This is a genomic window from Burkholderia sp. BCC0044 (assembly GCF_902832955.1).
Taxonomy (GTDB): Bacteria; Pseudomonadota; Gammaproteobacteria; order Burkholderiales; family Burkholderiaceae; genus Burkholderia.
In genome coordinates, this window is sequence record NZ_CADFDO010000010.1 from 115,181 (window position 1) to 158,564 (window position 43,384).

Consider the following 43,384-nt stretch of genomic DNA (forward strand, 5'->3'; position numbering starts at 1 on the left):
AGGCGCTGACGCGGCAGACCGAACGGCTGCAGGCGATCGCCGACGGCGCATGGCGCGGGCCGTCCGGCTGCGGGCTGCGCAACGACCTGTTCCTCGGCTTCATTCGGCAGACGCCCGAGTATCGCCAGGCGCGCGACACGGGGCTCACCGACGGGGTCGCGCTGAAGCAGCTCGGCGCGAACCGCGAATTCATGCGCGCGCTGTGCGAGCGCAAGACGCAGGTGCAGGCCGGCTTCGTCGCGATCGATCCGCGCAACGGCGCGATTCGCGCGTGGGTCGGCAGCCCCGATTTCGGCAGCGAGCCGTTCGATCACGTGGTACAGGCGCGCCGCCAGCCGGGTTCGACGTTCAAGCCGTTCGTCTATGGCGCCGCGTTCGCGGACGGCATGCGGCCGGGCGATACGTTCGTCGACCGTCCGGTCGCGATCCCGATCGACGGCCGCGCCGTATGGCATCCGACCGATGCGGAGCCGCCGACCGGCGAGCCGATGACGCTACGCGACGCGCTCGCGCTGTCGCGCAACCGCATCACCGCGCAGGTGATGCAGCGCGAAGGCGCCGCGAAGGTCGCGCAGCTTGCCCGCGCGATGGGCGTGCGCGACAGCCCGCTCGATGCGGTGCCGTCGCTCGCGCTCGGCACGAGCCCCGTCACGCTGAAGGAAATGGTGTCCGCGTACGGGACGATCGCGAACCGCGGCGTGTACGTCGCGCCGCAGATGATCACACGCATCGAGGATCGCGACGGCAAGGTGCTTGCCGCGTTCGGCAGCGCGCCGCCCGAGCGCGCATTGCCGGTGGCGGCCGCGCAGACGCTCGTCGACGCGATGCGCGGCGTCGTCGATTACGGGACCGGCGCGGACATCCGCTCGCACTACGGGATTCGGATCGACGTCGCGGGCAAGACCGGCACGACGCAGGACAACACGGACGGCTGGTTCATCCTGATGCATCCGCAACTGGTGGCCGGCGCATGGGTCGGCTTCGACGACGGCAGCGTGACGCTGCGCAGCGACTACTGGGGCGCGGGCGCGCACAGCGCGCTGCCGATCGTCGGGTCGTTCTACGATGCGGCGCTGCGCGCGCAGGCGATCGATCCGCACGTGCAGTTCTCGCCCGACTTCCGGCCGCGCAGCGCGCCGGCGCCGAGGCGGCGCGCACCGCATTCAGGCCTGTTCGACTGGTTGAGGTTCTTTCGTTGAGCATGATGCGGGCGGGCTTGGTCAGGAAACGCGCTCAGCCCGCCGCGAGCGTCGCAGCCAGCGCGTCGTATTCAGGCGCCCACGCCGCACGCCACGCCGCCTTCGTCGCGTCATCGACCCACGCACCGTCGATTCCGTTCAGCATGAACTGCTTCAGGTCAGCGACCGTGAAGCCGAAATGGCTGAACATCAACTCCCACGCTTCCGAAGGGTTCACCTTATGCAGCGTCGGATCGTCGGTGTTCGGATGGATCTTCAACCCGAGCCCCGGCATCTTGCGCATCGGATGCAGCTCGGCCCATTGCTCCGGCGGCAGCGTGCGCAGGTAATACGAATTCGTCGGCACGACGGTAAACACGATGCCGCGCTCCGCGTAGCGCGCGCACAGCTCGGGGTTGTCGACGATCGTATAGCCGTGATCGATACGATCGACCTGCAGCAGATCGACGGCCGTCTCGACGTTGCGCCACGGCATCCCGAACTCGCCCGCATGCGCGGTCGTGCGAAAGCCGGCCGCGCGCGCGTTGCGGTATGCCTTCCAGAACAGTTCGGGCGGCCGGTCGTTCTCGCGATAGTCGATGCCGAGCCCCGCGACTTCGTCCGCGCGATTGGCCGTCATCCACTCGACGATCGCGACCGCTTCGTCGGGGTCCTGTTCTCGGTCGATGCTCGGAATCAGGCGCGCGCCGATGCCGAAATCGCGTGCGGCGTCGCGAATCCCGGTCACGATCGCGGCCTGCGCATCCGCATATGGAATGCCCGACACACGCACCGTTCCGGTCGGATTCCAGAAGAATTCCGCATGTCGCACGTTGTGCGCGGCCGCGTCTTCCAAGTACTCGTAGGTAATACGCCGCAGGTCGTCGGGTTGCGTCAGCAGGTATTTGTCGAGCGCGCGCAGCACGTGCAGCACGCCGACCGGCTTTTCGCCGCGCGCATAGAACGCGTCGATCTCCGCGCGCTCGATCGGCGCGCCGCTGCGTTCGGCCAGCGCGACGAACGTGTCGTGCCGCACCGCGCCGAGCAGGTGGCAATGCAGCTCGAGCTTCGGCAGCGCATGGAAGAAGGCCCGATGGGCGGGCGTGATCTCGATGCCCGTGCGCGCGGCCGGGACGTTGCCTGGTGTTCCGTTCATTTCAGTCTCTTTTACGGTGATGCCGATGCGTCGCGAAAGCCGTCTCTCAGTGCGGCTTCACGACGGTCCAGAAGTAATAGCCGAGCGGCAGCGCGAGCACGACGAGCCCCCACGACACGTCGCGCCAGCGGCCGGCCAGCAGCTTGACGAGCACGTAGCACAGCAGCCCGCCCGCGATGCCGGTGCCGAAGCTGTTCGACATCAGCGTGAGCAGCACCATCGACATCACGGGCAACGCATCGGTGAAGTCGTCGAAATGCGTATGACGGATCGTCGCGAACATCGACAGTCCGATCAGGATCAGCGCCGGCGCCGTGGCCTCCTTCGGGATCGCGAGCGCGACCGGCACGAACAGCAGCATCGCGGCGAACAGCACGGCCGCGGCCAGCGACGACAGCCCGCTGCGGCCGCCGGCCTCGACGCCCGCCGCCGATTCGATCAGCGCGGTCAGCGCGGGAATGCCGAACACGGGGCCGAGCGTCGCGGCGAGCGAATCGACGAGGAATGGCCGGTTGATGTTCGGCAGGTTGCCGTGCTCGTCGAGCAGGTTCGCCTTCGCGCCGACCGCGAGCGCGGTGCCGAGCGTCGAGAAGAATTCCGCCGCGAAGAACGCGAACAGGTACGGTGCGGCAGCCAGGCTCAACGCGCTGCCGATATCGAGCTTGAACGCGATCGGCGCGATGCTGTGCGGCAACGACATGAACGACGCGGGCAGGTGCGTGACGCCGAGCGGCACGCCGGCCGCGGCCGCGACGAGGATCGCGATCATGATCGCGCCGGGCACCTTGCGCGCCTGCAGCACGATCGCGACCGCGAGGCCGATCAGCGCGACCAACGCGCCCGGCCGCGAGAAGTCGCCGAGCGCGAACGCGTTGGTCTTCGCGTTCGCGACGACCATCCCCGCATTGCGCAGCCCGAGCATCGTGACGAACAGCCCGATCGATGCGCCGAGCCCGAGCTTGATCTGCACCGGAATCAGCCGCACCACGACGCCGCGCGCGCCGAGTATCGTCAGCAGGAAGAACAGCACGCCCGACACGCACGCGATGCCGAGGCCCGTCTGCCAGCCGACGTGCTCGGTCGTCGCGAGCGTCACGCCGATGATCACCGAGCCACCGATACCGGGGCCGACGAGGAACGGCAGGTTCGCGTAAAGCCCCATCAGCGTGGTGAACAGCACGAACACGACGATCGTCGCGGTCGTCGCCGCGCCGCGGTCCATGCCGCCCGTCGCGAGCAGCGACGGGATCACGACGAGCAGGTATGCGGCCGCGAGGAACGACGTGACGCCCGCGATCGTCTCGGTGCGCACGCTCGTGCCGCGCGCGGCGAGCGCGAAGCGTCGTTCGAGCCAGTTGGCCGGCGTACGCGCCGGCATCGTGTCAGTCGCTGACATGGTGGTTCTCCCGTGATTCCGAATATTGTCCTGTGTCGGTTCGCGCAGCGCGGTCTTATACTGCCGCGTACCGCATCCCGACCGTCATTGCCCGATGTCCGACCGCTCGTCGCTGCTCCCCGCGCTCACGCTGCGACAGGTGCAGCACTTCGTCGTCCTTGCGCATGCGCGCAGCTTCACGCAGGCCGCGCAGGCGCTGTCGCTGACGCAGCCCGCGCTCACCGCGTCGATCCGCCAGATCGAGTTCCTGCTCGGCGGCCGCCTGTTCGCACGCAGCGCGCACCGGCTCACGCTGACCACCGCGGGCGAAGCCGTGCTGCCGCTCGCCGAACGCCTGCTCAACCAGGCGCGCGGCACCTTCGACGACATGACACGACTCATCGGCGAACGCATCCAGACCGTGCGCATCGCGTTCATCCCGTCGGTCGCGGGCCGCCTGCTGCCCGCGCTCAATGCACTGCGCGGCACGCACCCGACGCTGCGCTTCACGCTCACCGATTTGCCGAACAGCGCGCTCGTCGAAGCGGTGCGCGACGGCGTCGCGGATCTCGGCATCGGCGTACGCGAACCCGACGGCGACGACGGCACGCTGCGCTACCGGCAGCTGTTCGAGGACGAGATCGTGATCGTCGTGCGGCACGACGATCCGCTCGCCCGCGCGAAAAGCGTCACGTGGGCGAAGCTCGTCGATCGCGAACTCGCGGTGTTCGTGCGCGGCAGCGTCAGCGAATCGCTGCATCGCACCGGCGGCGCCGAGAAGCTGCGCCTGAACGTCACGTACCGGATGGAATACACCGAGCCGCTCTACGCGCTCGCGCGCAACGGCCTCGCGACCGCCGTGCTGCCGAGCCTCTACACGATGCATCTGCACGATCCCGAACTCGTCGCGCTGCGCGTCGACAAACCGCGCGTCACGCGCGCGATCTCGCTGATCTCGCTCGCCGCCGACGATCGCGGCCCGCACGTGCGCACCTGCCGGCAATGGATCGAGAAGCACATCTGAGCCGGTTCGCCGCGCAGTGCATCGCGACGTTCAGGGCAGCTTCGCGATGCGCTCGACGAGCGTCGCGTAGAAGCGATCCGCATCGACCTCGTTGATCCACGTCGCATTCGCGGCACGGCCGCTGCGCCCGTTCCAGTCGACGATCGTCTCGCCGAGCGTCCACTGCCCGGTCGTCTCGACCACCACGTTCACCTTGCGGCCGCCGAACAGCGTCGGGTCGACGAGATAGCCGACGGCCGTCGGGTCGTACATCGGCGCGTCTTCAACACCGCGCCGCTTCTTGTTGTACGCGAGCTCGGCCGCCATGATGTCCGCGACGATCGCGCCGCAGCGGTTGCCGAGCGCACGGAACGGCGCGACGCGCGCCGGCGTGATCGGCGCCTTCACCGCGACGTCGCGCGGCAGCACGACGATCGGCACGCCGCTGCCGAACACCACGTCGGCCGCGTGCGGATCGACGTAGATGTTGAACTCGGCGGCCGGCGTGATGTTGCCGCGCTCGAAGAACGCGCCGCCCATCAGCACGATCTCGCGCAGCGCGCCGCGAATCTGCGGCGCCTCGACCAGCGCGGTGGCGAGGTTCGTCAGGGGCCCCAGCGCGCACAGCGTCACGCTGTTCGGCGCCGCGCGGCTCAGCGTATCGACGAGGTACGACACCGCGTGACCGGCGGCGAGCGGTGCGCGCGGCTCATGCAGTTCGACGCCTTCGAGCCCCGTCTTGCCGTGCACGTTCGCGGCCGTCACGAGCTCGCGCACGAGCGGGCGCGGGCAGCCCGCATACACCGGCAGCGCGTTCGTGCGGCCGGCCCAGTCGCGGATGATGCGCGCATTGCGCTCGGTCAGCTCGAGCGGCACGTTGCCGGCCACGGCCGTCAGCGCGCGCACGTCGAGCCGGTCCTGCGCGCCGAGCGCGAACAGGATCGCGATGGCGTCGTCCTGCCCCGGGTCGGTATCGATGATCACGGTGCGGCGCGCGGCGTCGCCGCCGGCCGCGAATGCGCCGGTTTCGGGCAGCAGCGCGGTGCCGGCCAGCGCGGCGGACAGTTTCAGGAAGGTACGGCGGGAGGCGATCGGATGGGTCATGGTCGGGCGCTCAGAACACGTGCCGGACGCCGAGCGTCGCCATCATCTGGCGCGTGCCGGTCGAGCGCGCATACGCGAAGATCTGCGCATGATCGGCATCGCCGGCCGCCTGCTGCGCGATCACCGTCAGCGCGACGTCGGTGCGTTTGGACAGGAAGTAATCGGCCTGCAGGTTCACCTGGTGCCATTTCGGACGCTTGTCGATCACGTCGTACTTGCCGTTCGTGAACGCATACGCGGCGCCGAGAAAGAGCTGCGGCGTCATCGTGTAGACGACGTTCACGCCCAGGTTCTGCAGATGCAGGTGCGAATTGTCGAGGTAATCGTAGCGCACGTCGGTGAACATCGCCGCGAACTGCGCGCGGCCGATCGTGTAGAAGCCGCCGGTGCCCGCGATCCGCTGCCGGCTCGCGTACGCCGCAGGAGACATCGCGCTCTTGCTGAAGATCAGCAGCGGCGACGCATAGTCGTTCGCGATCGCGCCGTCCTGGTTCGTCGCGCTATACGGATGGTTGTACTGCGCATAGACCACGCTCCAGCGCAGCGGGCCGCGCTCATAGCCGAGCCCGAAGCTGTACGCGCTGTTGTTCGCGAAACCGGTCGCATTGCTGAAGCCGTACAGCGCGGTGAACTTCAGCCCGTAGTAGACGGGGCTCACGTACTTCACCGAGTTCTGCACGCGAATGTCGTTGTAGCCGTTGTCGTTGTCGCCGATGTTCACGCCGTTGCTCGCGATGATCACCGGCCCGATGTAGTCGTGGATCGCGTCGTACTGGCGGCCGAACGTCAGCGCGCCGTAGGTGCGGTCGGCCAGGCCGACGTACGCCATGCGCCCGAACTCGCGGCCGTTCTGCGCGGCCGTGCCCGTCATCACGTTGAAGCCGTTCTCGAGCTGGAAGACCGCGGACAGCCCCTGCCCGAGATCCTCCTTGCCCTTCAGCCCCCAGCGCGGGTTCTGGTTGGTGCCGGACAGCGCCTGCCATGCGTTCTTGCCGCCCTGGTTCGTCGCAAACCCGACACCGGCCGAGATGAGACCGTACAGCGTGATGCTGCTTTGCGCACCGGCATGGGTCGCGAAGGCGCCGAGCATCGCGAGCGGGGCGAGCTTGTAGAGAGTTTTCATGCGAGTCGTGTGGTCGGTGGTGGTCCAGGCGCGGCAGGGTTCCGCGAAACTGGACTCGACTATACGAACCCGGATCGGATAATAAAAGTTTGCTTTCCTTATATCGCAATAAAACGGATTTATTCTCATTTATCCGCACGCCGCACGCCGCACGCCGCACGCCGCACGCCGCACGCCGCACGCCGCACGCCGCACGCCGCGCGCGGCGAACGGCGCTCAGTCCGCGGTGTCGCCGCCCTTCGGCAGCTTCGACCACGCACCGCGCCCCGGCATCGGCGACCAGGCCGGGCGGCTCTTGCGGGCGCTGTCGATCACGACCAGGTAGCGGCCGGCGATCGGCGTGACGTCGCGATCGCGACGCAGCACCCACAGCGACTTGCCGGCTTCCACGCGGGCCTGGTAGTCGTCGTCGAGCAGGCCGTGCTGGTCGAGGAACGTGTTCAGCGACGCGGGAATCCGCACGCAGCCCTTCGAGTGCCGGATGCCGAGCAGCGCTTCGAGCCGGTCGGGATCGGTCGCATGCATCTGGAAGCGCATCGGCGACACGCCGCCCTTGCCCCAGCCGCGCTCGCCATCCACCCAGCCGAAATCGTAGATGCGCATGTCGCGGCGGCCGTAGCCGCGAATGCCGTTCTCGTTCGTCGTGCCTTCCGCGCGGAAATCCATCGTGTCGGGCGAGTGATGGAACACGCCGAGCGGCGTCAGGAAATGGTCGTACTGGCCCGGCAGCCCGGTGCCGACCGGCGACGCGCCGATCATCAGCCACGCATTGGCCGGCGTCGCGCGGAAGTAGATGAACAGCGCCTGCACGTTCGGCGCGCGGTCGACCAGCGCGACGTATTCGCCGGCGAGATCGCCGAGATCCGCATCGGCGAGCGCTTTCTGAAGGCGGTCGCCGTACGCGCGCTGCTCGCTCGCCGGCACGTTCAGGCGCCGCGTGACTTCCTGCGTGAAGCGCTTGCGCATGTCGAGCGCGCGCGCCGTCGCGTTTTGCGCTTCCTCGGCCGATAGCGGCGGATGCCGGCGCGGCGGCGTGGGCGGAGGCGGCTCGGCCTCGCTCGCGGGCGTGCCGGATGCGGCCGATGCAGGCGCGGCCGCCGATGCTGCGGATGCCGCGGAAGCGGCCGATGCGCCCGATGCCGCGCTCGCGGGTTCCGTGTGATTCACGTGTGACGCGGCGGAGGTCGGCGCTGCGGCCGATGCGCCCGGCACCGCATGCGCAGACGAAGCCGGCGGCGTGCGAGAGGCCGCTGAAGCAGGCGATGCATCGGACGAGGCTGACGCAGCAGACGGCGCAGCGTCGGACGCGGCAAAGGCGGGCTGCTCGGCGAGAACGGAAATCGACATCGCGGCAGCGAGCCACACGCAGGCGGCGACTGCACGGTTCAGGCAACGCGGCTTCGCAAAACGCCGCGCCAGGTGGGCAAGAGTCATACGTTCGAAGCCATCGGGCGATCCGGCCGCCGCATGCTGCTGGTGCGAACGGCGCATCTTCCGCGCAAGCCATCGACACGTCCGGCGCATCGCGTGCGCCCGGCGCCGACGCCTCTTCGCGGTGGAGCCGTTCGCTGTTGCAACGCGGGCGCTCCGATGGCGGCTAATGAGTCGTCAGGCCCTTCATTCTACTCGTCGATGCGCGAATCGGCAGCGGCCGGAAGCGCGCTTTTACGTGGTATTGCGCTTCGTCACGCTTTGTTTCAACTCGTTTCCGCTGGCGTTTTCGTGGCATGGCACGCTCGCGGGTTGAATGTTTTCGGCAGGCGTCCGAAGCCTGGGTCGCTTCATTCATTTCGATCGCGCTTCCCGGTTGATTCGCAGCCCAAATCATTGGGACGATGCCGCACACCGGAACGCAACCGCATCGCACGCATGCCGCACGAATCGCGCGACACGCGTGCGCCCCTGCCGGCTACTTCGAGATGGTTTCGAGCGCGATACCCTTCGTGCGCGGCCCCATCCCCCCGATCGCGGCCATCACGACCACCATCGCGCCCGCGATGAACGCGAACACGCCGAACGTGCCGAAGCCGCGCAGCACGGCCGCGATCACGAACGACGAGAAGATCGCCGAGAAGCGGCTCCACGAATAGACGAAGCCGACGGCCCGTGCGCGAATCGACGTCGGGAACAGCTCGGCCTGGTACGCGTGGAAGCTGTACGACATGATGTTGCTCGCGAGCGTGAGGCCGATGCCGAGCACGATCAGGAACGCGCCCACCGTCGTCTGGCTGAACAGCAGCCCGCACACGACGATCGCCGCCGCCATCGCGACGATCACCGACTTGCGCTCGAAGCGGTCGGCGATCACGAGGCCGATCAGCGGGCCGATCGGCGCGGCGAGCGCGATCACGCTCGAATACATCAGGCTGGACGTGATCGTGATGCCCTGCTTGATCAGCAGCGTCGGCACCCAGTTCGCGAAGCCGTAGAAGCCGACCGTCTGGAACACGTTGAAGATCGTCATCATGATCGTGCGGCTGCGATACGGCGGCACCCACATGTCGCGGAAGCTGCCGCGCGGCGGCACGGGTTCGGCCGGCGCGGGCGGCGGCAGCGGCCGTCCGTATTCGGCTTCGACCTTCGCCTCGAGCGCGCGCATGATGCGGTCGGCTTCGTCGACCCGGCCCTGCTGCGCAAGCCAGCGCGGGCTTTCCGGCAACTCGCGGCGAATCCACCACACGAACAGCGCGCCATGCGCGCCGATCAGCACGACCCAGCGCCAGCCGTCGAGGCCGAACGGCGCGTGCGGCACGAGCAGGTAGGCGAGGAACGCGACCACCGGCACCGCGACGAACCCCACCGCCTGCTCGCACGCGAACGCGCGGCCGCGGATCTGCTTCGGCACGAGTTCGGAGATGTACGTGCCGATCGTCACCATCTCGACGCCGAGGCCCAGACCGACGACGAAGCGCCAGAAGTTCAGCCCGGCCGCGGTGTCCTGGAACGCCATCACGACGTTCGCGGCCGTGTACCACAGCAGCGACCACGTGAAGATCGCGCGGCGGCCGAAGCGGTCGGCGAGGAAGCCGCACGCGATCGTGCCGATGAAGAGGCCGGAGAACAGCGCGGCGATGAAGCTCGCGACGCCCGTCGTGCCGAACAGGCCATGTGTCGTCGCGGACAGGATGCCGCTTTTCACGAGGCCCGGCGCGATGTAGCCGCTATAGAGCAGGTCGTAGAGCTCGAAGAAGAAGCCGAGGCTCAGCAGCACGACGAGCTTCCAGACGCTGCGCGTCGGCGGCAGGCGGTCGAGGCGGGCCGAGATGGAGCCGGGGTCGATGGAAGGGGATTGGGCAGGTGCCTGGGAAAGGCTGTCCGTTGAGGCCATCTTGGGCGCGTCTCCTGATCGTGTCGTGTTGTGCGTCGTTCTCCGGCGGCTCGTCGAACCGCCGCCGGGCGAATCGCTGCATTGTACCGGCACGCCCGTTCGGCGCATGCGCAAGCCGGCGGGACGGCCGCGCCGGGCGCCGACGCCGTCCGACGCCCCGTTTTCCGCCGGACATTGTGTAAATTGCGTAACCGTATGTCGAATACGGGAAGCGCGTCGGCGCGGCGTTCCCGGGCCGCTGGCCCCGCTCGGGCCCGCGCAGACCGGCAAGAACAGGCGTGCCGCACTGTTTCGCGCAGGCGCGCGCCGCCCGAATCGCCGCGAACGAGGGCGCGCAATCGGGACAACCACGCGTTCCGCGCCCCGGTAACATGCTAGCGGGCCAACTACCGGCTTCCGGCTGCCTTTCGGCGACCGGCATTGTCGGCAAATCGTAAGCATTCCATGTCCATACAACGACTATCCACGTATGCCCGCCGGATCGCGCTGATCGCGCTGCTGCAGTTCGCGGCGATCGCGACCGCGTCGGCGTTTCCGGCGGCCGCTTCCGCGCCCGTCGCGAGCGGCGTCGGCGCGACCGCGCCGGCCATCTCGCTGCCCGACGCCGTCGCGCAGCTCAAGCAGATGCAGGCCGAGCTGGACCGCATCAAGCAGCAGACCTCGACCACGTCCAACAGCAAGGAGCTGGACGCGCTCGACGATTCGGCGCAGGAACTGAGCACCGATGTCGCGAAACTGCAGAGCGATCTCACGCCGCAACGCGCGCAGGTTCAGGCGCAACTCGACGTGCTCGGGCCGCCGCCGGCCGAGGGCGCCGCGCCGGAAACGCCCGCCGTCGCGAAGCAGCGGGCCGGGCTGGACGCACGCAAGACGCAGATCGACGCCGCGCTCAAGCAGGCCGCCGACCAGAAGGCGAGCCTCGCGAACCTGACCGAGCAGTTCGCGAAGCTGCACCGCAGCCTGCTGAAGAACCAGCTCGCGTTCCGTTCGGGCAGCATCTTCAGCGCGCAGTTCTGGCTGCCGCTGTTCCACCTGTCGCCGGACGACCGCCAGCGGCTCGACGATTTCAACGGCGAGCTGTTCGACATGCTGCATTCGTCGTGGGTGCCCGGGCAACGGGCGATCACCGCGCTGCTGCTGCTCGCCGCGTTCGCCGCATGGCTCGGCGGCCGCCGAGCCATCGAGCGCGGGCTCGCGTGGATCGCGCTGAACCGCCTGCCGCCCACCCGCTTGCGCCGCAGCGCGCTGGCGCTGACGACCGCGCTGTCGACCTTCCTGGCGACGGCCATCGCGATCCAGATCCTCTACCTCGCCGTCGCGCGCCACTACGAGCTCACGCCGTCGCTGACCGATCTGTGGGACCAGTTCGCGAAGCTCGCGGCAACCTGCGCGTTGATCGCGGGGCTCGGCCGCGCGCTGCTCTGCACGAAGCATCCGTCGTGGCGCCTGCCCGCGCTCGCCGATCCCGTCGCGCTCGCGATGAAGCCGTTCCCCGCCATCCTGGCCGGGCTGCTGCTGGTGTCGGGCACGCTCGAATCGATCAACCGGATCGTCGACACCAGCCTGTCGGTCACGCTGTTCGGGCGCGGCATCGTATCGCTCGTCGTCGCGCTGACAGTCGGCGCATCGCTGCTGCGCGCGAACCGCGCGCGCAGCGCCCTCGCGGCGGCAGGCGAGGCGCCCGAGCAGCGCTCGACGCTCGCCGGGCTGATCCACGCCGGCGTCACGCTCGCGATCGTCGCGTCGTTGATCGCACTCCTGGTCGGCTACATCACGGTCGCGCGCTTCATCACGTACGAGCTCGTGTGGTTCGAGATCGTGCTGTGCGCGACCTACATCCTGATCCAGCTGACGCGCGACGCGAGCGAAAGCCTGTTCTCGTCGAGCCTGTCGACGGGCCAGCAGATCAAGCACCTGTTCGCGCTCGAAGATCGCCACCTCGACCAGGCGCGCACGGTCCTGTCCGGCTTCGGCACGAGCCTGCTGATGCTGATCGCGGCGATCGCGCTGCTGACGGGCGGCTTCGGCACGACGCCGGGCGACCTGCTCGACAGCGCGGTCGCGATGATCGGCAGCCAGCGGCTGCAGAGCCTGAACATCATGCCCGACCGGATCTTCAACGCCGTGATCGGCTTCGCGATCGGCTTCTACCTGCTGCGCTCGCTGCGCCGCTGGCTCGACGCCGAGTTCATGCCCGCGCTCGGCATGGACACGGGCATGCGCGTGTCGCTGATCACGCTGTTCACCAACGTCGGCTACGTGCTGCTCGTGCTGATGACGCTCGGGCTGCTCGGCGTCCGGTGGAACAACCTCGCGTGGATCGTCAGCGCGTTGTCGGTCGGTATCGGCTTCGGCCTGCAGGAAATCGTGAAGAACTTCGTGTCGGGGCTGATCCTGCTGACCGAGCGCCCGGTGAAGGTGGGCGACATGGTCAGCATCGCGGGCGTCGAAGGCGACATCCGCCGCATCAACGTGCGCGCGACCGAGATCCAGCTGAGCGATCGCTCGACCGTGATCGTGCCGAATTCGCAACTGATCTCGCAGAACGTGCGCAACGTGACGATGGGCAACAGCACGCAGGGCGTCGCGACGCTGGTGCTGACGTTCCCGCTGAACACCGATCCCGAGCAGGTGCGCGACCTGCTGCTCGATGCGTATCGCGAACACCAGGCGATTCTCGACAAACCGGCGCCGTCGGTGACGTTCAGCCAGCTCGCGCCGGACGGGATCACGCTGAGCGTGACCGGCTACGTGTCGAGCCCGCGGATCGCGAGTTCGACGAAGAGCGATCTGCTGTTCGAGATCCTCAAGCAGTTGCGCGCGGCGGGGATCACGCTGTCGAGCCCGCAGATGCTGGTCGTGCAGAACATGCCGGCGAACGATGGTCCTACGCCGCACGAATCGTAGGCGAGCCATCGAGCGGGTACGCTCGCGATCGCGCGCCTCGCAGTAAACGACAAGGGCCGGTTACCGCTTCAGCGGCAACCGGCCCTTGTCATTCGACCGTCGAAGCGCCCTGGCCGGGCGCCCGCCCTTACACGTCGAACTTCACCCCCTGCGCCAACGGCAACTGCCGGCTGTAGTTGATCGTATTCGTCGCACGGCGCATATACGCCTTCCACGCGTCCGAACCCGATTCACGCCCGCCGCCCGTTTCCTTCTCGCCGCCGAACGCGCCGCCGATTTCCGCGCCGCTCGTGCCGATGTTCACGTTGACGATCCCGCAGTCGCTGCCGGCCGCCGACATGAACTGCTCGGCCTCGCGCATGTCGTTCGTGAAGATCGCCGACGACAGCCCTTGCGGCACCGCGTTGTGCACGTCGATCGCGTCTTCGAAGTTGTCGTAGACCATCACGTACAGGATCGGCGCGAACGTCTCGCGCTCGACCACCGCCGATTGCTTCGGCATCCGCACGATGGCCGGACGCACGTAGTACGCATCCGCGTGACCGATGTCGATGCGCTCGCCGCCCTTCACTTCGCCGCCCTGCTCGCGTGCATCGGCCAGCGCCTTCTGCATCGCGTCGAACGACGCACGATCGACCAGCGGGCCAACCAGCGTACCGTCCTCGAGCGGGTTACCGACCTTCACCGACGCATAGGCCTTCTCGATGCGCGGCAGCAGTTGCTCGACGAGGCTGCGATGCACGATCAGGCGGCGCAGCGTCGTGCAACGCTGGCCGGCCGTGCCGACCGCCGCGAACGTGACCGCGCGCACGACGAGATCGAGATCCGCGCTCGGCGCGACGATCATCCCGTTGTTGCCGCCGAGTTCGAGGATGCCGCGTGCCAGACGCTGGCTCAGCACCTTCGCGACTTCCTGGCCCATCCGCACGCTGCCCGTCGCGCTGACGACCGGCACCTTCTTCGACGCCGTCAGCACCTCGCCGACATCGCGCATGCCGAGCACCAGCTGGCTCAACTCCGCGGGCGCGACGCCCGGATGCGTCTTGTCGAACTCACGGAGCGCCTTCTGGAGCAGCACGTGGCACGCGATCGCGGTGAGCGGCGTCTTCTCGGACGGCTTCCACACGACCGAATCGCCGCACACGAACGCGAGCGCCGCATTCCACGCCCACACCGCGACCGGGAAGTTGAACGCCGAAATCACGCCGCACACGCCGATCGGGTGCCACGTTTCCATCATCCGGTGGCCCGGGCGCTCGGATGCGATCGTCAGGCCGTAAAGCTGGCGCGACAGACCGACCGCGAAATCGCAGATGTCGATCATTTCCTGCACTTCGCCGAGCCCTTCGGACGTGATCTTGCCGGCTTCGAGCGTGACGAGGCGGCCGAGCTCGGCCTTGTGCTCGCGCAGCACGTTGCCGAACACGCGCACGAGCTCGCCGCGCACCGGCGCCGGCACCGTGCGCCACTTGAGGAACGCGTCGTGCGCGGCGTCGATCTTGCGCTCGGCGTCGGCGGGCGTGTCGACGGCCAGCGTCGCGAGCGTCGCGCCGTCGAGCGGCGAACGCGCGGTCAGCGCATTGCCTTTCCACTGGGCGAGATCGATGTCGAGCGCGGCAAGAATGTCGTTGAATTGCATCACTTCCTCTTCAGGGACAGATTGATCGGTGCGGCGGCAGCGCCGCCCGCGTGATTCGATTGGAGCGCGTTCGAGCGCCTCGTGCAAGCGGATGCGCCACGCGGCGGGCCCGGTGCGCCATTCGGCGCATCGCGCTGCGCCGCCGCCGGAAACCCCGGCCGGACGGCGCGCCCTCGCCTCGCGAGGCACGATCCATGAAGCACATTGTCGATGGCCACAAGTCGGGCCGCTATTGATATTAACTCACGACTTCATTCCCAAAGTGCAACAACTCGGGCCACCGGGCCGCCGCGCTTTCGTACTGATTCGGGACGTTCCCAAAGCCTGCCGCGGGGCGCCAGGACACGTCCCGATACGACACAAGTTGATGACGATCCCGCATCACCCTGTGCGGAAATATCGTTTGCCGCCCGTGCACCGGACCCCACACAATCGGTGCGACGTCGAGGTGCCACACACCCGGCGCGCCGCCGGCCGTCGCGATGGCCGCCGGACGACCGACGAACGCGACACGCACCACGGCCCGGCTCAGCGGGCCTGTTTCGCACCGCATCACCGCTGCCCGGCCCGCGGCCGGCAATGCGTCGCGCTTCGTCACCGAAAAACAATCCCGGAGACAGCGCCCAGCGCCCGCCATGCATTCAGATGCCCGCCCCGATTCGCCCCGCCCGTCCGGCTCGCCGCCCGCGAAGCCGTCCCTTCACCGCGCGCTGCAGGCCCGCCATCTGCGGATGATCGCGATCGGCGGCTCGATCGGCACGGGCCTGTTCGTCGCGTCCGGCGCATCGATCTCGCAGGCGGGGCCGGGCGGCGCGATGCTCGCGTACATGCTGATCGGCCTGATGGTCTACTTCCTGATGACGAGCCTCGGCGAAATGGCCGCGTTCATGCCGGTGTCCGGCTCGTTCGCGACCTACGGCGCGAAGTTCGTGGACGAAGGCTTCGGCTTCGCGCTCGGCTGGAACTACTGGTATAGCTGGGCCGTGACGCTGGCGGTGGAGCTGGTCGCCGCGCAGCTCGTGATGCACTACTGGTTCCCGCACGTGCCGGGCGTCTGGTGGAGCGCGCTGTTCCTCACGCTGATCTTCGCGCTCAACGCGCTGTCGGTGCGCGGCTTCGGCGAGGCCGAATACTGGTTCGCGCTGATCAAGGTGCTGACGGTGCTCGCGTTCGTCGGCGTCGGCCTGCTGATGATCTTCGGGATCATGCAGGGCGGCCCCAGCGCCGGCTGGGGCAACTTCACGATCGGCGACGCGCCGTTCGTCGGCGGCTGGGCAACGATGCTCGGCGTCGCGATGATCGCGGGCTTCTCGTTCCAGGGCACCGAGATGATCGGCGTCGCGGCCGGCGAATCGGAAAACCCGCGCACGACGATTCCGCGCGCGGTGAGCCAGATCTTCTGGCGCATCCTGCTGTTCTACGTGTTCGCGATCTTCGTGATCGGCATGCTGGTTCCGTACACCGATCCGAGCCTGCTGAAGAGCGACGTGACCGATATCGGCGTGAGCCCGTTCACGCTCGTGTTCCGGCACGCGGGCCTGGCCTTTGCCGCCGGCGTGATGAATGCCGTGATCCTGACGGCCGTGCTGTCGGCCGGCAACTCGGGCATGTACGCGTCGACGCGGATGCTCTACAACCTCGCGGTCGAAGGCCGCGCGCCGAAGCTGTTCGCGAAACTGTCGCCCGGCGGCGTGCCGCGCAACGCGCTGTATGCGACCACCGCCGTCGGCGCGCTGTGCTTCCTCACGTCGCTGTACGGCGACAAGACGGTCTACCTGTGGCTGCTGAACACGTCGGGCATGGCCGGCTTCATCACATGGCTCGGCATCGCGGTCAGCCACTACCGCTTTCGCAAGGGTTTCCTGAAGCAGGGCTACCGGCTCGACCAGTTGCCGTACCGGTCGAAGTGGTTCCCGTTCGGCCCGCTGTTCGCGTTCGCGCTGTGCGCGGTCGTCGCGCTCGGCCAGGACTATCAGGCGTTCCTCGCCGACAAGATCGACTGGGCCGGCGTCGCCGCGACCTACATCGGCCTGCCGTTCTTCGTCGCGATCTGGCTTGGCTACGCGCTGGTGCGCAAATGCCGGCTGGTGCGCTACGAGGACATGGACATCGCGCCGTGGATCGAACGCAACGCGACGCTTGAAGCGACCGAAAAGGCCGATGCCGGCTATCCGGCCTATGTCGCCCGTCCGGTCAACCCGACGCCGGGCGCCTGACGCCCGGTAACGCGCCGGTCGCCCGATCGCGGCGGCCACTGCGCTGAAAACCCCATTCGACGCGGCGCGCGCGTTCAGGCAAGATCGACGCGCGCCGCCTGTTTTTCCGCCGTCACGAGTCATCGAAACCGCATGCAGAACTTCTACGAAGCCACCGTTACCCGCCAGCCCTATCCGCAACTGACCGGCACGATCGATACCCAGGTCTGCATCGTCGGCGGCGGCCTCGCCGGCCTGTGCACGGCGCTCGGCCTCGTCGAGCGCGGCGTGACGGACGTCGTCGTGCTCGACAGCGAACGGGTCGGCTTCGGCGCGTCGGGCCGCAACGGCGGCTTCGTGTTCGGCGGCTACAGCCTCGACAACGCCGACCTGCTGCGCATGCTCGGCCGCGACGAAGGGCGCCGGCTGTACCGGCTCACCGTCGACGCGGTCGACCTGATCCGCGCGCGCATCGCGCGCTACGGGATCGACTGCGACATCGTCGACCAAGGCGTGATGCTCGCGAACTGGTTCGACGATCCGTTGCGGCTCGACAGCGTGCGCACGCTGATGAAAAACGAGCTGGGCGTCGACTGGGAACCCGTGCCGACCGGCGCGCTGCGCGAGCGGCTGAAGACGCAGCGCTATTACGGCGGCCTGTTCGAACCGAACGCATTCCATTTCCATCCGCTGAAGTACGTGCTCGGCGTCGCGGCGGCCGCGTCGCGCGGCGGCGCACGCGTGTACGAGCGCTCGGCCGCGCTCGGCATTGCGCGCGACGGCGCCGGCCACGTCGTGCGTACGGCGCAGGGCGCAGTGCGCGCAAAGGACGTCGTGTTCGCCGGCGGTGGCTACGCGCGCGGCGTGTCGCCGCGCATCGAGCGCGCGGTGCTGCCGATCGCGACCTACGTGATCGCGACCGAACCGCTCGGCACGCGCCTGCCCGACGCGATCGACGCGCCGTACGCGATCTACGACACGCGTTTCGCGTTCGACTACTACCGACCGCTGAAGGACACGCGGATTCTGTGGGGCGGCCGAATCTCCGTGCTCGACCGCGGGCCCGACGCGATCGCGCGGCTGCTGCGCCGCGACCTGCTGCGTGTGTATCCGCAACTGGAAGGGGTGAAGGTCGACTACGCGTGGGGCGGGCTGATGAGCTACGCGCGGCACAAGATGCCGCAGATCGGCCGCGACGCGGACGGCGTGTGGCACGCGATCGCGTTCGGCGGCCACGGGATGGCGCCGACCACGGTGGCCGGCGAGGCGCTCGCCGCCGCGCTGGCCGAAGGCCGGCCGGTGCCGGACGGCTTCGCCGCGTTCGGGCTCACGCGCACGTTCGGGCTGGCCGGCCTCGCCGCCGCGCAGCTCACGTATACGGCGTACCAGGCCCGCGACGCGCTCGCGTCCTGCCGCCGCTGAGCGCCCGGGACGGCCGAAACGACCGCGCCGACGGCCTTGCCGATTAGAGCGGAAGGTCGGCCGGGCGGGCATTTCCCACATGCTAGAATGCCTTTTCCAAGCCGCCGCGAACCACAACAAAGTCACATGAAAGCAGGAAGCAAGGCCGCCACGTCCGACCCCCGCGCGCTTGCGTCCGATGCGCGGCGTAAATACGATCCCGAGCAAACCAAGCGCAACATCCTCGATGTCGCCACGCAGGAATTCTCCGCGATGGGCCTCGCCGGTGCGCGCGTCGACGCGATCGCCGAGCGCACGAACACGACGAAGCGGATGCTCTATTATTACTTCGAAAGCAAGGAAGGCCTGTACGAGGCCGTGCTGGAGAAGGTGTACGGCGACATCCGCGCGCTCGAGCAGGAACTGCACGTCGGCGACATGGAGCCGCGCGAAGGCATGCGCCGCCTCGTCGAATTCACGTTCGACTATCACGACAAGCATCGCGATTTCGTTCGCCTCGTATCGATCGAGAACATTCACGGCGCGAAGTATGTCGAACAGTTGAAGTCGTTCAAGAACCGCAACGTCAGCATCATCAAGACGCTCGAGGAACTGGTCGAGCGCGGAGCGGCCAGCGGCGTGTTCCGCAAGGACATCGACGCATTCGACCTGCATCTGCTGATCAGCTCGTTCTGCTTCCACCGCGTGGCGAACCGCTACACGTTCGGCGCTGCATTCGGCCGCGACCCGTCGGCGCCGCGCCTGCGCGCTCGGCATCGCGACACGATCGCCGACGCGGTGCTCCGCTACGTCGCCGCGTAAGCGGCGGCAGTCGTCGGCCGGGGCACGCGATATCCGCGCCCCGCGCGAACTTCATTCAGCACTTCAGCGCATCAGTCCGTCGGCGCGACCGACGCCAGCGCGATCCGCGCCTTCTCTTCCGGGCTGCCCGCCACGTAATACTTCTTCGCCCAGCTCGAATCGGGCGCAAGCGCGAGCCGCGCATGCGTACCCGTGCCGTGCTGCTGCTTCGCATGAATCGCCAGCGCGCGGGCGCGGTAGTGCTCGTAAAGCCGCAGGAATTCCGCGAGATAGATCGCCGCGATCCGCTTGTCGCGGATTTCGAGCAGGTTCTCGTCGTTGTACTGCTCGGAATTGCGGCTCATGTTCGCCGAGCCCGTATAGACGACCGGATTCGCGCCTTCCGCATCGATCACGATGAACTTGTGATGGATCACGACGGGCGGAAAAGCCGGCGCCGGTTCGCCCGGGAACAGCCGCAACTCCGGCTCGAAGCCTTGCGGCACGGTGGCCGGCGAAAAATACGACGCGTCGATCACATCGTGATTGTCGCGGCTGCGATGGTACAGCTCGAGGTTCGCGAGCGTCGCCGCATCGAGCGTCTGGCCGGCCTGCTGCGCGGTATCCGCCTTCGTCGCGCTGCCCACGCTGATCTTGTTCACCAGGCCGAACATCATCAGCCCACGGTCGCCGGCCGCGAAGCACGCGTCGCGCAGCGCCGCGTCGGTCGGCATGAACAGGCAGAACGACACCGAATGCTTCGCGGCCGCGATCGCGGCGACGATCGTATCGATCTCGGTACGCCGGCCCGCCGGTTCCGGCGAGTACGCGACGCGCACCTGCGCGCTGCCGATCGTCATCGGCGCCGACCAGCCCGGCGACAGCCGCGCGGTCTCCGCGATCGACGGATTCCCGGCCAGCGCATGCGCGCGCTCGTTGTACAGCGCGGCGAGCGCGGGCGAGTCGAACGCATGCAGCACGTTGGCCTGCTCGGTCAGCCCCTCGGTCGTGAAGTTCGCGGAACCGGTCAGCACGCGCGCGGGCGCCGGGTTCGACGGCGTATCGGTCACGATGAACTTGTCGTGCATGATGTGCGTCCGGTCGCGCGGCGCGAGCGTCGCGAGGCCCTTCAGCGCGTCGACGGCCGGCTGGTTCGGCGACGGCAGCGGCGGCTTGCCCTTGCGCGCGGTCGTGTGCGCGTCGTAGACGATCGCGAGCGACGCTTCGCCGTGCTTGCGCCCGAACGCGTCGAACGCGGGCAGCGCCCACAGCGTGTCGGTCAGGTGATAGACGGCCGACGCCGCGCGCGATGCGGGATCGAGCATCTGCGCGAACACCTGCTCCATATCGTTCGCGAGCCACGTGCGCAGCTTCAGCGCCTGGGCGGCGCTCGGCGCCTCGTTCGGCGCGAGGCCGAGCGCCGCGACCTGCTTCGCGAACGCCTGCGAGCTGACCACCGCGCGGTTGAACCACGTGCCGATGCCATCCTCGATGTGCGCGGGCAGCACGACGTCGCACACGCCGGCTTGCGCGTCGAGCACCTGCAGGTTCGCCGGCGTGCCGACGACCGGATAGACGTCGTAGCGGAACGACGCGCCGCGGTCCTGCGGATCGATGCGCGCGTCCCACCACATGAATTTCTGGATCGGCGCCTGATCGGTCGGCGCATCGCCCTGCGTGTCGGCGGCCGGGCCGTCGAACGTCAGGCGGTTGGGCAGCCAGCTGTCCGGCGCGCGCGTCTTGCCGTCGGTCGACCAGAAGCCCGGCGTGCGCCGGATCGCGAAGCCGAGGAAATCGGACCGCGACGCCGCATCGGGCCAGTCGAAAGCCAGCAGGACCAGGGTGGGGGAAAGGTAGCTGCGCACGCTGACGGTCATTCGTTGCTCCCTGGCCCGGCGGCCGGTCGAGTGAATGCGTCAGTCTTGACGGCGGTTCTTCCCGTGCGATGACCGTTCGATGAACCTTGTATGTCGGATGCGCGTCAGTCGCACACGAGCAGCTCGATCCCGCGCGCCGTCAGCGCGCGGCGCACGGCCTTGTCGGGTGCGCGCTCGGTCACCAGATAGCGGGCGGCGGCCGTGCCGTTGATCCGTACCGGCGTCACGCGGCCGAATTTCGAATGGTCGGCGACGATGATCGCCGTGCCCGCCGCCGCGATCATCCGGCTGCGCACTTCAGCCGCGAGCCGCGAGTAGTCGGTGCACTCGCCGTCGGGCGTGATGCCGCCGGCGCCGACGAACGCGAAATCGACGTGGTATTGCGCGAGCTGGTGGATCGTGTCGAGCCCGAACGTGGCGTCCTCGTCGTCGGACAGCTCGCCGCCGAGCAGCGTCACGCGGTTGCCGTTGCGCCGCGCGAGCACGAACGCGGTGCGCCAGTCGTTCGTGTAGATCGACAGCCGGTGCCGGTCGGCGAGCGCCAGCGCGACTGCATGCGGCGTGCTGCCCGAATCGATCAGCACCGATGCGTCGTCGGGCACGAATTCGGCTGCGCGCCGCCCGATCGTGCGCTTCGCGTCGGCGTTCGCGGCTTCGCGCTCGGACAGGCTCGGCTCGCGGCGATCCGCGGCCAGCGCGCCGCCGTGCGTCATCACGAGCAGGCCGCGCGCGGCCAGCGCGTTCAGGTCGCGCCGCACGGTTTCGCGCGACACGTCGAGCGAACGGACGAGTTCCGCGACCGACAGCGCGCCCGAGCGTCCGAGCTCCGACAGGATGTATTGATGACGTTGTTCCGCCAGCATCGCGTGTGCGCCCGAGGCGACTGGTAATGGGTAAGCCGGCCATTGTATTACGGACGTTTGACGACCATTTGACCGGGCCGGGTAGTACGGTCGGACGGCGGCCGCGCAGGTTTCCCGAAAGCGAAATTCAGTATTGCCCGGCGCGCGCGAATCCGCGCGGCGCCGGTTGCTACACTTTGCGCTTCGCCGAACGACCGACCAAGACCGACCAACAAAGGGGCTCGCGCCATGTATCGCAAAGGCAGTGTGATCGAAATCCAGTTTCCGCCGGAACGCCTCAACGACGCGGCGGGCGATCCGTACTGGATCGACCTGACGCTCGACGAAGCGCGCCGGCTCTACGAACAGCTCGCGGCGCGCTTCGCGACCGACGCGCGCGCCAACCAGCCGCTCGACACGTTCTCGATCGACTGATCGTCGCGGCTGCGCGCCCGCCTTGCGCCGCGCCGTGCGGCGAGCGCCGATCGCCGCCACACCGCGCACCCGGCGCGCGCCGACCGCCGGCCCGGTCACGCGCCGCGCGGCACGAGTGCAGGATTCGACAAGACGCCGACGCCGCTTCGGCCGATACTGGCCGACTTCCCGGTTCCGTTCGGCCGCGTCGCGGCCCGTCACGCATGCTTAACTCGATCGTCGCCGCCGTTTTCGTCGCGCTCTGGTCCACCGGCTTCATCGTTGCGCGGGCAATCAAGCCCTACGCCGATCCGAACCTGTTCCTGCTCGCGCGCTTCGCGGGCACGGCCGCGCTGTTCGGCGTGGTAGCGCTCGTCGCGCGCGCGCCGTGGCCGGCCCGCCGCGAATGGCCGCGCCACCTGATCGCCGGCGCGCTGCTGCAAGGCGTCTATCTCGGCGCGAGCTACTGGGCCGTCGCGCAAGGGCTGAATGCGGGCGTGATGGCGCTGCTCGGCGCGCTGCAGCCGCTCGCCACCGCCGTGCTCGCGGTCCCGCTGTTCAACGAACGCCTGCCTGCGCGCGGCTGGCTCGGGATGGCGCTCGGTCTGGCCGGCGTCGCGCTCGTGCTCGCGCCGAAGGTCACGGGCGGTGTCGCGCCGCCGCCGGGCGCGGCGCCTGCGTGGCTCGTCGTCACCGTGTCGGTCCTGGCGGTCGGGTCGATCACGGCCGGCTCGCTGTACCAGAAAGGCAAGCTCGCGCAGAGCGACCTGCGCACGGCGGTCGCCGTGCAGAACTTCGGCGCGGCGATCGTCGCGGCCGTCTTCGTCGTGCTGCTCCATGAAACCCGCTGGATCGACGCGCCGGCGCTGTGGGTGTCGCTCGTATGGGGCGTCGTGTTCCTGTCCGGCGGCGCGGTCACGATGCTGATGTGGATGTTGCGGCGCGGCAATGCGGCGCGCGCGACGTCGCTGTTGTTCCTCGCGCCGCCGCTGGCCGCGCTACAGGGTTACGCGCTGTTCGGCGAAACGCTCGCCGCGATCCAGCTCGCCGGCTTCGCGCTCGCGCTGGTGGGCGTCGTGCTCGCGCGGCGCTGACGCCGGCCCTCGGGCGCCCGCACGGACGCCCTTCGCGCCGCATCCTGCACCCGCCCGGCGCACCGCGCACCACGGCGATGCGCCGCGTCTCGTCGATGCAACGCGAAACCGCTGGATCGCAGGCCCGGCGCGGCGGCACGCCGCGATTGCGCTTATGATGAGCGCCTTGCATTTCGTCCCGGAACTTCCCTCATGACATCCGCCGATTACGCCAGCCGCCAACGCGCGATCATTGCCGAACTGAACGTCGCCCCGCACTTCGACGCCGACGCCGAAATCACCCGCCGCGTCGATTTCCTCGCGCAGTACCTGCGTTCGACCGGCCTGCGGACCTACGTGCTCGGCATCAGCGGCGGCGTCGATTCGTCGACGGCCGGCCGGCTCGCGCAGCTCGCGGTCGAACAGCTGCGCGCCGGTGGCTACGACGCACGCTTCATCGCGATGCGCTTGCCGAACGGCGTGCAGAACGACGAAGAGGATGCACAACGCGCGCTCGCGTTCGTGCGCGCGGACGAGGTATTGACGGTCGACGTGAAGCCGGCCGCCGATGCGATGCTCCGTTCGCTCGTCGCGTCCGGCCACGCGTTCGAAACGCCCGCGCAGCAGGATTTCGTGCACGGCAACATCAAGGCGCGCGAGCGCATGATCGCGCAGTACGCGGTGGCCGGCGCACGGCGCGGCATCGTGATCGGCACCGATCACGCGGCCGAGTCGCTGATGGGCTTCTTCACGAAGTTCGGCGACGGCGGCGCGGACATCCTGCCGCTCGCGGGCCTGAGCAAGCGCCGCGTGCGCGCGGTCGCACGCGCGCTCGGCGGCGAGGAGCTGATCGTGATGAAGGTGCCGACGGCCGACCTCGAGGAGCTGCGCCCGCTGCGCCCCGACGAGCACGCGTATGGCGTGACCTACGACGAGATCGACGATTTCCTCGAAGGCAAGCCGGTCGCCGATCGTGTGTATGAAACGGTGCTGCGCTTCTACAACGGCTCGCGCCACAAGCGCGCGCTGCCGTACACGATGTTCGACTGGCCGACCGCATAAGCCAACCGCACAAGCCGGCCGCCCCGCAGCCGACCTGCCGCCGCGCGCACCGTCCCGGCCGCGCGCGGCACATCGGCGCCGGGCAACGCTACGCGTTCCCGCCCGTCTTCTTCGCCTGCAGCGCACGAATGCGCAGCCGCGCGCCCGTATCGCTGACCGTCGCGTCGTACATCGTCGCGAGATCGCGCTTGAGCGCGGTGCGCGAGCCGCCGTCGAGATACACCATGTGCCCCGACGGATAGAACCGCGCGGACAGGTTCTGCCGCACCTTCTGGTCCTCCAGCGGCATCTGCTGCAGATCGATCACGGTCTGGTAGAACGGCGTGACGAAATCGTAGAAGCCGTTCGCCGACAGCACCTTCAGGTCGACGTTCAGCGCCATCACCGCGGCGAGGTCGCCGGCCGTGTAGAGGATCACGTTCCCCTGCGCATCGATGCCCTGCTGCGCGCCGGTCGGGTCGATGTGGCTGAAATCCCAGTTCTGGAACGCCTGGTCGTTCAGGTCCGTGAACGCGGAGTTCGACGTGAACTTCAACTGCTCGTTCAGGTAGCTGTTCCACATCGCCGTATAGACGCCCGTCACGGCCGTCATCGTCGGATCGTTGCCGCCCGAATTCGGGTCGATCTTGCCGGCGATGCCCGACGAGATCCCGGTCACGCGCCCGTCGTACGAACCGAGCGCGAGCCCTTGCGCATGCAGCAGCGTCGTCAGGAACAGCGAATTGCCGCGCGTGTCGTAGCCGGCGATGTCGAGCCCCCACGTCTGTAGCGTCGCCGTATCGATGCCCGTGTATGCCGACAGTTTCTGCACGGTGGCCGGGTTCGCATGCGGCACCGCACGCAGCGCGGTCAGGTAGTCGGTGCGCGCGAACTGCGCGACTTCCTCGACGAACGCGCCGAGATCGGTCGGCGCCGGCTTGATGCCGAGCTTCTTGTGATACCACGCGTCGGCCGCGGCGGTCGGCAGCGCGCCGACCGGGTTGCCGGCCTGCCGGTAATCGAGGATCGACGATTGCAGCGTGACGCCGTTCAGGTCGACGCCGTCCTCGTGCAGCTTGTACGCGAGCACGCAGCTGCGCGCGGTGCCGTACGATTCGCCGAACAGGTATTTCGGCGAATTCCAGCGGTTGTTCTTCGTCAGGTAGCGCTTGATGAACTGCTTCAGCGAATTCGCGTCCTGGTCGACGCCCCAGAAGTCGCGGTTCTTGTTCGGCGCGACGGCCGCCGAATAGCCGGTGCCGACCGGGTTGATGAACACCAGGTCGCTGTGGTCGATCATGCTGTCCGGGTTGTCTTCGATCTGGTACGGCGCGGGCGGCGTGAAACCCGGCATCGACGTCTTGATGCGTTTCGGCGCGAACGAGCCGAGCAGCACGAACACCGACGACGAACCGGGGCCGCCGTTGTAGAAGAACGTCACGGGCCGTGTTTCCTCCTTCGCGCCGTCGGCCGTGAACGCGACGTAGAAGAGCTTCGCGGCCGGCTGCGAACTGCTCGGATCGACCGTCACGAGGTGGCCGACCGTCGCCGTGTACGCAATGCGCTTCCCGTCGATCAGGATCGTGTGGTGCGTGATCGCGGCCGCTTCGGTCGTGTCGGTCACCGAATCGTCGGGGCCGTTGCCGTACGCGACCGGATCGAAGAACGGCTGGTCGCGGCCGTGGCTCAGCGCGACCGGGTTGATGGTCGGCGGCACGCCATGCGAATTGTGGTCGCCGTGATGCAGCGGATACACGCCGCCGGAAGATGCGGAATCGATGCCCATCGTGCTGCTCCTGGAGGTGAAAAAAGACGCGGGCAGACCACCCGCGTCGAACCGAAAGGCGTGCGCCGGCGCGTCAGCTCGACGGCTTGCGCGCGAGGATCGTGGCAAGCCGCGCACCGTTCGGGCTGCCGAGGCCCGTGCACGCGTCCCAGCCGGACGCGGCCGCATACGTGCCGTTCGATCCTTTCGTGATGTCGCGCAGCGCGTCCGGATGCTTGTACAGCACCGGATTGATCCAGCCGGCCGATGCACCGGCCGCCGCGTTGATCCGCGCGATCAGCGCGGCCCACAGCGGTGCGACCGCGCTCGTGCCGCCCATCACCGCGGGCGTGCCGGCCACCGACACTTCGTAGCCCGTCTGCGGCGACGCGTCGCCGGCCACGTCCGGCACGCCGCGCTTCGCGAGCGGCGTGCTGCTGCCGTCGGCGCGCGCGACGGCGAGCCCCTGCTGCCATGCCGGCAGGTCGAACAGCGCACTGACGCCGCCGCCGCCCGCACCGCCGCCGGACGCCTCGTCGTTCCACGTGACCTCGCTGCGGATGCCCTGCCCGGGCAGCGCGTCGAGCTGCGTGCCGCCGCAGCCGAGCACGTACGGGCTCGATGCGGGGAAATCGACGTGATCGGCGCCATCCTGCAGCCCGTCGCCCGAGCCGCTGTCGCCCGACGCCGCGCAGACGGTGATGCCCTGCGCGGCGGCCGCCTGCAGCACGCGGTTGAACGCGTGCGCCGACTGCGCCTGCCAGATCGCTTCCGGGCCGCCCCAGCTGATCGAGATCACGGAAGGCCGGTTGGTCTTGTCGGTGACGGCCGCGTTGACGGCCTGGATGAAGCCCGCGTCGCTATTCGGCGCGAAGTAGATCGCGATCTTCGCGGCCGGTGCGATCGCGCCGGCGATCTCGATGTCGAGCGCGACTTCGCCGTCCGGGCCGTTCGGCTCGCCGGTCGGCGCATTGCGGCCGGTGCCGACGTTCACGTCGACGAGCGTGGGCGGCGTCGTGATCCCGAGCCCGCGGAAATACTGCTGGATGTCGGCCGCGCGATAGCCGCCGCCGAGCTCGACGATCGCGATGCATTGCCCGGCGCCGTCGCCGGCCGGAAAGTCGTACAGCGACGCAAGCTGGATCGGCGTGAACGTGACGGCCGCCGCGCCGCGCGCGGGCTTGAACGGCGGACGGAAGCGGAAGTGCGGCCGCGCCTGCGGGCGGCTGTCGAGACCGAGCACGGCCGTGACCGCATCGCCGATATCGTCGGGCAACACGATCGGGCCCGTACGGCCGCGATACTGGCCGATCGACCGATGCTCGAAGCGCTCGAGCTTCACGCTGAACGCGGCTTCGAACTGCGCGATCGTGCCGGACAGCACGACGACGCTCTCGACCGGATCGACGCGATCGACCGTCAGCTGATGACGGTGCGCGAAGTCCTCGGTCTTGCGGATGTCGTCGGGATTGGCGGAGAAACGCTGCGCGAATGCGTCGCGCGACACCGGTTTTGCACGGGCGTCGCCGGTGGCGAGCTGGTGCACCAACGCATCGAGTTGCCCTTCTTCCTGCCGCCGCAACATGATCGTGACGTGGATGCGTTGTGCCGGATCGCACTGACCGAGACACTTGGACTCGGCGACGATGCGGGGTTCACGGTCGGCTTGAAGATGCCTTGCCATGTTCAGACCCTCCTTGGTACCGCGTTGCACGGAACAGCCAGGAAATCGGACATAGCCCGCGGAAGACGGTTCCGTTCGGTCAGTCGATTCGCGACGGCGCGTGTGCGACGGTGCGCTGCGATCGCGCGAAGTAACAGGAAGTTTAGAACAGTCAGACGATTTGCGCGCACGACCTTCTGCGGCAAGGCGCGCGTGCGGGCCGGCATCGCGCGGCCTGCGTCGAGTCTCGTGCATGGCGGCCCGCGCGACGGCCATGCGGCAGGCGACGCTCAATCCATCGACAACCGCAGCGCGAAACCGATCAGCGCGGCGGAAAAGGTCCAGCGCTGCACCGTCTGCGCGAGCGGATGCGCGCGCATCCACGCCGCGATGCGCGACGCGCCGAACACGCACGCGAGGTCGAAGCACACGCCGGCCGCCACCAGCAGCGCGCCGAGCTCGAACATCTGCCAGACGACCGGCCCGGTCTCGGGCCGCACGAACTGCGGCAGCAGCACCGAGCAGAACAGCAGCGCCTTCGGGTTCAGCAGGTTGGTCAGCAGCCCCTTCACGAACGACTGCCGCAGCTCGCCCGCCGCCGCGTCGCCGTCGCCGAGCGCGAACACCGGCGAGCGGAACACCTGGATCGCGACATACGCGAGATAGAGCGCGCCGCCGTAGCGGATCACCTCGTACAGCCAGGGCGCACTGCGGATCAGCGCCGCGACGCCGCACGCCGACAGCGTCACGTGCACGGTGCGCGCGAGCGACAGGCCGGCGGCCGCCGCCATCCCCGGCCGCACGCCGCGGCCGATGCTGGTCTGCAGCACGAGCGCCATGTCGGGCCCCGGTACCGCGTAAATGGCCGCCAGCGCGGCGAGATAAATCAACAGCAAATGCGTGGAAATCATGGTCTGCCCCCGTCCTTCATTGACGATATGTTGCCGCTGAAGGCGGAGGGATTATTGGCCATATTTGGCTCAGAAATGGCTATCCGCAGGGGAATCCGCCACAATCATGAAATCACGACAAGGATTCCGCCAACATGATCGACCTCGACAAAACCGACCGCGCGATCCTCGCTGCGGTGCAACGCGACGGCCGCCTGCCGATCGCGCGGCTCGCCGAATCCGTCGGCCTGTCCGAGACGCCTTGCGCACGGCGTCTGAAGCGCCTGGAAAACGACGGCTACATCGAGCGCTACCGCGCGCAGCTGTCGCGCCAGGCGCTCGGCTTCGGCGTGGTCGCGTTCGTGCTCGTGCGGTTCGCGACGCACGACCGCAAGGTCGCCGACCGGTTCGAACGGGAAGTGCTCGGCATCGAGCGGATCCTGGCCTGCCACAACGTCGCGGGCACGGCCGATTACCTGCTCCAGGTGGTCGCGCGCGACCTCGACGACTACGGCACGTTCCTGCGCGATTCGCTGCGAATGCTGCCGGGCGTGACGTCGATCGAATCGGCGCTGTCGCTGCGCGAGGTGAAGCACGACGCCGGGTTGCCGGTGCCGTGATGCGCGCCGGGCCGGGCAAGCCGCCCGCGCGCAACACTCGTTCACCTTGTCGGCCGCGCCGGCGTCACACCACGTCGGGCGACTGATGCGCGCGTTCGAGATCCTCGAGAAACGCCTCGACGACCGGATCGCCGCGCCCGTCGCGCGCCACGACCATGTGGAACGTGACCTCGTAATGCAGCCGATCCGGATTGAGCGGCGCGAGCAGCCCCTGCGCGACGTACGGCGCCGCGAAGTGCTGCGGCAGATAGCCGAGGTGATGGCCGGACAGGATCAGCAGCGCGACGGCCTCCATGTTGTCGGCGGTCGCGGTCACGCGATCGGGCGTCGTCGACATCTGCGCCTCCGGCAGCGGATACGAGCGCCACGCCCACTCGAAGCCGGCCACGTCGGCCGGCGTCAGCGTGCCGGCGCCGTCGAACAGCGGATGGCCGCGGCCGCAATACGCGACCTGCCGCTCGATGAACAGCGGCGTGTAATGCAGCGTCGGCACGCGATGCCAGAAATAGCCGACCGCGATCTGGATCTCGTTGCTCAGCAGCTTTTCCTCGAGATCGCCGGGCGCGCGCACCGAAATCGAGAAGCGCACGGCCTCGTCGCGGGTGCGGAACGCGGCGATCGCCTCGGCGATCCGCGCGTTCTGGCTCACCGGCGTATGGCCGATCAGGCCGATGTTCAGCGTGCCGACCAGCTGGCGGTCCATGTGCCGCGCGGCCATCCCGAATTCGTCGAGCGCGGCCAGCAGCTTGCGGCTCATCGCATGGAACCGCTCGCCCTTCGGCGTGAGCCGGAAGCCGCTGCGGCCGCGCTCGCAAAGCCGGTAGCCGAGCCGCGTCTCGAGCGACGACAGTTGCGCGCTGATCGTCGACTGGCCGACGTTCAGCATCGCCTGCGCGGCCGACACGCCGCCCGCGTCCGTGACCGCGAGAAACACGCGGATCAACCGCAGATCGAGGGTCGACAGATTCCCCAGCACGTTCATCCCCTTCCATACATCGATGAAGATCGATGTTTACGTCGATATCTTCGCATTCTTCTTTGCCGGCGGAGCGCGTAAAACTGTGCGCCAGGCCGCGTCGCATGATACGGCACCCCCACATCGGAAGAGACGACCCCATGAACGACCACACCCATTTCCAGCCGCTCGGCGGCAATGAAATGCCGCGCTCCGGCGGCATCGCGACGATGATGCGCCTGCCGCACGTATCGAGCGCCGAAGGCCTCGACGCCTGTTTCGTCGGCGTGCCGTTCGATCTCGGCACCTCCAACCGCACCGGCGCGCGCTTCGGCCCGCGCCAGATCCGCACCGAATCCGTGCTGCTGCGCCCGTACAACATGGCCACGCGCGCCGCGCCGTTCGATTCGCTGCAGATCGCCGACATCGGCGACGTCGCGATCAACCCGTACAACCTGCACGATTCGATCGCCCGCATCGAGGCCGCGTACGACGCGATCCTCGAGCACGACTGCAAGCCGATCACGCTCGGCGGCGACCACACGATCGCGCTGCCGATCCTGCGCGCGATCCACCGCAAGCACGGCAAGGTTGCATTGATCCACGTCGATGCACACGCCGACGTGAACGACACGATGATGGGCGAAAAGATCGCGCACGGCACGCCGTTCCGCCGCGCGGTCGAGGAAGGGCTGCTGCACGGCGACAAGGTCACGCAGATCGGCCTGCGCGGCACCGGCTACGCGGCCGAGGATTTCGACTGGTGCCGCGAGCAGGGCTTCCGCGTCGTCCAGGCCGAGGAATGCTGGAACAAGTCGCTCGCGCCGCTGATGGAAGAAGTGCGCGCGCGCATCGGCGACACGCCCGTCTACATCACGTTCGACATCGACGGCATCGATCCGGCCTACGCACCGGGCACCGGCACGCCGGAAATCGCGGGCCTCACGGTGCCGCAGGCGCTCGAGATCATCCGCGGCGCGAAGGGGCTGAACATCGTCGGCTGCGATCTCGTCGAAGTCGCGCCGCCGTACGACCCGTTCGGCACCACGGCGCTGCTCGGCGCGAACCTCGCGTACGAGCTGCTGTGCGTGCTGCCGGGCGTCGCGTACCGCGACTGACACCGGCGCCGCCACTATTCCAAATCAGAGGATTCCAGAGGAGCACACAGAAAGATGGGGACTTCCGTCAAGCAACCGAAGCGGGCGGCGCTCGCTTCGTTCGTCGGCACCACGATCGAGTGGTACGACTTCTATAGTTATGCGACCGCCGCCGCCATCGTGTTCGGGCCGCTGTTCTTTCCCGGCGAAAACCGCTTCATCAGCCTGCTCGCGTCGTTCGGCTCGTTCGCGGTCGGCTTCTTCGCGCGGCCGCTCGGCGGCGTGATGTTCGGCTATCTCGGCGACCGCTTCGGCCGCAAGCGCTCGCTGCTCGCGACGCTGATGCTGATGGCCGTGTCGACCGTCGCGATCGGCCTGCTGCCCACGCATGCGCAAGCCGGCGTGATCGCCCCGATCCTGCTGGTGCTGATGCGCGTGCTGCAAGGCATCGCGGTCGGCGGCGAATGGGGCGGCGCGGTGCTGCTGGCCGGCGAGCATGCGCCCGAAGGCAAGCGCACGTTCTTCGCATCGTTCGCGCAGCTCGGCAGCGCGAGCGGCCTGATCCTGTCGATGCTCGCGTTCGGCGCGGTCAGCACGCTGTCGAAGGACGACATGATGAGCTGGGGCTGGCGCGTGCCGTTCCTCGCGAGTTCCGTGCTGCTGATCGTCGGCTTCGTGATCCGCGCGAGCGTGTCGGAATCGCCCGAGTTCGAGGAAGTCAGGAAGAGCGGCAACATCGCGCAAAAACCGCTGCGCGAGGCGCTCAGGCACTGGCCGCTGCTGCTGCTCGCGATCGGCGCGAACGTGTACGGGATCGCCGGCGTGTATTTCAGCAACATCTTCATGATCAGCTACGCGACGCAATTCCTGTCGCTCGACCGGTCGATGGTGCTGCATTGCATGACGATCGTCGCGGTGCTGCAGTTCGTCGTGCAGCTCGCGGCCGCGTTCCTCGCGCAGCGCTTCGGCACCACGCGCGTGCTGCTGATCACCGGCGCATGGGCGATGATCGTCCCGTTCGTGATGCTGCCGCTCGTGCACCTGGGCACGCCGGTGTCGATCACGGTCGGCGTCGGCCTCGCGACGCTCGCGGAATCGGGCTACTACTCGGTGGTCGCGGGCTTCGTCAGCGGCATCTTCGTCGCGCGGATCCGCTATACGGCGATCTCGATCGCGTACCAGGTGTGCGGCGCGCTCGCCGGCGGCCTCACGCCGCTCGTCGCGACGCTGATCGCGCAGGACACGGCCCCGCAATGGTGGCCGCTCGCGATCCAGTACACGAGCGCCGCCGTGCTGTCGTCGCTGTGCGTGTGGCTGATCTCGCGCCGCGTCAGCATCGACGATGCAAACGCGCCCGGCAAGACGAACGACGCGCTGCCGCGCGGCACGCGCACCGCATAGCGCTCGACGCGTAGCGCCTGTCGCATAGGCATGCATGACGAAAAACGACCCGCTTCCGCGGGTCGTTTTTTGCCGTCCGATCGTCGATCGCCGACCGCGACGGTATCGCACGGCGTTCGCTGCGTCACTGCACCTGGCTGCGCAGCGTCTTCGCGGCGGCGACCATGTTCGTCAGCGCCGGAATCACTTCCGCCCACTGACGCGTCTTCAGCCCGCAGTCCGGGTTCACCCACAGACGCTCCGCCGGAATCCGCTCGGCCGCCTTCTTCATCAGCCCGACGATGTGATCCTGCGTCGGAATGTTCGGCGAATGGATGTCGTACACGCCCGGCCCGATTTCGTTCGGATACTTGAAGGTGTCGAACGCGTCGAGCAACTCCATGTCCGAACGCGACGTCTCGATCGTGATCACGTCCGCGTCCATGTCGGCGATCGACGCGATGATGTCGTTGAACTCCGAATAGCACATGTGCGTGTGGATCTGCGTGTCGTCCTGCACGCCGTTCGCGGTGATGCGGAACGACTCGACCGCCCACTTCAGGTAGTCGTCCCATTGCGCGCGGCGCAGCGGCAGCCCTTCGCGCAGCGCCGCTTCGTCGATCTGGATCACGCGCACGCCGGCCTTCTCGAGATCGAGCACTTCGTCGCGGATCGCCAGCGCGAGCTGGTAGCACGATACCGAGCGCGGCTGGTCGTCGCGCACGAACGACCAGTTCAGGATCGTCACCGGGCCGGTGAGCATGCCCTTCATCGGCTTGTCCGTCAGCGACTGCGCATAGGCGATCCATTCGACCGTCATCGCCTTCGTGCGGCTGATGTCGCCGAACAGGATCGGCGGCTTCACGCAGCGCGAACCGTACGACTGCACCCAGCCGAACTGGCTGAACGCGTAGCCGTCGAGCTGTTCGCCGAAGTATTCGACCATGTCGTTGCGTTCCGCTTCGCCGTGCACGAGCACGTCGAGTTCGAGCGATTCCTGTTCGCGCACGCTGCGTTCGATTTCGGCCTGCATCGCCGCGCGATAGCCGGCTTCGTCCAGCGCGCCGGTCTTGAACCGGCTGCGCGCCTGGCGGATCTCGCCGGTCTGCGGGAACGAGCCGATCGTCGTCGTCGGGAAGGCCGGCAGGTTCAGGCGCGCCGATTGCTTCGACGCACGCTGCGCATAGGGGCTCGCGCGGTTGCCGAGCTGCGCGTCGATGCGCGCGATCGCGGCCTTCACCGCCGGGTTGTTCACGCGCGGCGAGCGGCGGCGCGAATCGAACGCGGCGGCATTCGCGGCCAGTGCGTCGGCCACCTTGTCGCGGCCTTCGTTCAGCGCGGTCGCGAGCACCTTCAGCTCGTCGAGCTTCTGCAGCGCGAACGCGAGCCACGAGCGGATTTCGGCATCGAGCTTCTCTTCGCTTGCGAGATCGACCGGCACATGCAGCAGCGAGCACGACGGCGCGAGCCACAGGCGGTCGCCCAGTTGCTTCGCGAGCGGCTCGAGCCAATCGAGTGCCGCGTTCAGGTCGGTCTTCCAGATGTTGCGGCCATTGATCGCGCCCACCGACAGCACGCGCTCGGCCGGCAGTTCGCGCACCAGCGCGTCGACTTCGTCGCGTGCATTGATCGCGTCGATATGCAGGCCGTCGACCGGCAGCGACGCCGCGAGCGTCAGGTTGTCCTGAAGCTGGCCGAAGTAAGTGGCGAGCAGCAGCTTGATGCGGCGCGTTTCCAGCGCCGCATACGCGGTACGGAATGCCTGGCGCCATTCGGCGTCGAGTTCGGTCACGAGGATCGGCTCGTCGATCTGCACCCATTCGACGCCCTGCGCGGTCAGCGTATCGAGCAGCGCACCGTACACCGGCAGCAGCTTCGGCAGCAGCGCGAGGCGATCGGAATCGTCCTTCGCCTTGCCGAGCCACAGGTACGTGACGGGGCCGAGAATCACCGGTTTCGCATTCACGCCCTGCGCGTTCGCTTCGGCGAGTTGCTGCAGCAGGCGCGACGGATCGAGCGAGAAGTTCGTGTCCGCATGGAACTCCGGCACGATGTAGTGATAGTTCGTGTCGAACCACTTCGTCATTTCACCGGCCGCGACCCCGCCGCAGCACGCCGCATGCTCTTCCGCCGACTGCGCCGAACGGCCGCGCGCGACGCGGAAATAGTTGTCGAGCGCATCGCCGTGGAAATCCTGCACGCGCTTCGGCAGGTTGCCGAGCGTGAAGCTCATGTCGAGCACCTGGTCGTAGAACGCGAAGTCGCCGATCGGCGCGAGATCGAGATCGCGCTGGTCGTGCCAGTGGCGCCGGCGCAGCTCGGCGCCGAGCGCCTTCAGTTCGTCGCGCGACGATTCACCCTTCCAGTAGCGTTCGAGACCGAACTTGAGTTCGCGCTTCGCGCCGATGCGCGGAAAACCGAGGTTGTGTGTCGTGACCATGAAGCTGCCGTCCAGAAGAAAGAGTAGATCCGGCAGCCATCATAGGGATTTCAAACCATGAAATAAAATGGCATTATTTCATTCATCCATTAACATTTTTCATGCATCCGTGGGATGCGCGCGATCCATGCTGGAACGATTCCATCTCGTCGTCATTCGTGAAGTCGAGCGCCAGGGCTCGCTGACCGCGGCGGCCAACGCGCTGCACCTCACGCAATCGGCGCTCAGCCACACCGTCAGGAAAATCGAGCAGCAGCTCGGCACGCCGATCTGGGATCGGGAAGGCCGCGGCCTGCGGCTCACGCAGGGCGGCCAGTATCTGCTGAAGCTGGCGAACCGGCTGCTGCCGCAGTTCGAGCTCGCCGAGGAGCGGATGAAGCAGTACGCGAAGGGCGAGCGCGGCACGCTGCGCATCGGGATGGAGTGCCACCCGTGCTACCAGTGGCTGCTGAAGGTCGTGTCGCCGTACCTGTCGCGCTGGCCCGACGTCGACGTGGACGTGAAGCAGCGCTTCCAGTTCGGCGGCATCGGCGCGCTGTTCGGCTACGACATCGACGTGCTCGTGACGCCCGATCCGCTGAACAAGCCGGGGCTGCGCTTCGATCCCGTGTTCGACTACGAACAGGTGCTGGTGGTCGCGGATTCGCACCGGTTCGCGAATGCCGACTACGTGACGCCCGAGCAACTGACCGACGAGATCCTGATCACGTACCCGGTCGAAACCGACCGGCTCGACATCTACAACCAGTTCCTGACGCCGGCCGGCATCGTGCCGAGGCGGCACAAGTCGATCGAGACGACCGACATCATGTTGCAGATGGTCGCGAGCGGGCGCGGCGTGGCCGCGCTGCCGCGGTGGCTCGCCGACGAGTACGCGGACCGGATGCCGGTCGTGCCGGTCAAGCTGGGCAAGAACGGCATCGCGAAGCAGATCTTCCTCGGCATCCGCGAAGCGGACGCATCGATCGACTATCTGGCCGCGTTCGTCGCGCTGGCGCGCGAATCGACGTGGAGCGCGCCACGCATGCTGCGCTAGGCGCGCCCGGTTGCGATCGCGTCAGGTGGCGCGCATGCCGGCGCGCTCGCCGCGCTCGACCCACGCGCCGAACAGCAGGCCGATCGTCGTCCACATGATCACCTGCATGCCGATGGCCGCCACGCGGAACTTCCACAGCAAGGCCGCCGGGAAATCGGCCGGCAGCTCGCTGACCGAAGGCAACCCGATCTGCACGGCCGCGATGATCGCGACGAACACCAGCCCGGCGACGATCGACGCGTTCCACTGGCCGAGCTTCGCCAGCAGATGGCGGCGCACGCCGACCGAGAACACCATCGTCGCGACCGAGATCGCGATCATCAGGAAGAACAGGCCGGTGCGATAGCCGATCGTGTCGGGGTCGCCGACCGACGGCGGATTGGCCGGGTACTTGAGATTCGGCACGATCACGAGCGCGACGAACGCGGCCAGCGCGAGCCACGCGGCCAGCGGCCGTGCCGGCAGGCGGCTGCCGCGTCCGTACGCATACGCGAAGACCAGCGAGAACAGCCCGCCGAATGCCGCGCCGTAGGTCACGACGCCCGTCAGCAGCCCGAGGCCGGCCTGCGTCTGGCGGCTGACCAGCTCGGGCTCCGGCGCCTCGCCTTGGGCGGCGGCGTTTTTTTCTTCGAAGGAGATTGCCTGATCGACTTGCGGTTCGCCGACGATCCTGGCGAAACCGAACGTGAGGAGGCCCGCGGCGATGCCTGCGAGCATCCCGCGCATGAGCAGCTTTCCGACCATCGCAGGCTCCGCGTCAGTGGCAGGGAAAGCCGAGCAGATGGCGGCCGTCGTGCACGAATTCGTGTACATACATGCCCGGCACGAGCGACGTCGCGCCCTGTTCCGCACCGACGAAATACAGCGCGAGCAGCAGGATCAGGCCGACGAACACGGCCCACGGCAACAGCTCACGGACGGGGATGGGTGCCGGCACGACCGCCGGCTTCAGCACTGCTTCGCTCATGGATGCACCTCAGGGGAATCGCGCCCCGACAAATGATGGATGGGTACGAAGGCAGGTCTGGCTTCCGGGATCATCGATTCCCCGGTTACAGTGGCGCGACCGCGCCGGAATTGCACCGGCTTCCGCGCTTCGTATCGGGCGAATTGTACGCGCGAACGTTCGCGTATTGAAGCGATGACACGTGGGCGAGCGCGCCCCGTTCCGGATCATCCGACAACCGACATGACCCTGCCTGCCTCGCTCTGCCTGATCGCCCACGCATCGACCCGCGCCATGCGCACCGGCACGTTTCCAGACGACGATCCGCTCGACGCGCCCGGGCTCGCCGAAGCCGCTGCGCTGCGCGGCCGGTGGACGGGCGTTGCGGGCGCGCTCGTGCTGTGCAGCCCGGCATGCTGCGCGAGGCAGACGGCCGACGCGCTCGGGCTGCACGCCGAGATCGACGACGCGCTGCGCGACATCGACTACGGCCACTGGCGCGGCAAGCGGCTGCACGATCTCGCACGCGACCTGCCTGACGAACTTGCGGCGTGGATCGGCACACCATCCGCGTCGCCGCATCGCGGCGAATCGTTCGACGCCGCCGCGCATCGGGTCGGCACATGGTTGGACGGATTGCCGCGTGATCGCGACGTCGTCGCGATCACGCATGCGCCGATCGTCCGCGCGGCCATCGCGCATGTGCGGCGGATGAGTCCCGAAGCGGCCACGCGTCTCGACGTCGCGCCGCTGTCGGGCACGACGTTCGTCGCGTCGCCGGCCGGCTGGACGTTGGCCGCGACGGACATCGTGCTCGGCGCCGGCACCTAAACCGCTTGGCATGTTTACTATGTGAGCCGACGATGCGCGCCCAACGCTTCGCAGGCAGCCGCTCGCCTTACATCCCGTAAGACACACCGTTCGTCCTCCCGACTGTCATCAAACTGACTGCTAGCCACAGCTAGGATCGGACGAGGTTCCCTCACGAGATGCCGTCATGAATCAACCCGCTTCGTCCGCCCCGAACAATCCGGCCTCCATCGCGCGCACCAAGCAGATCGGCTATGCCGCGTTCCTGCTGGTGCTCGTGCTCGGCGCCGTCTATATCGCCACGCACCTGGTCGCCGATCTGGCGCCGGTTCGCGAAGGGACACTGTTCCCGTACCTGCTGCTCGGCGCCGCACTGCTGATCGCGCTCGGCTTCGAATTCGTCAACGGCTTCCACGACACCGCGAATGCGGTCGCGACCGTGATCTACACGCACTCGCTGACGCCGAACGTCGCGGTGATCTGGTCGGGCATGTGGAACTTCCTCGGCGTGATGGTCTCGAGCGGTGCCGTCGCGTTCGGCATCCTGCAGTTGCTGCCGGTCGAGTTGATCCTGCAGGTCGGCAGCGGCTCGGGCTTCGCGATGGTGTTCGCGCTGCTGATCGCCGCGATCGTCTGGAACCTCGCGACCTGGTATTTCGGGTTGCCGTCGTCGAGCTCGCATACGCTGATCGGGTCGATCATCGGCGTCGGGCTGATGAACCAGCTGATGCACGGGCCGTCCGGCACGAGCGGCGTCGACTGGGGCCAGGCGCTCGGCGTCGGCAAGTCGCTGCTGCTCTCGCCGATCGTCGGCTTCCTGTGTGCGTCGCTGCTGCTGCTCGTGCTGAAGGCCGTCGTGCGGATTCCGGAGCTGTACAAGGAGCCGCCGAAGGATCAGCCGCCGCCGTTCTGGATTCGCTGCCTGCTGATCCTCACCTGCACCGGCGTGTCGTTCGCGCACGGGTCGAACGACGGGCAGAAAGGGATGGGCCTCATCATGCTGATCCTGATCGGCACGGTGCCCACCGCCTATGCACTGAACAAGGCCGTCACGCCCGCGGAATCGCAGACCTTCGTGGCGGTCGCGAACCAGGCGGCGGCGACGTTCGGGAAGTACACGAACGGCGTCGCGCCGTCCGCGAACCCGCGCGCCGACGTCGAACACTACGTGCAGCATCGTGAACTGACGCCCGCCGTGCTGCCGGCCGTCGCGCAATTGTCCACGTCGCTCGCGACCGCCGTCGGCGCGTCGGGCTCGATGGCGGCCGTGCCGCAGCGCGACGTCGACAACGTGCGCAACACGATGTATCTGGTGTCCGAAGCCATTCGTCTGCTCGAGAAGGCGGGCCAGCCCGCGTTCGCCGCCGACGACAAGCTCGCGATCGACAACTATCGCAAGCAGCTCGACCACGCGACCAAGTTCATTCCGACGTGGGTGAAGGTCGCCGTCGCGATCGCGCTGGGCCTCGGCACGATGGTCGGCTGGAAGCGAATCGTCGTAACTGTCGGTGAAAAAATCGGCAAGCAGCATCTGACGTACGGACAGGGCGCATCGGCCGAACTCGTCGCGATGCTGACGATCGGGGCCGCCGACATGTACGGGCTGCCCGTGTCGACGACGCACGTGCTGTCGTCGGGCGTCGCGGGCACGATGGCGGCGAACGGCTCCGGGCTGCAATGGAGCACGGTGCGCAGCCTCGTCCTCGCATGGGTGCTGACGCTGCCGGCGTCGATCGCGCTGGCGGCGGGGCTTTACTGGTTGTTCCGGTCGCTGGCCTGATTGGAGGCGCGGCGGGTGGCGGGCGTTGGCCGGCTACCCGCCGCGGTAGATTGGATTTGTCGCTTCTCCGCTTCTCCGCTTCTCCGCTTCTCCGCTTCTCCGCTTTCCCGCTTTCCCGCTTTCCCGCTTTCCCGTTTTCCCGTTTTCCCGTTTTCCCGTTTTCCCGTTTTCCCGTTTTCCCGTTTTCCCGTTTTCCCGCTTTCCCGCTTCCCGTCTCTCTGCTCCGGCACGTCGCCACGTTCAGTGTGTCGATGCCGCGCCTTCAGCGTTTCCCCGTTTCCCCGCCCGAATTAAAACGCAAGATCTGGAGCGTGCCGGCGCCCGAACGCCGCTAGACTGGGTTCATCAACTTTCATCGTGGATTCGACCGTGCGCGACTGCACGGCGCCACACTGCCGATGCCCCGAGGTACGCCCGTGAACATTGCCGATCTGCAACCTGCCGTCGAATCGCTGAACATCGCGCAACGCGTCGACACCCTCGACTGGCCGACCGTCGATGCCGAACTCGATCGCTACGGATGCGCGCGCGTGCCGGGCCTGATGTCGGCAAGCGAGTGCGAGGCGCTCGCGTCGCTCTATCCGCGCGATGCGCTCTATCGTTCACGTGTCGTGATGGCGCGGCACGGCTTTGGCCGCGGCGAGTACAAATATTTCGCGTATCCGCTGCCTGCGGTCATCGCCGAGTTGCGCGCGACGATCTACCCGCATCTCGCGCCGATCGCGAATCGCTGGAACCAGGCGCTCGGGATCGATGTCCGCTATCCGAAAGACCATGCGACGTTCCTCGGTCGCTGCCATGCGGCGGGACAGACGCGACCGACGCCGCTGATCCTGCAATACGGCGCCGACGACTACAACTGCCTCCATCAGGACCTGTATGGCGAACACGTATTCCCGCTGCAGGTCGCGATCCTGCTGTCGGCGCCGGGCCGCGATTTCAGTGGCGGCGAGTTCGTGTTGACGGAGCAGCGACCGCGCATGCAGTCGCGTGCGGAAGTGGTGCCGCTGACGCAAGGCGACGCGGTGATATTCGCGGTACACGGCCGGCCCGTGCAGGGCACCCGCGGCGTCTATCGCGTCAACCTGCGCCACGGCGTGAGCCGGATTCGAAGCGGCCACCGCCACACGGTCGGCATCATCTTCCATGACGCGCAGTAGCGGGAGTCGGGACGATCGCACTGCCGTCGCACCGCCTGTCGCGCATCGCATTCATGCTCGGCCCTGCCAGCGCGCATCATCGTTCGGAGAGCGTTCCGACCAGGCATGACGGCCAGAAGGCCATTCGCCCGCGATGACTGGAGACCGATTGTGCTGACCGACAAGCGATCGCGGCCGCAACGAATCAATGCTTCAGGTGAGTGCCGCAAAAACATCAGCACTCACCTGTCGCCCCGCGACTACGATTTGCAGTCCGGCCTATCCTCGCGCGACGCTGGCCCGCAGCCGGTCGCCGGCATTGGAAGCCAGCCGTGCGTAGCCCGGCAGCGTCAGCAGCGCGAGCACGCCCGCCGCGACGAACGCCCAGCGGAAATCGTCGAGTACGTAGTGCATGCCGGCCGCATCGCCGCGCACCAATGCCGCGAGCCGCAGCGACAATGCACCGAACGCGATCCCCATCCCGATCGTCATCTGCTGCGCGGCGCTCCAGAGCGTGCTGGCCGCGCTCGTCTGCTGAGCCGGGATATCCGCATAAGCGAGCGTCGCGAGCGTCGTGAATTGCATCGACCGCGTGAGCCCGTAGACGAATACGACGAGCAGCGTGATCGCCAGTGGCGTCGACGCGGTCAGCCAGCCGCATGCGATCGTGAAGATGCCGACGATCGTCACGTCGACGAGCGCGACACGCCGAAAGCCGTAGCGGTCGAGAATCCACGACGTGCCCGCCTTCATCCCGAGATTGCCGAGCGCGCTCGCGAGCAGCAGCAGGCCTGACTGGAACGGGGACAGCCCGAAGCCGATCTGGAACAACAGCGGCAGCAGATACGGGACGGCGTTGATCGCCATCCGCGTGATCGAGCCGGTAACCACCGTCACCGAGAACGTCGGCACCTTCAGCGTCGTGAAATCGAGCAGCGGATGCGCACAGCGTCGCGCATACAGCCATGCGGCGATGCCGAACAGCACGCTTGCGCCCACCAGGACACCCGCGCGCGTGAAGTCGACATCCTGCTGGCCGGCCGCTTCGGTGCCGATCAGCAGGCAGGTCAATGCGCCGCCGGCCAGCACGAAGCCGACCCAGTCGAGCGGCCGTTGCTCGTCGGCTCGCGTATTCCGGACGATGAGCCACGTGCAAACGAGTGCGGCGAGGCCGAACGGGACGTTCAACAGGAAGATCCATCGCCACGATGCGTAGGTCGTGATGAAGCCGCCGATCGGCGGCCCGACGACGGGCGCGACGATGCCCGGCCACGTGATCGTCGCGATCGCTCGCATCAGCTTCGCCTTCTCGGTACTGCGCACGACGATCATTCGCCCGACCGGCACCATCATCGCCCCGCCGACACCCTGCAGCAACCGGGCAGCCGTGAACGACATCACGCCTTCGGACAGCCCGCACAACACCGACGCGCCGGTAAAGACGACGATCGCACTCGCGAAGACTGTGCGTGAACCATAGCGGTCCGCGATCCAGCCGCTGATCGGAATGAATACCGCGAGCGCCAGCATGTAGGCGGTCATCCCGAGACTCAGCGCATTCGGCCCGACACCGAACGAGCTCGCCATTTGCGGCAGCGCAGTCGCGATCACCGTCGTGTCGAGATACTCCATGAAGAACGTCGCGGCGACGAGATACGGCAAGAAGTCGGTCGTCCGACCACTTTGAGCAGAGCTGTCAGTCATGAACGATGCAGGAGACGGAAGGTACAAAAGCGCCGACCGCCGGCGGATGCAGGCAAGCACCGGGGAATCGGGACGAACGGTGATATTACCCCGAAGGGCTTGCTCCCCGCTCTGCCGAGCATGTCGCGCGAATGAACTTTATGCGCATAGATTTTTATGATGATTTCGCGCTGCGTTCGCCGAGTGGTGTAGATGACGCGGTGCACCGAATAGCGGGCAGATGATGCGGGGTTTTCGTCCGAAAGCAGTTGTTATTGGTCATTGTCGACCAACATCGCTCATCACCGGCCATCACAACATCATCGCCGGGTGGGCATGGACAGAGTTGGCCGGAATCGATCCGAAGACGGAAGGTCCGGTTGGCGGAGGGGAAAATTCCAGACGGCACAACTGCGGAGTGCTCGAGAACAGCAGAGCGATGAATGACGGGCTCGGCGCGGCAATGGATCGCGTCAGCGGAAAGCCGGCGTACGTAGTCTCAGTAACGCTTCGTCGCCCGCATATTTCCGACGCCACAAATGCAAAAACCCCCGCCTGTTCGGGCGGGGGTTTCTGGCTTAGGGAGCCTGACGATTACCTACTTTCACACGGGAATCCGCACTATCATCGGCGTAGAGTCGTTTCACGGTCCTGTTCGGGATGGGAAGGGGTGGGACCGACTCGCTATGGTCATCAGGCAAAGAGGGTTGTTGCGTTGCTTCG

At 67.7% G+C, this 43,384-nt stretch carries 33 protein-coding genes, 1 rRNA gene and 1 riboswitch (1 of these 35 only partly in view); of the genes, 16 read left to right on the forward strand and 18 right to left on the reverse strand.

What is annotated here, in order from left to right; all coding sequences use genetic code 11:
• Nucleotides 1-1,199 carry the 3' portion of a transglycosylase domain-containing protein gene (locus HWX14_RS35515; RefSeq protein ID WP_175886698.1) on the forward strand. It extends 1,030 nt beyond the left edge of the window, so only the last 1,199 of its 2,229 coding nucleotides appear in the window; its start codon lies beyond the left edge, outside the window; the stop codon is at nt 1,197-1,199.
• Between the two features lie 34 nt (nt 1,200-1,233).
• Here the strand turns inward: HWX14_RS35515 and add are convergent, their stop codons facing one another.
• On the reverse strand, nt 1,234-2,334 hold the full coding sequence (gene add / locus HWX14_RS35520) for an adenosine deaminase (RefSeq protein ID WP_175886699.1): 1,101 nt from the start codon (nt 2,332-2,334) through the stop codon (nt 1,234-1,236).
• Nucleotides 2,335-2,380: 46 nt separating this feature from the next.
• Nucleotides 2,381-3,730, reverse strand: a complete 1,350-nt coding sequence (locus HWX14_RS35525) for an NCS2 family permease (protein ID WP_175886700.1) — start codon at nt 3,728-3,730, stop codon at nt 2,381-2,383.
• 94 nt (nt 3,731-3,824) lie between these two features.
• Here HWX14_RS35525 and HWX14_RS35530 point away from each other — a divergent pair, with 94 nt between their 5' ends.
• Complete coding sequence (locus HWX14_RS35530; protein WP_175886701.1) at nt 3,825-4,733, forward strand: LysR family transcriptional regulator; 909 nt, start codon at nt 3,825-3,827, stop codon at nt 4,731-4,733.
• Nucleotides 4,734-4,763: 30 nt separating this feature from the next.
• Here the strand turns inward: HWX14_RS35530 and HWX14_RS35535 are convergent, their stop codons facing one another.
• The 4 genes from HWX14_RS35535 to HWX14_RS35550 all read right to left on the reverse strand — a co-directional run bounded on the left by HWX14_RS35535 (nt 4,764) and on the right by HWX14_RS35550 (nt 10,267).
• On the reverse strand, nt 4,764-5,816 hold the full coding sequence (locus tag HWX14_RS35535) for a nucleoside hydrolase (protein ID WP_175886702.1): 1,053 nt from the start codon (nt 5,814-5,816) through the stop codon (nt 4,764-4,766).
• A gap of 10 nt (nt 5,817-5,826) precedes the next feature.
• Nucleotides 5,827-6,939, reverse strand: coding sequence for a porin (locus tag HWX14_RS35540; protein WP_175886703.1), 1,113 nt, complete (start codon nt 6,937-6,939; stop codon nt 5,827-5,829).
• Between the two features lie 216 nt (nt 6,940-7,155).
• Nucleotides 7,156-8,463, reverse strand: a complete 1,308-nt coding sequence (locus tag HWX14_RS35545) for a hypothetical protein (protein ID WP_175886704.1) — start codon at nt 8,461-8,463, stop codon at nt 7,156-7,158.
• Between the two features lie 385 nt (nt 8,464-8,848).
• Entirely contained in the window at nt 8,849-10,267 is a 1,419-nt protein-coding gene (locus tag HWX14_RS35550; RefSeq protein WP_175886705.1) for an MFS transporter, read from the reverse strand.
• A 444-nt stretch (nt 10,268-10,711) separates the two neighbouring features.
• Here HWX14_RS35550 and HWX14_RS35555 point away from each other — a divergent pair, with 444 nt between their 5' ends.
• Complete coding sequence (locus HWX14_RS35555) at nt 10,712-13,174, forward strand: DUF3772 domain-containing protein (protein WP_175886706.1); 2,463 nt, start codon at nt 10,712-10,714, stop codon at nt 13,172-13,174.
• Nucleotides 13,175-13,301: 127 nt separating this feature from the next.
• Here HWX14_RS35555 and HWX14_RS35560 read toward each other — a convergent pair whose 3' ends face one another.
• On the reverse strand, nt 13,302-14,813 hold the full coding sequence (locus HWX14_RS35560; RefSeq protein ID WP_175886707.1) for an aldehyde dehydrogenase family protein: 1,512 nt from the start codon (nt 14,811-14,813) through the stop codon (nt 13,302-13,304).
• A gap of 635 nt (nt 14,814-15,448) precedes the next feature.
• Between HWX14_RS35560 and HWX14_RS35565 the strand changes: the two genes are divergently transcribed.
• From HWX14_RS35565 to HWX14_RS35575, 3 genes are all read left to right on the forward strand, one after another.
• Nucleotides 15,449-17,029, forward strand: a complete 1,581-nt coding sequence (locus HWX14_RS35565; protein WP_175886708.1) for an amino acid permease — start codon at nt 15,449-15,451, stop codon at nt 17,027-17,029.
• 132 nt (nt 17,030-17,161) lie between these two features.
• Nucleotides 17,162-18,430, forward strand: a complete 1,269-nt coding sequence (locus HWX14_RS35570) for an FAD-binding oxidoreductase (protein WP_175886709.1) — start codon at nt 17,162-17,164, stop codon at nt 18,428-18,430.
• 126 nt (nt 18,431-18,556) lie between these two features.
• Nucleotides 18,557-19,231, forward strand: coding sequence for a TetR family transcriptional regulator (locus HWX14_RS35575; protein WP_012339399.1), 675 nt, complete (start codon nt 18,557-18,559; stop codon nt 19,229-19,231).
• 71 nt (nt 19,232-19,302) lie between these two features.
• On the opposite strand, the gene HWX14_RS35580 is transcribed toward HWX14_RS35575, so the two are convergent.
• Complete coding sequence (locus HWX14_RS35580; RefSeq protein WP_175886710.1) at nt 19,303-21,087, reverse strand: phospholipase D-like domain-containing protein; 1,785 nt, start codon at nt 21,085-21,087, stop codon at nt 19,303-19,305.
• A 104-nt stretch (nt 21,088-21,191) separates the two neighbouring features.
• Entirely contained in the window at nt 21,192-21,950 is a 759-nt protein-coding gene (locus HWX14_RS35585) for a DeoR/GlpR family DNA-binding transcription regulator (protein ID WP_124504445.1), read from the reverse strand.
• A 228-nt stretch (nt 21,951-22,178) separates the two neighbouring features.
• Between HWX14_RS35585 and HWX14_RS35590 the strand changes: the two genes are divergently transcribed.
• From HWX14_RS35590 to nadE, 3 genes are all read left to right on the forward strand, one after another.
• Nucleotides 22,179-22,364: a hypothetical protein gene (locus HWX14_RS35590; RefSeq protein WP_006480515.1), complete on the forward strand. Its 186-nt coding sequence runs from the start codon at nt 22,179-22,181 to the stop codon at nt 22,362-22,364.
• A 203-nt stretch (nt 22,365-22,567) separates the two neighbouring features.
• The gene (locus HWX14_RS35595) at nt 22,568-23,437 is read left to right on the forward strand and encodes a DMT family transporter (RefSeq protein ID WP_175886711.1); all 870 of its coding nucleotides are present in this window, start codon (nt 22,568-22,570) and stop codon (nt 23,435-23,437) included.
• Between the two features lie 192 nt (nt 23,438-23,629).
• The gene (gene nadE, locus HWX14_RS35600; RefSeq protein WP_175886712.1) at nt 23,630-24,478 is read left to right on the forward strand and encodes an ammonia-dependent NAD(+) synthetase; all 849 of its coding nucleotides are present in this window, start codon (nt 23,630-23,632) and stop codon (nt 24,476-24,478) included.
• Between the two features lie 88 nt (nt 24,479-24,566).
• On the opposite strand, the gene HWX14_RS35605 is transcribed toward nadE, so the two are convergent.
• The 3 genes from HWX14_RS35605 to HWX14_RS35615 all read right to left on the reverse strand — a co-directional run bounded on the left by HWX14_RS35605 (nt 24,567) and on the right by HWX14_RS35615 (nt 28,796).
• A complete protein-coding gene (locus HWX14_RS35605; RefSeq protein WP_175886713.1) occupies nt 24,567-26,243 on the reverse strand; it encodes a peptidase S1 in 1,677 nt (558 codons plus the stop codon).
• A gap of 73 nt (nt 26,244-26,316) precedes the next feature.
• Nucleotides 26,317-27,906, reverse strand: a complete 1,590-nt coding sequence (locus HWX14_RS35610) for a S53 family peptidase (protein WP_175886714.1) — start codon at nt 27,904-27,906, stop codon at nt 26,317-26,319.
• A gap of 269 nt (nt 27,907-28,175) precedes the next feature.
• A complete protein-coding gene (locus HWX14_RS35615; RefSeq protein WP_175886715.1) occupies nt 28,176-28,796 on the reverse strand; it encodes a LysE family translocator in 621 nt (206 codons plus the stop codon).
• A 134-nt stretch (nt 28,797-28,930) separates the two neighbouring features.
• Here HWX14_RS35615 and HWX14_RS35620 point away from each other — a divergent pair, with 134 nt between their 5' ends.
• Nucleotides 28,931-29,395, forward strand: coding sequence for an Lrp/AsnC family transcriptional regulator (locus HWX14_RS35620; RefSeq protein ID WP_006488501.1), 465 nt, complete (start codon nt 28,931-28,933; stop codon nt 29,393-29,395).
• 64 nt (nt 29,396-29,459) lie between these two features.
• On the opposite strand, the gene HWX14_RS35625 is transcribed toward HWX14_RS35620, so the two are convergent.
• On the reverse strand, nt 29,460-30,377 hold the full coding sequence (locus tag HWX14_RS35625; RefSeq protein WP_175886716.1) for a LysR family transcriptional regulator: 918 nt from the start codon (nt 30,375-30,377) through the stop codon (nt 29,460-29,462).
• A 134-nt stretch (nt 30,378-30,511) separates the two neighbouring features.
• On the opposite strand from HWX14_RS35625, the gene speB reads away from it, so the two are divergent.
• Together speB and HWX14_RS35635 are read left to right on the forward strand one after the other, a co-directional pair.
• Nucleotides 30,512-31,468 (forward strand): agmatinase, encoded by a 957-nt coding sequence (gene speB, locus HWX14_RS35630; protein WP_175886717.1) that lies wholly within the window; start codon nt 30,512-30,514, stop codon nt 31,466-31,468.
• A gap of 54 nt (nt 31,469-31,522) precedes the next feature.
• Complete coding sequence (locus HWX14_RS35635) at nt 31,523-32,848, forward strand: MFS transporter (RefSeq protein ID WP_175886718.1); 1,326 nt, start codon at nt 31,523-31,525, stop codon at nt 32,846-32,848.
• Between the two features lie 124 nt (nt 32,849-32,972).
• Here HWX14_RS35635 and metE read toward each other — a convergent pair whose 3' ends face one another.
• Nucleotides 32,973-35,267, reverse strand: a complete 2,295-nt coding sequence (gene metE, locus HWX14_RS35640; RefSeq protein WP_175886719.1) for a 5-methyltetrahydropteroyltriglutamate--homocysteine S-methyltransferase — start codon at nt 35,265-35,267, stop codon at nt 32,973-32,975.
• Between the two features lie 127 nt (nt 35,268-35,394).
• Between metE and HWX14_RS35645 the strand changes: the two genes are divergently transcribed.
• Complete coding sequence (locus tag HWX14_RS35645) at nt 35,395-36,303, forward strand: LysR family transcriptional regulator (RefSeq protein WP_175886720.1); 909 nt, start codon at nt 35,395-35,397, stop codon at nt 36,301-36,303.
• Nucleotides 36,304-36,324: 21 nt separating this feature from the next.
• On the opposite strand, the gene HWX14_RS35650 is transcribed toward HWX14_RS35645, so the two are convergent.
• Entirely contained in the window at nt 36,325-37,047 is a 723-nt protein-coding gene (locus tag HWX14_RS35650; protein ID WP_175886721.1) for a CbtA family protein, read from the reverse strand.
• A gap of 13 nt (nt 37,048-37,060) precedes the next feature.
• Nucleotides 37,061-37,270, reverse strand: coding sequence for a CbtB-domain containing protein (locus HWX14_RS35655; RefSeq protein ID WP_006488502.1), 210 nt, complete (start codon nt 37,268-37,270; stop codon nt 37,061-37,063).
• A gap of 32 nt (nt 37,271-37,302) precedes the next feature.
• Nucleotides 37,303-37,446, reverse strand: a riboswitch (cobalamin riboswitch).
• Nucleotides 37,447-37,492: 46 nt separating this feature from the next.
• Between HWX14_RS35655 and HWX14_RS35660 the strand changes: the two genes are divergently transcribed.
• The 3 genes from HWX14_RS35660 (at nt 37,493) to HWX14_RS35670 (ending at nt 40,999) form a co-directional block, all read left to right on the forward strand.
• Nucleotides 37,493-38,080 (forward strand): histidine phosphatase family protein, encoded by a 588-nt coding sequence (locus HWX14_RS35660; RefSeq protein ID WP_175886722.1) that lies wholly within the window; start codon nt 37,493-37,495, stop codon nt 38,078-38,080.
• Nucleotides 38,081-38,246: 166 nt separating this feature from the next.
• Nucleotides 38,247-39,839 (forward strand): inorganic phosphate transporter, encoded by a 1,593-nt coding sequence (locus tag HWX14_RS35665; RefSeq protein WP_175886723.1) that lies wholly within the window; start codon nt 38,247-38,249, stop codon nt 39,837-39,839.
• Between the two features lie 398 nt (nt 39,840-40,237).
• Complete coding sequence (locus HWX14_RS35670; protein ID WP_175886724.1) at nt 40,238-40,999, forward strand: 2OG-Fe(II) oxygenase; 762 nt, start codon at nt 40,238-40,240, stop codon at nt 40,997-40,999.
• 258 nt (nt 41,000-41,257) lie between these two features.
• Here the strand turns inward: HWX14_RS35670 and HWX14_RS35675 are convergent, their stop codons facing one another.
• Entirely contained in the window at nt 41,258-42,682 is a 1,425-nt protein-coding gene (locus HWX14_RS35675) for a DHA2 family efflux MFS transporter permease subunit (protein WP_175886725.1), read from the reverse strand.
• A gap of 564 nt (nt 42,683-43,246) precedes the next feature.
• A 5S ribosomal RNA gene (gene rrf, locus HWX14_RS35680) occupies nt 43,247-43,359 on the reverse strand.
• Between the last annotated feature and the right edge of the window lie 25 nt (nt 43,360-43,384).

What these genes read in the sequence shown, in the direction of transcription:
- add (WP_175886699.1), bottom strand. Translation starts at nt 2,334, where the DNA reads ATGAACGGAACACCAGGCAACGTCCCGGCCGCGCGCACGGGCATCGAG.
- HWX14_RS35525 (WP_175886700.1), bottom strand. Translation starts at nt 3,730, where the DNA reads ATGTCAGCGACTGACACGATGCCGGCGCGTACGCCGGCCAACTGGCTC.
- HWX14_RS35530 (WP_175886701.1), top strand. Translation starts at nt 3,825, where the DNA reads ATGTCCGACCGCTCGTCGCTGCTCCCCGCGCTCACGCTGCGACAGGTG.
- HWX14_RS35535 (WP_175886702.1), bottom strand. Translation starts at nt 5,816, where the DNA reads ATGACCCATCCGATCGCCTCCCGCCGTACCTTCCTGAAACTGTCCGCC.
- HWX14_RS35540 (WP_175886703.1), bottom strand. Translation starts at nt 6,939, where the DNA reads ATGAAAACTCTCTACAAGCTCGCCCCGCTCGCGATGCTCGGCGCCTTC.
- HWX14_RS35545 (WP_175886704.1), bottom strand. Translation starts at nt 8,463, where the DNA reads ATGCGCCGGACGTGTCGATGGCTTGCGCGGAAGATGCGCCGTTCGCAC.
- HWX14_RS35550 (WP_175886705.1), bottom strand. Translation starts at nt 10,267, where the DNA reads ATGGCCTCAACGGACAGCCTTTCCCAGGCACCTGCCCAATCCCCTTCC.
- HWX14_RS35555 (WP_175886706.1), top strand. Translation starts at nt 10,712, where the DNA reads ATGTCCATACAACGACTATCCACGTATGCCCGCCGGATCGCGCTGATC.
- HWX14_RS35560 (WP_175886707.1), bottom strand. Translation starts at nt 14,813, where the DNA reads ATGCAATTCAACGACATTCTTGCCGCGCTCGACATCGATCTCGCCCAG.
- HWX14_RS35565 (WP_175886708.1), top strand. Translation starts at nt 15,449, where the DNA reads ATGCATTCAGATGCCCGCCCCGATTCGCCCCGCCCGTCCGGCTCGCCG.
- HWX14_RS35570 (WP_175886709.1), top strand. Translation starts at nt 17,162, where the DNA reads ATGCAGAACTTCTACGAAGCCACCGTTACCCGCCAGCCCTATCCGCAA.
- HWX14_RS35575 (WP_012339399.1), top strand. Translation starts at nt 18,557, where the DNA reads ATGAAAGCAGGAAGCAAGGCCGCCACGTCCGACCCCCGCGCGCTTGCG.
- HWX14_RS35580 (WP_175886710.1), bottom strand. Translation starts at nt 21,087, where the DNA reads ATGACCGTCAGCGTGCGCAGCTACCTTTCCCCCACCCTGGTCCTGCTG.
- HWX14_RS35585 (WP_124504445.1), bottom strand. Translation starts at nt 21,950, where the DNA reads ATGCTGGCGGAACAACGTCATCAATACATCCTGTCGGAGCTCGGACGC.
- HWX14_RS35590 (WP_006480515.1), top strand. Translation starts at nt 22,179, where the DNA reads ATGTATCGCAAAGGCAGTGTGATCGAAATCCAGTTTCCGCCGGAACGC.
- HWX14_RS35595 (WP_175886711.1), top strand. Translation starts at nt 22,568, where the DNA reads ATGCTTAACTCGATCGTCGCCGCCGTTTTCGTCGCGCTCTGGTCCACC.
- nadE (WP_175886712.1), top strand. Translation starts at nt 23,630, where the DNA reads ATGACATCCGCCGATTACGCCAGCCGCCAACGCGCGATCATTGCCGAA.
- HWX14_RS35605 (WP_175886713.1), bottom strand. Translation starts at nt 26,243, where the DNA reads ATGGGCATCGATTCCGCATCTTCCGGCGGCGTGTATCCGCTGCATCAC.
- HWX14_RS35610 (WP_175886714.1), bottom strand. Translation starts at nt 27,906, where the DNA reads ATGGCAAGGCATCTTCAAGCCGACCGTGAACCCCGCATCGTCGCCGAG.
- HWX14_RS35615 (WP_175886715.1), bottom strand. Translation starts at nt 28,796, where the DNA reads ATGATTTCCACGCATTTGCTGTTGATTTATCTCGCCGCGCTGGCGGCC.
- HWX14_RS35620 (WP_006488501.1), top strand. Translation starts at nt 28,931, where the DNA reads ATGATCGACCTCGACAAAACCGACCGCGCGATCCTCGCTGCGGTGCAA.
- HWX14_RS35625 (WP_175886716.1), bottom strand. Translation starts at nt 30,377, where the DNA reads ATGAACGTGCTGGGGAATCTGTCGACCCTCGATCTGCGGTTGATCCGC.
- speB (WP_175886717.1), top strand. Translation starts at nt 30,512, where the DNA reads ATGAACGACCACACCCATTTCCAGCCGCTCGGCGGCAATGAAATGCCG.
- HWX14_RS35635 (WP_175886718.1), top strand. Translation starts at nt 31,523, where the DNA reads ATGGGGACTTCCGTCAAGCAACCGAAGCGGGCGGCGCTCGCTTCGTTC.
- metE (WP_175886719.1), bottom strand. Translation starts at nt 35,267, where the DNA reads ATGGTCACGACACACAACCTCGGTTTTCCGCGCATCGGCGCGAAGCGC.
- HWX14_RS35645 (WP_175886720.1), top strand. Translation starts at nt 35,395, where the DNA reads ATGCTGGAACGATTCCATCTCGTCGTCATTCGTGAAGTCGAGCGCCAG.
- HWX14_RS35650 (WP_175886721.1), bottom strand. Translation starts at nt 37,047, where the DNA reads ATGGTCGGAAAGCTGCTCATGCGCGGGATGCTCGCAGGCATCGCCGCG.
- HWX14_RS35655 (WP_006488502.1), bottom strand. Translation starts at nt 37,270, where the DNA reads ATGAGCGAAGCAGTGCTGAAGCCGGCGGTCGTGCCGGCACCCATCCCC.
- HWX14_RS35660 (WP_175886722.1), top strand. Translation starts at nt 37,493, where the DNA reads ATGACCCTGCCTGCCTCGCTCTGCCTGATCGCCCACGCATCGACCCGC.
- HWX14_RS35665 (WP_175886723.1), top strand. Translation starts at nt 38,247, where the DNA reads ATGAATCAACCCGCTTCGTCCGCCCCGAACAATCCGGCCTCCATCGCG.
- HWX14_RS35670 (WP_175886724.1), top strand. Translation starts at nt 40,238, where the DNA reads ATGCCCCGAGGTACGCCCGTGAACATTGCCGATCTGCAACCTGCCGTC.
- HWX14_RS35675 (WP_175886725.1), bottom strand. Translation starts at nt 42,682, where the DNA reads ATGACTGACAGCTCTGCTCAAAGTGGTCGGACGACCGACTTCTTGCCG.